Source organism: Collibacillus ludicampi (assembly GCF_023705585.1).
Classification (GTDB): domain Bacteria; phylum Bacillota; class Bacilli; order Tumebacillales; family BOQE01; genus Collibacillus; species Collibacillus ludicampi.
Genome location: NZ_BOQE01000001.1, coordinates 2,042,672 through 2,100,342 on the forward strand (window position 1 = coordinate 2,042,672; position 57,671 = coordinate 2,100,342).

The following is a 57,671-nucleotide window of genomic DNA, read 5'->3' on the forward strand; positions in this document are numbered from 1 at the left end:
GGAGAATACAAAGCAAGCGGATGAAAACCAAGTGCGTCTCTACGGACAATGGGATGATCAGACACATATTATGGTATCGGTTCTCAGCATGAAAAAGTCGCAGATGGACGTACAAACGATAACGATCATCAAAGTGGATCGGCAGGGGAATTCTTGGCAGCCATTGAATTCCATCCAGAAACGCCTTCGTTATACAGCTCTTTTCTACGGCATTCCTATGGAAATCAGCACGACATTGCAAGGAACAGTTGCTGCCTATTGGAATGAAAAGCAGCAAGAACAAATCATCGGCCGCGTGTTCAGAACCGTGGGAGCGAAAGAAGTGGAAGGTTTGCAATCTCCAAAAGTAACCAGCATTTCTGCGTATACCCCTAAGATTGCAGAGCATATCGTAAGCCGTCAACGGCCGATCAATCTTCAAGTTGCGGCACATTATGATCAGTACCGTCAGAAAACGCATGTCGTGATCGGGAGTCCAGTGATCACGGTGGAATACTGAGGACGATTGGTAAGAAATCAATCTTCTCAACCCTTCAAGAATTTGTTACGATAAACGTAAATTTTTGTGAATGGTGAGGAAGAGTTGAGATGACTCCAGTACAGGGTGCAGTCACTGTCAATACGCGTCAAGAACTTTCTGAGAAACTGGCGGCTATTGCGCATGCATTCGCTCTTGCAGGTGATGAAGTCAATCGCCGTAAAATGAACGATTTATTGCAAAAATTGCAAAATAATACGTTCGTGCTTGCGTTTTGCGGACATTTTTCCGCGGGAAAATCGAGTATGATCAATGCGTTAATCGGTGAACAGTTATTGCCGACGAGCCCGATTCCTACCAGTGCGAATGTGGTAACGATTCGTTCGGGGGAATCGTTCGCCAGAGCGTATCTGTTAAGCGGAGACATGATTGAATTCGATTCCGCAGAACATCTGGATGAGATCAAAAACTATTGTATCAATGGCGACACGGTGGAAGCGGTTGAAATCAGTCACCCAACGGAGAAATTGCCTTCTGGGGTGCAAGTGATGGATACACCGGGGATCGATTCGACGGATGATGCACATAAAATTGCGACCGAATCGGCGCTTCACTTGGCTGACGTGATTCTTTATGTGATGGATTATAATCACGTCCAGTCCGAAGTGAACTTCGAATTCACGAAGACATTGAAAGAACGAAACAAGCCGGTTTATCTCGTGATCAATCAGATCGATAAACACAATGATTGGGAACTCACGTTTGAAGAATTTAAACAGAGTGTACAGGAAGGATTCTCCACATGGCAAATTGAACCCGACGGGATGTATTTCACGACATTGGCTGAGCCGTTCCATCCCGAAAATCAATTGAGGGAATTGTCACAGCGCATTCAACAACTGTTCGCAGTCAAAGATCAATTGATCCTCCACAGCGTGTTGCACACGGCCGCTTATCTGATCGAGGAACATGGCAAGTGGAAAGCGAAGGAGAATGACGAAGAGCGGCAGATGTATCAAACGGTGCTTGCGGAGGCGGAGAATGTACAAGAAACGCTGGATCGTTTCGCTGTTCTGCAAAGCGAGATGAAAGCGCTGGAACAAAAGCCCGGTCAATTGGAACATGAATTAAAACAAGAGCTTTTTTCCTTGATCGATCATGCGATTTTGACACCGTTTTCAACCACCGAGCGGGCGCGCTTGTATTTGCAAAGCCGCAAACCGGGTTTCAAAGTCGGTTTCTTTTTTGCCGCAAATAAAACGAAGGCAGAAAAGGAAAGCCGCTTGCAAGCGCTTTACGAAGAACTGCGGGAACGGGTGTCTTCCCAGTTGGATTGGCATATGAAAGAGCTTCTTGCAAGAATTCCCGAACGTTTTGGCCCAGTGCCGGAAGAATATTTACAAAAGGTGTATGCGATCGATCTCTCCTTTGGTCCTGATTTGATCGAGCGCTCGGTCAAAGAAGGGGCATTAAGTCACGTGGAGGAATATGTTTACAATTTCACAAAAGAACTCGCGGGTGAGATCAGAAGTATGTACCGCCGTACCGCTTCGGCTTTTATCGAAGAAGCGGTGGCATACTGCCAACAAGCGGTTCAACGGGAAATCGCCTCGCTTCGTGAGGAGAGTCAGGAACTGACCCGTGTGATCGAAGCGAAAACGCGTTTGCAAGAGATTGCCGAGGCTGAACAAAGATATGTGGCCGCTTTACAGAATCAATTGCAGATCGATTGGGAACTCGATCCGGAGCGCATGCTTGTGTGTCAGCCGGAAGGGGGCGTCGAGACGGATTCCGTATTGTTTGCGGAGCCTACTTTTCCGTTGCAAAGAAAAGAATCGGCTGCCATTGTTTCGAAGATCGTCGATGTTCCAAAGACTCCATCCTCCGAAGACGGTGGTAATCTTTTTGCTGAAAAGGAACCGGAACAGCCAGGAGAAAGCACCGGCAATGAGACCTATAAAGAACAGCTGCGCCATACAGCGAACATGTTGCGGAATGCGTCGAAAGTCATCTCCGATGTCATCGGCATGCAATCGGCAGCCAAGGCGATGGTGCAACGGGCGGAAAGGCTTGAAAACAATCTCTTTACCGTGGCTTTATTCGGTGCTTTCAGTGCCGGCAAATCATCGTTCGCGAACGCACTCATGGGAAACCGCGTTTTGCCAGTGTCCCCGAATCCGACGACGGCTGCCATCAATAAGATTCTGCCGCCCACCGAGAAGTATCCGCATGGAACGGTTCGCGTGAAGATCAAGAGTCTGGATGAAATGATGGCAGATGTCTGCCATTCGCTCTCCTATTTTGAACGGCAGGCGCAAGACTTCGACGAAGCCGTCGCGCACATCGAAACGCTTGAAGGCACAGCGATCCATCCCAACGCGAAGCCTCATTATACGTTTTTAAAAGCGGTCGCGAGGGGGATCGAAGAGATGCGTCCCCATTTGGGAGGAGAACAGCTTGTCGATCTCAATGCCTTTCAGGAGTTTGTGGCGCGAGAGGAAAAAGCGTGTTTTGCCGAGTGGATCGAATTGTACTATGATTGTCCATTGACTGCGCAAGGCATAGCCCTGGTAGACACGCCGGGCGCCGATTCGATTAATGCCCGTCATACGGGAGTGGCTTTCGAATATATCAAAAATGCGGATGCGGTCTTGTTTGTGACGTATTACAACCATGCCTTCTCTTTTGCGGACCGCGAGTTTCTGATCCAATTGGGACGCGTGAAAGATACGTTTGAAATGGATAAAATGTTCTTCATCGTCAACGCGGCAGATCTGGCCCACTCGGAGGAAGAATTGTCCGGAGTGGTCGCACATGTGCGGAAAAATCTCGTTTCATGCGGGATTTCGATGCCGCGCATCTATCCGGTTTCCAGTCAAACGGCACTCTTGGCGCGCATGCACGGAAAAGGGCTGTTGTCCGATGGAGAAGAAAAATTGTACAGACAACGGATGGGAATCGGTTCGGACTCGCCCTTGCCGGATACGAAGAGCGGACTTGAGCGATCGGGACTTGCAACATTCGAGAAAGACTTTTTTACTTTCACGATTGAAGAATTGACGGCGATCGCTGTCAAAGCCGCTTATGCAGAAGTGAAGCAATCCCTTGCCGCGCTGGACGAATTAATCGCTATGGCCAATGAAGCGGAATCGGCTCGTACGGCAAAACTCGCGGAGATTGCGCGAGGGCGACAAAGTATCGAACAGGGGATCCGGGAGATCGAGACCGCATCAGAAGAGCGTTCGATCGAGAAGGAAATCAGCGAATTAATGTACTATGTAAAACAGCGTATTTTCCTGCGCTTCCCTGATCTCTTCAAAACATCGTTCAATCCGGCTGTCTTGAAGGACGATGGAAGGGATATCAAGAAGACCCTATCACAGTGTCTCGATGAACTTTTACGCTTTATCGGTTATGATCTGGCACAGGAAATGCGTGCGACCGCCTTGCGGGTAGAAAAAGCGGCAGGAAAAAGTGTGCAGCGCATTCACGACAAGATCACGGACGTGGTGAAAGGTGTATGGCCGGCATGCATGTTGCAAGCCCCTATGCCCTTTACCCGCGAGACCCCTGAGTTTAGTGAACAACTGCCTGGGGATCGGGGAACATTCGCACCTTCACTAAGCTTTTATAAGAACGCTAAAGATTTTTTTGAGAACAATATGAAAGAGAAAATGAAAGAGGATCTGGAGAAGCGGCTTCAAGAACCCGTCACTGCCTATCTGCAGGCTGCGGAAGAGAGGCTTAAAGCTGTTTATCTGGAATCGTTCCGCCAAGCGGCGCAAGAGGATAAGTCGATAGTACATGCGGAAATTGAAGAATATGCGAAAGGGCTTGAGGCAGCGCTTTCGTTGCAGATGGATGTACGTGAGTTGGAAGAGAAGCGTCTGTCCTTGATGGCTTTGATGGCCGATTCTTGATCATGACTGAATCATGCTCCGAAACGCTCTTGTGGATGGTTTCCGCAAGGGCGTTTGGTTATAGTAAGTCAATCTCTTGCGGCGTGAACGCAATGCCTGCCGTATGAGAGTAAGCCGGCAAATTCATGAATCAATCAAAAATCAAATCGCGCCGTTTCATTCTTTGATACATGTCTTCCGGGTTAACAGGTTTGGTGTTGATGCGTTTCCCCACCGCTAAATAGTAGATGGTATCATTGGACGCGTCATAGCGGTAAATCAGACGCATGTCAGGAGTTTCCCCCTCTGGCGGACGGCGAACAGAGAAAAACTTTTTCTTCCGATAATCTTTAAGCGGTGGAAATACACATGGGCTCGAACCATTATTTATAGGGTCTCGTTGAATGAAGTCGATCTCTTTTTTCAAACACTGTGCAAACTCTAGGTACTGTCTTGCGTTCATAACGGCTGCAATTTTCGGTAAGTCAGTCACTCTAAATTCTCGATGAAATATTTCCTTCCTCATTCGGCCGACCGACCCTTTTCATGAATCGTCCCTTGCAAAAACCAATCCACGTAAGATATCACTTCAGGTTTTGCTTCCCATTCGGTGTTTAAAGCATGAACACGATCCCCTAACGTCTTAGCCAATTCCATATCCTCGACAAGATCCTCTAACTCTCTGATCCGTTTTACCATGGCTTCCAGGGTTTCCACTTCTAACATGACTATTTTTAACTCGTCGTTGACAATTAAACCGAGTTTCTCATGTCTTGACAATAATTCTAATAATTCCTTTTGAGATAAGGTTCGCAAACTTCTTGCGGGGAGAGTTTCTTCTTTCGAAAACGTGACCATATGGAGAAACTCCTTTCGTTTACTCATTGATTTCACCTACCTTCATTATAATACAATGAGCAAATATTTGTTCATTTAATTGTGCAAATAATTGTGTATTATTGTATTCAAAGTATACCCAAAGGGTGAGTCATATAGACCTGAAATAACCATTGCATATCCATCCCACTGACTGATTTTCTCGATGTATAATAATGGGGATTTTGAATCAGAGAATCGGACGAATGTAAAAAAGGAGGGAGCCGTATGAGAGACGCCCGCTCTAATCATGTTCTCCAAGAAAACCTAAAGGGTGCGATCGTTCTCTTCGATGGGAAGTGTCTTTTTTGCAACTTTTGGGTTTCTTTCATTGTGCGTCATGACCCATTGGCGTATTTTCGTTTCGCTTCTCTTCAATCGGACATCGCCCGTTCCCTGTTGCTTTCTTATGCGATGAATGTGGAAGCCATGGACTCGGTCGTTCTCTTAGAGAAGCGGAAATGCTATACCCACTCGACAGCGGTGCTTCGCATCTTTAGAAAGTTAAAGGGGCCATGGAAACTTTTCTATGTTTTTATGCTCGTCCCAAAGCTCGTGCGGGATGCGGTGTACCGATGGTTGGCGAAAAACCGGTACAGGATTTTTGGGAAAAGAGAGCATTGCCCAATACCGACGAAAGAAATCCGGGAGAGATTACTCGATTCATGAAGGAAACAGAAGAGGTTCTTATTTCACGTACTCCTGTCGATGCGTTTGTTCAAGATTCACCGATCGTTTGACTTGTACGCGGGGCGTGTACGTGATAGGATAGCATATGTTGCGTGAGATCGACGTCTCGGGATATAGCGCAGCCTGGTAGCGCGCACCCTTGGGGTGGGTGAGGTCGTGGGTTCAAATCCCGCTATCCCGACCAGAGGTATAAGGCCAAAAGAAATCGCTCCTTTCGGAATGGGTTCTCGACAACTCTTATCATACCTGGGGGCGATTTCTTTTTGTTTACAAATGTAACATTTGAAAAGAGGGGGTCCCTTGAACTCACACGTTTGGGACACCCTCTTTTCTTTTATTCAAGAATCACTAAAAATCAAAGGGGATTTATTTTTGTATTTTTCTAAAAGCGGACTTCGCACACTAACTTTCCAGATTGATTCTGAATATTCTTTGAAGGAAACGGTAAGCTTTTTCAAACAAAATGGTATTCATGCTGAAATGAAAACGGATGCTCAACCGGGAATCCCTGAGTTGGTGGAATTATCTGATATTGACGGGAACTTGCTTCATTTCTATATCGAAGGGAAAACGGTCTCACATGGCTCATCGCAAATAGGGCGGTCTCATGCTGAACATACTAAGATGTAAGCCGCGAAAGGAGGGAGTTGAATGTACAGTCGCATCGTGTGCAAATGGTTATGTGCCCTCGCTTTCATCGTAACCGCAAAGCCCTCCGCTTATGCCTACCCATTGACTGTACAGATGGAACCTGCCTACGCGAAATGGGGCCGCTTGGCGATGAACGAAACATATAAGAGGTTCCCGCGCGCCAGGATCGTTGACTATAAGCATGTGGGTCGGCAGCAACGCTCACCTACGGTCACGGAAGAAACGTTTAAACTTTGGCTCCGACAGGATCATCGCGAATGGGGCGTGTATGTGAGGATCACATTTGAAACACCCACGGAAAAAGTCATCTCCGTACGGTTTCAAGAGGTAAAACGTTAAGTTGGATAAGAAAACGCTATCTTTCATGATATGATCCCCTCGAAGTGGACAGTGAAAAAATGTCCATTGTTATAATGGGTCGATCCCTCTTGGGGAGATCATATAGGGAAGGTAGCGTTTTTTGGATTGCTTAAAAAGTAGTCCCCCTGTTGAATGGCTGAACCATCACTGTTTTCACAGCTAAAACAGTATCCCATGGAACGGGAAAGATTTAGTAAACTGGTAGTGGATGATTTGTCTTTTGAAAGGAGCAACCTTATGAAGATTCTGGTCTTGAACGGGAGTACGCGTCGTCACGGTAACACAGAACTTCTCGCCGAAAAAGTAACGGAAGGGTTATCGTGCACCAAGATCTTTTTGAGCGAGAAAAAGATAGACCCCATCCGGGATATGCGTCACACAGCAGAGGGCTTTCCTGATGTGGAGGATGACTACGAAGAAGTGTTGCAGGCATTGCTGGCCCATGACACGGTGGTATTTGCCACTCCGTTGTACTGGTACGGCATGTCGGGCAACATGAAAACATGTATCGATCGGTGGTCACAAAGCCTGCGGGACAAACGGTTTTCCTTTAAAGAGATCATGTCGCAAAAACAGGCGTACGTCGTTATTGTCGGCGGAGATCAGCCGAAAGTGGAAGCTTTGCCGCTGGTACAGCAATTTTCGCTCATTTTCAAATACATAGGGATGACGTTTGCCGGCTATGTGATCGGCAAGGGGAATAAACCGGGGGAAGTGTTGCAGGATGAGGCTGCGTTGGATCAGGCCGCTGCAATAAACCGGATGTTGAAAGAAGGGGCAAAAAAGTAGTGAATGTTGGATGTTGTCTCAGCAGCAGGGGGTGTTCGTCTGCAGTACAAAAGAAGCCACCATGAATCAAGTGATTGAGCTTGATGACAAACCCCTGGCTCTTTTCGTGAGAAAAGGGCCAGGGGTTGTATATTTCATGAGAATAAACAGATAAAGGAAATTTAATATGCTGAAAAAACCATAACACAAAGCCTTTTCCTCTCTTTGAGAGGAGCAAAGCCATTTTTTGATTTTTTGAGCCACGGCAGTCAGGAGGCATTGCTCTCTGACTTTAGCAATTCCCCTGTAACGTACGTAACGAAGGCCATAAAGTTCTTTGGCGTCAGCGAAGCTGCGTTCAATGGTCTGACTCCGTCGTTTATACAGTTTTTTGCCTCTTTCACTTAAACGGTTTTGACGCTCCTACTCTTTCGCGCCTTCCCAAACGTGACGAGTGATCGTTTTGGTGAAGGTTTTGGAATGAGTGTATTTGGATAGAAAAGGACAGTTCTTACACACTTTCGGGTCGGATTTGTATTCGCGGAATCCGAAGCGGTTGGTTGTTTTGTAGGAGAGCTCATGTTTGGGAGGGCACAGATATGTGTACTTTTCTAGTATGTACTTAAATTGCCATTTGAAGAACAGACTTTTCTTTGGCCGAAAACTCCGGTGAGCAATCACGGAAAAAATATCTTGTTTTTTAAGTAATTGTAAAATGGGCATAGTGAGATAACCGGCATCCAAAGCAACTTCCTCCACCTGAAATCCGAACCGAGAGATCTGCCGATCCAACCGTTCAAGATATGGGAAGGAATCATGAATGTTTCCAGGCGTTACATACACATCCGTAATGAATTTGTACTTTCCGTCAACGGTTCGATGGTCTAAATAGAAGAACCCTTCGGTTTTTCCATCCCGAATCATATAACCGCTGTCCGGATCCGTGGTGCTCACTCGGATTTCTCTTTTTTTAAGCCGGCTTCGTTTTTTAACGGTTTTTTGCCGTGTTGAATTCGATCTTCGTCAATGGATTTTTCCAACTGTTCTACGTAATCTTTGGGGGAACGGTGATTTTCTGCTTCTTGAACTAGCTTTTGCTGGCATTAGCCTTTAAAAACGTGGAATCGGTGAACAATTGCTTTCCCTCAATAAACCCGTGGTTCATTGCCTGAAGTACGATCTCGTCACAGATTTCTTGGTAAATGGTGGACTGTTGAAATCGAAGGCGGCGATTTTGACTGAACGTAGAATAATGAGGGACAGGATTGGTCAAGAAAAGACCAACAAACCAACGATATGCGATATTGACTCGAATTTTTTCGATCAGTCGCCTTTCCGAGCGAATACCGTACAGGTAACCAATGAGAAGCATCTTGAACAACATGACCGGGTCAATAAAGGGGCGTCCATTATCTTTGCAATACAATGGCCGGCATTTCTCTGCAATGAACGAGAAGTCGTTGGTTTCATTGATTTTTCTAAGCAAGTGATCTTGGGGAACAAGGTCCTCTATATTGACCGTCTCCGCTTGAAACTCTCTGGATGCATTCGTCCCGAACATAGGAGAACCTTCCTTCGGAATTTTTTTTATTCCGATTAACCAAAAAAGGCTGTTGACCCTTCTTTGGTCAACAGCCTCGCCCACTGGATAAACCATTGGGATTCACCTTTTCTTTGCCGGAATTTCAGCTAGGAATGAACATAATTAATCAAATGCCTAGTGAACCAAAAAAGTAATTGCTATCAGTTCGTGTGTAAAATAAAGGAAAATCATCTGAAAATGGATTGACTGATTGAATAAAATCGGAGGAGCAGACATGTGAGCAATTTGTTGGTAAAGTGGCTTTAGTTACAGGTAGCGGTTCTAGAATAGGAAATTGGTTCTACATCTTCTTTGAAACAAAAACCCCTAGCTATGAAAAATACTCGAAGATGATTTGTTGTTTGTAAATATATCGTTTTATACGATATAATCCTTATAAACGATATAGGAGGGACATTATGAATGCCCAGGAACTTTCTCGAATATTTACTTCAATTTATTACCACTGTCATCCCCAGTTTACCATTCCATTATCGCACTCATCTGTCCGTGCACTTCAATATATTGCAATGAATAAGGGGGTTACTGTCCGCGAGGTGGCTGAACATTTAGGTTGTGCACATAACACAGCTTCCGAGATTCTCCGTCGCCTAGCCGATAAAAAAATGCTTTCCCGGAAACGAAGAAGAGAGGATGAACGAGTTGTCGAACTAAAGGTTACCCCATTGGGCTGGAAAGCTCTTGAAGAACACACGGGGTTGGATATTGAAAAATTAGATAATTTACTCCGTAACATGCCGAAAGAAGATAAAGAACAAATCTTTAAGGGATTTTCGTTGCTACTAAGGCATCTTAAGGAGGGACAATAATCTAATGCTTTTTACGTTAGCCAAAGCACTAGTTTCTGCCTTAGTTATTTTGTTCGTCACCTGGTTAGCGAATAGATCACCCACGTTCTGGGGATGGATTGCAGCTCTACCACTGGTCAGTTTGCTATCCGCCTTTTGGTTGTCAGTAGGACAACAAAATTCCAGGGAAATTGCTGATTTTTTGACGGGAGTTTTGTGGGGATTAATCCCAACTGCACTTCTATTACTTGTTATTGTTCTTTGCCTGAGGTACCATGTTTCTTTCCTGTTGTCTCTTTTTATAGGTATCGGCATATGGGGTGTGATCACTTGTTTAGTCCAAGCCTCGCAGAATTAACGGTTACTTTACATGGAATTTAGTTTGTAGTGTGTCCAATCTTTAAAGCTTTTGCTGAGAGAACAGGAAAAGCGAGCGAGGATGAATAGAAATTTAGTGGAAGAGACGTTGAATATGTGTTTCCAAAAAAACAGAAAGGGGACTGACCATGATCAAGTTTGTATGAAGCTCATTTGCCCGTAACGGATCTTGACCGTTCCGTCGCCTTTTATGAGAAATTGGGGTTAACCTTGTGGTTTCGTGAAGATCCTGTCGTCATTTTTTGGATCGTCCCGCGCGTAAGATGTTTGGGGCTCTGAAAAACGGAAATTTTCCCTGACCATCATCCAGGAAGCTTTCCGGGGCATGGAAGACATGTCGCCTTTAAAGTAGATTTTCAGGACATCAACCAGGCGATTGAATGGTTGGTCCAACCGGGAATCTCTCCCGTCACTCACAAAGGATTTTCTCCAAACGAGCCGGTGGTGCGGCCTCATCTGGGAAACGCCTCCGTTTATTTTAACGACACAGACGGAAACAATCTGGAACTGATTTGCAATCTTCCCACAAGCCCTAATGGGCCGATCTGGCTCATGTCGATGAGCGAATGGCAAAACCAAACACGAGTGTAATAAAAAAGTCCTTTTTTGTAAGCGTATACCTGTTTTCATGACTTTTTTCTGTCTCGGAAACACGATCATTTTTGTACAGCGGGCTAATGCTAGAACAGTTAAAGGGGGAGTTAGAAGAGTGATAAAGGGGTTATATGAAGCACATTTACCAGTTAGTAATCTTTCTAATTCAATTGAATTCTATAAGAGGTTAGGATTAGAAATTGCTTATCAAAGTGAAAAAATAGCTTTTTTTTGGATTGAAAAAGGACGCAGTTGGTTGGGGCTCTGGGAAACTGACGAAGTAAAAACTCCTTACCATCCTTCATTAAGACATATTGCATTCCAAGTTGATTTGGAAGACATTCAAAAAGCAAAGGAATGGCTAGAACAAAAAGGAATACCGGTACGAACAGCTTTTAATTTTCCACCCGACAAACAACCGCTTGTATTACCAAACAATCCACATGCTCATGCAGCGATTTATTTTCATGACCCTGATGGAAACTCACTTGAGCTGATTGCACCTTTACGATTAGACTTCGAAGAAGAATTTGAAATGATGACATTAGAAGAATGGTTCAATTAAAAATGAAGTGGGAATCAAACTCAATGTCGCATTTTTAGAAGTAGAAAGTGCCTGCCAGGAACAGCAGGAACTTTCCTCCGTTCTTGCTATTCCATCATTCCGTTTTCTCGCTGGTCAAACGCTCCATTGAACTCTTGGTTCAATCCCATAAATCTCTAGTTACAACATGGCTGAAGTCGTGCGAAATAGGTAGCTTAGTTACCCTAACAATCCTCGTGAATAGCACCAATATGGAACGCTGAGGTTGTTGATAAAGAGAAAGAGACTGTTGACCTTCTTTGTCAACAGCCTCATACACCATGAATCAAGTGGCTTCTTTTTCTTCAGGCGTATTCATCATGTGATGAGCGGTCATTTTGAGTCTCTCAAACATGGCGTCACGATAAGTACCTTCGAGCCCGATTTCGTCCATTGCAGCGCTCATGCAAGAGAGCCATGCTTGGACTCGCGTGGGCGTGACGGGGAATTGCATATGGCGTGCACGCAACATCGGATGTCCGTATACGTTACTATAGAGAGGAGGTCCGCCAAAAAATTGGGTGAGAAATAAATATTGTTTCTCTTTCACTTCCGTAAAATCTTCCGGGAAAATCGGTTTCAGATCCGGATGAACAGCTACTTTCGAGTAGAACGCTTCCACCAAACGGCGAATCGTTTCTGCCCCTCCGATGAGTTCGTACAGGGTGGATTCATAATACTCCATCGTCTTGTTCCGTCCTTTCGAGTCTAACAAGGATACAAATAGGATGTACCGGATAAAGAGTTTTCATCGTTTGCTTTCATTGTAAAGGAAAGGGCAAAGAAAAAGGAAGAGATTTGCCCTCAACGTTCCTCTTCCATGTGGAAATGAATGGAGCACTGCAAATATACTTATGATATACTACATGTAACATCAATGATGGAGGTGAATCCCCCAAGCTCATTTGAGCGGAGAGGGGGAGTCGTTGGCTGATTCATCCACGTGGCTGTTGTCCTTATTTTTATTATTGGTGAACGGATTTTTTGTTATGTCAGAGTTCGGACTGGTTTCATTACGGTTTACTCGCATTGAGCAATTGGCAGCGGAAGGGAAAACACTGGCGGAAAAAGTGAAACATATGCTGGAAACACGCGATGCGTATCTGGCTGCTTGTCAGGTAGGAATCACCTTAACAAGCCTCGGATTGGGGCGCATTGGCGAACCGACTCTGGCACATATCCTTGAACCGCTCTTCGAAAAAGGATTCAATCTCTTGCAAGGCATGGGTCTTCACGTATCACCTGGCACGATCGATGTCATAAATAGTACACTTTCGTTCATTTTGGTTACATTTTTTGTCCTTGTTCTCGGAGAACAATTGCCGAAATTGATCGCGATCAAAAATGCGGAAAGATTTGCGATGTGGACCGCCCATCCGCTTGATCTCTTTTACCGGGTTTCCTTTCCGCTCACATGGTTTGTCAACAAATCTGTTGATTTCTTGATGAGAAGATTACATATGGAAGGTCCGGCACTTGACGCTCCGCATTCTGAAGAAGAGATCAAATTTATTGTGAATACTTCCCATCAACATGGGGTTTTAGATGAAACAGAACGGGAATTGCTCGACAATGTACTGGAGTTTTCCGATAAAGTGGCGAGAGAAGTCATGATTCCTCGTACCGATATGGTATGTCTGTATGTGGAAGACAGTCTGGAAGAGAATCTTGAGGTGGCAAGAAGAGAAGGGCATACACGCTACCCGCTCTGTATGGAAGACAAAGACCATATCGTGGGAATGATCCATATCAAAGACCTGTTTATGGCGGAAAGCAAGAAAGTATCCAATCTGCTCGACTTAAAGAGGGAAATCCCGACGGTGGCCGAAGCGGCTTCCATCAGCAGTGTTTTGAAACTGATGCAGAAACGTCGGGCACAAATGGCGGTGGTCGTCGATGAGTACGGTGGGACGGCAGGAGTTGTGACGATGGAGAACCTGCTGGAAGAACTGGTTGGAAACATTCAGGACGAGCATGACCTCGAACGCCCGGAAATCGAAGTGCTCGATGAGTGGCGGACATCAGTGGATGGCTCGATGTTGATCGACGAAATCAACGATTTCTTCGATTTGGATATCGATACCGATGAGGTCGACACGATCGCCGGATATGTCATGATGAAGCTGCCGGTACCGAAAGTCGGTGATATCATCGCTATTGGCCCATATGAAGTCGCGATTCAAGAAATGGACGGGTTCCGTATCAAACGACTTCTGTTTACGTTACTGGAGCCCCAGAAAGAAGTATAACAACACCCCGCGGGCATACCTGCGGGGTGTTGCGTATACTCGGTACGGGTCTTGGTGATCGTCCGATTAAAGGTATTGCGATCTCTTGATTGGCGATCCATGATACAATCACCGAAATGATCAATGAGAGAAGAACTTTTTACTTTTCGCGAATGTTCAATAGATGTTTCGTGACCATTTTTCTGATCTTATAGCGACCGTATGTCAAGAGGCCAATAGCCGATAGCCCCACTACCCAGTCAAGCATAATCAACGCACCTCGATTCAAATTCTTGTTAACCTGCTCCCCAACCGGATCATTTAGAAATCGTTCATGTCTTTCCTAGGAAAAATATATTTTCTCTCGCGACCTTTTTTTAGCTCAGGCAAACTTTTTTAATGTCATTATATAAAAACGTGGTATTTATGTGAATGAATTTTCAAAAAATACTTTGCTACGAATCTATTGAAATTTGCATGCATTCCGTTTAATACCAAGAGCAGCTCCACCAGCCTGCAGGTTCTTACTAGAAGAACGATGGCTATGTGGCAGCCGTTTTTTTAAAAATAGACACAGACATCAGAGATTGACTACTAGTAAACCATGAGCTTCTCTTGACCCGTTTGCTAGTTCGATATATACTTGATTTACATGTGAAATAGGATCCCTGAGGGGGAGTAGCACCTGAAGCATGCTTCAGGCAAGGAAGTCGTCAATTCGGTTGTATATACAACCCGGTTTCCTTGGACTCATAGATGAGTATGCAAGACCTTCATGCCACGAATGTGGTATGTGGGTCTTTTTATTTTCCAACGTATCACCAGGGGAGGAGAACTTTGATATGCTCACGGATTGGATTATACCGCTCTTGAACGTCATACTCATCAACGTCGTGTTGTCCGGGGACAATGCGGTGATCATTGCGCTTGCATCGCGCAACTTGCCGCCACATTTGCAGAAAAGGACGATTTTGTGGGGAAGCGTAGGTGCGGTCGTTTTACGAATGCTGCTCTGCTTCGTTGCCATCTGGCTGCTGAAGATACCGTTTCTCCAATTGGCGGGAGGACTTCTTCTTGTTTGGATCGCGGTGAAGCTCATGGTGTCCGAAGAGGAAACAGAACAGATCGAAGGATCATCGAGCTTGATCGGTGCCGTAAAGACGATTCTGGTTTCTGACTTTATTATGAGCCTTGATAATGTGGTAGCCGTTACCGCTGCAGCCAAAGAGAATATCTGGCTGATCGGCATGGGTATCGGTTTAAGCGTCCCTCTCATTATTTGGGGAAGTAAAATATTCTCCGGGGTGATGAAACGCTTTCCGGTGATCCTTTATGTGGGGGCCGCCGTGATTGCATGGGCGGCGGGTGAGATGATCAAGGAAGAACGTATGCTTCATGGCATCATCGAACAATGGGGAGCATTTTCTTATGCGATTCCCGTGACATTGACGCTAGTTGTTTTGCTATACGGATGGATACACAATCGGCGTGAACAAGTACATAAACGTGTGCGCGTTGACCGGCATAATGTCGTTTCCTAGATTTATAGGTGCTAATTTCTAGGACGTCTGTTTCCTCGTCTTGAGATCTCGCGTATGATAGTGAACAGAGAGACGGCTCGTGAGAACGGCGGGGGGATGAGGATGGATGAACATTTGGATCGTTTGATCGATGCCATTGTTGAAAAAACGGGTAAAGACCGGGAAGACGTGGAACGGATGGTAGGGAGGATCACGCAAATCATGGGTGCCACGGGTCGCCTTGTGGGGGCATCCCGTTTCGCGGGCCGCATGATTGCTCGAGGATGGCGGGGCGGTAAGCCGTTAGTGAAACGTTTTCGCCACTTTCTCGCGAAACGTACATTAGACCCGCAATGGATGATGACTCCCCCTGAAGCCAAGAATAACGGGAAGGGGGACAGATGGAAGATTGGCGGTATGAGACAGGTTTCTCGCAAGCGAGGGGCAACTTCCCGTGAACACACCGCTTCATCCCGACATCAAACGGATCCGAATGGGAAAACGGCACTCCTGCTCCGATCGGACGGACGAACGCATACGAACCGATTCGGTAAACGGGCAGCCGAGCCGAAGCGATCCGGTAACCCTTGGCTCACCCCCGCATTAAGAAAAAGCTTTCATAGCAGACGTTTGTTGGAGTGATCACATGGCACGCATTCGCGGGACACAGAAAGCATTGGAACTACTTGCCCAAATGACCACATGGATCGTTGATGAACCGGAACGATATCGTGGTCAATGGAGAACATCCTTCTTCCAAAATGATCATCCACTTCATATCGAGCTGGGGACGGGGAGAGGCGGATTTTTGCTCGCTCTTGCACAGCGAGAGAAAGAGACCAATTTTATCGGTATCGAAAGATTCGCCCCCGTTCTGGCCAAGGCCGCCAAGCATGCGGAAGAAACGGGAGCACCGAATGTGGCTTTCTTACATGAGGATGTCACTCGTCTCCCCGCATTTTTTTCCGTTGGGGAAGTTGACCGCATCTATATCAATTTCGTAGATCCTTGGCCGAAGAAAAGACATGCCAAGCGGAGGCTGACACATACGAATTACCTTCGCTTATACAAGCAAATCTTGCGAGAAGGAGGATCCATCGTTTTAAAAACGGATAATGAACAACTCTTCGAGTTTTCTCTCAATGAGTTTGCGGAGAACCGTTTTCAACTTCGGGGAATTACCTTTGATTTGCATCATAGCGAATTTGCCGCCGGGAATGTTATCACAGAATACGAACGGCGTTTCATCGAGCAGGGAAAACAGATTTATCGTTGCGAGGCGATATGGGAAGGGTAGAAGTTGGGTCACTCACCTTCCCCTTTTTGCTGTTTGTACCTCTTCGAAAAGAGCAAAGAGAAACTTACGGATTTGGATGCGGCAACGGGTGTTTTTCTCTCCTTCTTCGATCTCTTGCATTCGCTGTCTCACCTCTTGAAAGTCAAACAAGCGCGGGGCGTAATGTTCAAAAATAGGGTTGGTGTAATCGGTCAATCCGAGTGAAGCGAGGTGACCGAGCGCTTGTAACACGGTGCGGCGAATGCGCTGTTCCATGGCGCGAACTTCTCTTTGTAGGCGCGCTTCGTCAAGTTCGCCGTGTGTACGTAACAAGACTTCTACATACAAGTCTTTCAAGGGGATGGTTGAACTTGTAACCCTCTTGTTCGCGGACAGGGTGTCTAAAACCTGCATAATTTGTAGAAGATCCCGCGCGCCGGATTCACCGGCGATACCAAGTTGCGAAAGGATCGGAGCCGCCGTCTGTTCGATCGACTTCTCCCGTTCGTATGAGTGGGTGCCGTGATCATCGATTAGTGTCAACGTGCGCTTGATGGTCGCTAACGAATGTTCAAGCGTCACATGTTCGGCGACCCTGCGAATGACGGAAAGGACCTCTAATCGATTGATCGGCTTATGGATAAACGTGTCGATCCCATTCTGATACGCATCTGCCACCATGTCTTTATTTTCCACTTGAGAAATCATGATGAAACGTCCGCGAAACCCCTGTTCTTTTAACTCACGGATCGTCTCGATCCCATCCCTCCCCGGCATCAGCAGATCGATGAGTATCACGTCCGCTCCTTCAAGATCTTCAAAGTGTACGTGCGCACCGTCTGCCGCTTGTCCAATGACTGTTCCTACATCGCTTTCCTGCAAGATTCGTTCTAACATGCGGCGTGCAGCAGGATCGTCTTCAATGATATAAAATCGCAGCTTCATGTTCACTCTCCTTTCCTAACAGATTCGCAGTGGGGATGCGTACACGAAACATCGTCCGGCCGTCTGTTCGTTCCATAAGCAAATGTCCGGCAAATGTCGAAACGATATGACTGACATGGCTGAGACCGATCCCTGTTGATGGATTTCCTTGTGTATCATACTTGGTCGTAAATCCGGGTTGGAAAATGAGATTTCGGTCTTCTTCCTGAATACCCGGTCCGTCGTCGCAAACAAGAAATTCGACATGCTCATTGATCAACGCCGTTTCGATAGCGATATGTCCTTCTCGTTCAATCGCTTCCACGGAATTGGCAACCAGATTATTTAGAATCGAAAGCAAACCGTAGACGCGGTTTGTCGCCAAGTCGAGATCGACATGGGAAGAAAAGCGGATCTTTTTCCCCAGCATCTCGGCATACTGGCTGTTGGCCCGGACTACCAGCGAAACGATCTCGGAAAGAGGAGTGCGCGGTGTGAGCTCTTCTTGGCGGATGATCTTTGACAAGCCTGCCAAGATGCGTTGGCAATCTTTTTTGACTTCATGCACCTCTTGTGCCACCGTGAGGGCCAAATTTGCCGACTCTTTGTCCAGATGCCCCCGTTTCACCTGCTGTATCAGTCGACGGTACAATTCGTAACTGTCCCGGGTGATCTCTTCAATGTGAACCATCGATTTTCGCAACCAGATGCCTTCTTCATACAGGTTGGTATTGATCAAGAGCAACCGCTCCATGCGGTTCTGCTGTTCCATGCCCACGGCACGCAGTTGTCTCACCATCAACATATTGTACATACCGATCACGAAAAAAGACCGAAGCAACGCGAATAAAGCCAGGATGAGGAAAGACCTCCATCCTAAAGAGTAGGACTCACCCAAGACGCAACGAAACAGCAATTCCCCATAGTTGCCTGCCAGCTCGCCGAATGCCCCTATGAGCCCTCCTTGAATCGGGGAATCCAGACGAGCGCGAATGTTCGTTACTGTCAAAACGAACGCAAAAATAAAGTAGAATGCGGCCGCGGGCAGATGGAGAAAGAATTGTTGATTCCATGAAGACCCCAGTACGAACATGTCCAACGTTGTGCGAAAGAGAACGATGAACCATCCAACCACAAGCCCGATAATAAGGGGAGGAACAGAAGGAAACCAAATGATTCCGAAAAAAAAGGCAGCCGTACCCAAGGAGAAGCGAAACGAATCACCGCCTAGCGGGTTCATCTTCAGTTCTCCCAGGAACGTGGTAGCCAATGCAACGAGGAGAACGATCGAGATGCGATTGTGCATGCTACCCCTCCGAATGTCAATCCGTTCAAACGGTTCCAATCATATGGAAAAGCCTCTCCTTCTATGGTACATGAAGGAGAGGGTACAAAAAAGTCTGATTTTGCAGATTTAGGTGGACAGACGCTTTTCCAGGCGAAGCGCGAACACCGACAGGGAGTAATTCAATAGAAAATAAAGCATCGCGACGAAAAGCAATGTGGGAATGACAAATTTCACATTATGACCATAGACGATCTGTCCGTTATGCATGAGCTCCGGAAGCGCGATGATGACGGCGAGCGACGTGTCCTTGATTAAAGAAATGAATTGGCTGACCAAAGGTGGAATCATTCGTTTCAGCGCTTGCGGCAGAATGATATACCAGAGGGTCTGTACATAAGTGAGACCGGAGGCTCTCGCCGCTTCGATTTGTCCTTTGTTGATGGAATGTAAACCGCTGCGCACGATTTCCGAAATCAACGCCGATTCGAAGATCGTCAAGGCAACGATAGCGGCGGGCACAACTTCCATCTTGATCTTAACTTCGGGCAAAGCGAAATACACGAAGAAGATAATCAAGATCAAAGGTAGATTGCGTATGACTTCGACAAGAATCAGAAGCAGTTGGGAGAGTCCGGGTATCTTTGTGTACCGCAGGATGCCGACAATCGTTCCGATGATGAATGATCCGAGTATGGCAAGAACGGCGACTTCGATGGTGACGAGGAATCCTTTGAGTAAGAAGATGATGTTGTCCAGCGAGTAGGTGCCGGCAAAATCCATATGGGTGCCTCCTTTCAGCTACCTTGAAAATGTGTAGTTTGGTGGGCGTATGCTTTGCGTTCGCGCTCCGTGGAGGTCGTCTCGCACGGAACAATGTTCAGATGTCGCGAGACGACCTCCAAAGTCGCTGTCTCACGCAAAGCATTACGCCCACCCAATGTCACTTTTCATCTTCTGATGGCGCCGTCGCTTGCGGCATGGAGGGCTACTTTGACAATGAGTGCTTGGGTGGGTGTATCGCTTTGCGCTTGGGTTCGATGATGGTCTTGCGGTCATATGCTTTGCGCTCATGCTCCGTGAAGGTCGTCTCGCATGGAATAATGATTAAATGCTGCGAGACGACCTTCAAAGTCGCTATTTCGCGCAAAGCATATGACCTCTGGACGAATTGAAGGAAGCGGAACGACCTTCTACTCTCCTCTGCGCCGCAAAGCGATACAACCCACCCAAAAGCTACTCCGTTTCTAGTGGCAGCATTAAAGTTCTCTTTTAGCACAAGAAACTTTCATCTTCTGATAGTGCCGAGAAAGCGTTATGGTTATCCGGTTTTTGCCAATCGGTGTTCAAGGAGGTTGACGAAGATACTCAATGGTATCGTGATCAACAAATAGAACATCGCGACGAAAATGTAAACATCGAACACAACGAATGTGTTGGAGGAAACGATATCCCCTTGATACATCAGGTCTCCTCCGGAGATCACGGCGAGAACCGCAGAATTTTTCACAAGGTTGAGAAACTGGTTGCCCAAGGCCGGAATCACGATTTTGACCGCCTGCGGCAAGATGATGTATCGCATGGTTTGCATGTAGGTCAAACCGGATGCTCGTCCCGCTTCCATCTGTCCTTGAGGAACCGATTGGATACCGGCGCGAATCACCTCGGCGATGAATGCGCCCGTGTATACGGTGAGACCGAGCGTTCCGCTGACAAAAGGAGTCAGTTGGATTCCCAAAGCAGGCAAACCAAAATAAAAGAAAAACACTTGAATGAGAATCGGGGTATTACGTATAAATTCAACATAGATTCGCGATAAAACGTTTAAAGGTTTGAAAGGAGCCAATCGCATCACCGCAAGAATGGCTCCTAAAATGAAGCTTCCTACAAGAGCCATAAGACTCACTTCGAGTGTTATGGCAAAACCGCTCAGAAATTCCTGTTTATAGTTGGATAAGATCGAGAAATCAAGCATGGGATTCACTCCTATCATGAGTGCCTATCTTGAAAAATGTGTAGTTTGGCGGGCGTATGCTTTGCGTTCACGCTCCGTGGAGGTCGTCTCAGTGGGTATATGCTTTGCGCTCATGCTCCGTGAAGGTCGTCTCGCATGGAATAATGATTAAATGTTGCGAGACGACCTTCAAAGTCGCTATTACGCGCAAAGCATATACCCCTTCAAGTCCATAAGGTAGCGAGACGACCTCCAAAGTCGCTGTCTCACGCAAAGCATTACGCCCACCCAAGACACCTTTCATCCTCTGATGGTGTGGCCTGCGGCATGGGGTCTATCTGAAAAAAAGGGACGGGCGAATTTCGCTCATCCCTTTGCGAAGTCTATTATTTTTGCGGTTTTTCTCCAAACCATTTTTCATAGATCTTGTCATATTCGCCGCTGTCTTGTAGATTTTTGATCACTTTATTCACTTCATCGAGCATTTCCTTGTCACCTTTGCGAACCGCGATTCCGTACGGTTCGTCGGTGAACAGCCCACCTACAAGTTTGAAATTCGGATCCTGTTTCTGCATACCGAGCAGAATCGCGTTGTCCGTGCTCAAAGCGTCTCCTTTACCGGCTTTCAAAGCGGTAAACGCTTCCGCATAGTTCTCGTATTCCGTAACTTTCGCTTTCGGCGCTTTCTTCTTAATATTCGTCGCCGATGTCGAACCTTTCACGACAATGACTGTCTTGCCATCGAGATCCTGAATCCCCGTAATGGGAGAATCTTTCTTCACAAGCAGGGATTGACCCGCTTTGAAATAAACATTGGAGAAATCCACTTCTTTTTTGCGTTCTTCCGTGATCGTCATCGTTGCGACAATGATATCGATGTCACCGTTTTTCAACATCGGGATCCGTGTCTTCGATGTAACTTCTTTCAAGTCGATTTTGTTTTCATCACCCAGGATATCTTTCGCAATCGCTTTGGCAATATCGACATCGAATCCTTTCACTTGATTGTCTGCCGGATCTTTGAGTCCAAATAAGTTCGTATCGTATTTCACACCTGCAATCAATTTGCCGCGGTCTTTGATCGCTTTTAATGTACCGCCCGTTGTTTCCGCCTTGTTGTCACCGGATGAGCTGGTTTCTTTTGAAGCGGTGCTGCACCCAAGCGCTCCGACAGTCAAAAGAATCGATGCGATTCCGACCCCCACAATCTTTTTCCATTTGTTCATCTGAAAGGCCCCCTTGCACTTGAAATTGATCATACATGTTGTCTTCTAAGCGTGGATCACGCATGTGTATCAGTGATTCAGAACCCGGCTTAAGAATAACCGGGCTCTGTCATCACGCGGTTGTGTGAAAAACTGTTGAGGTGGGGCGTCTTCTTTGATCTGCCCTTGGTCGATGAAGATGACGCGGTCGGCCACCTCACGCGCAAATCCCATTTCGTGTGTGACGACAACCATTGTCATGCCTTCTCTCGCGAGCGTTTTCATGACATCCAAGACTTCACCGATCATTTCCGGGTCAAGCGCGGAAGTCGGTTCGTCAAAGAGCATGATCTTGGGCTTCATTGCAAGCCCGCGTGCGATCGCCACACGTTGTTGCTGTCCTCCCGACAGGCTGGAAGGATAGGCATTCGCTTTTTCGGGGATGCCTACTTTTTTTAAGTAGTACATCGCCGTCTCGCGCGCTTCTTCTTCTGAGATTCCGCGTACCTTCATAGGTGCAAGTGTAATATTTTGAAGGACGGTCATATGTGGGTATAGATTAAAATGTTGGAAAACCATCCCGATTTCCTGTCGCAACCGGTTGATATCCGTTTTCTTGTCGTTGACTTTCATCCCGTCGACGATCAACTCACCGGAACTAACCGTCTCCAAACGGTTGATGCATCGCAGGAGCGTGCTCTTTCCGGAACCGGACGGGCCGATGATGACCACGACTTCTCCCTCTTTGATATGCAGGTTGATATCTTTTAACACATGAAATGTTCCGTAAAATTTATTGACCTGATGAAATTGAATCAAGAGGAAAACCTCCAGTTGCAGGATGAGTATGAAAGTTCTCTTTATTCTAATCACATTATGATGTGAACCTACGTCAATATACGCAATTCTACAAAACTCTACAACACTGAGAGATCAAGAAATGAAAAATGTAGGCTGGCTTACGTATCCATCTTGTTTTTTTTCGTACACTAGGTACAAAATAGGACGTGAGGTGCTCGATGATGAAATTTGTCGATCAATTGTATGAGCTGTATAAAAACCGATTGTCCGGCGATGAAGAAGATGCGATGATCATCGTATCATCCATACTCACTGAACTTGACCGCGAGCACTTGATGGAGATCATCCGCGAGATGTCCTACACAGAGATGTACGAGATGCTGGGTACGTATTTAGTGAACAAATTACATGCGAAATTGATCAAAGAAGGAGCAGCCGTACCCGAAGAGATGGGCCCTATGGAAGAAGGACCCATTCACTGACGGACAATCAGTGTTGTGGAGGGGCTTATGGCAACGATTGAGGATTTCATGAAATTGGATATTCGCATAGGGACGGTGATCGAAGCGGAACCGTTCCCGGAAGCCAGGAAACCTGCGATTAAACTTACGATCGACTTTGGGCCGGAAGTAGGTGTCAAGCGGTCAAGCGCACAGATCACTCGCCGTTACACGCCTGAAGAGTTAATAGGAAGACAAGTGGTGGCTGTCGTTAACTTTCCCCCGCGGCGCATCGCCGGATTCAAGTCGGAAGTTTTGGTGCTAGGAGGTGTACCGGAGGAAGGGGATGTCATTCTTCTGCGTCCGGATGAAACGACCGCAAATGGAACAAAAATCAGTTGATCGAATGATTTTCGCAAGCCCTAATGGGGCTTTTTTTCATGACTTCCGTCGATCTCGCCCCATCCTCGTTATGGGAGCGTGTTTTATGAAGAATTTTTTAATATTTCGTGATGTGGTTACCAGATTTCTGCAGGAAATCGACTTTTCCGGGTCGAATATGGACTTGGAAAGAAGAGGTGGAAATTTTGTATGGATCCGACGATTTTTGATAATTTGAAGGTGGTCTTGGAAGGAAGCATCTATGATATTGATCGTGATGGGATCATAGTCGTCGTGGATCGAGCGGATCTGGTTGATCTGGCCCGCATGCAACGCTACTTTCGCATGGGTTATGTGCTCACGGAAGCGCGTGACACGATAACATGTGAAGTAGAGATCAACAGTCAGGTGCGTGATTTTGCCGCTGAACTGCAGGCGATGCGCCTGGTAGACGAAAAACCGGGTGTTCGCGTGTCTCTCTGTTTCCGCGTGGAGAATTGGAAACACGACGATACAAAAATGGACGTCATCCACGAAAAGATGAAACAATTGTGGGAAGATACGATCATCGATCATTCCCTCGAAAAGTCGATGGACCTCGAGTCGGGAACGGAAGAAAACCGATACATATGCACTCTGATGTTTCGCAATAAGATCGACGAAAGTAATGTCGAAGAGATCCCAAGATTGTTGGAACATACCGTAAAGACCATGGAGTGGCTTCTCACTCTTCTGCATACATAATCATGGAAACGGATGGATCGAAATTGTTTCCTTGTTGAGACTAACAGGGGGATTTTGTGTCAATGACGTCGACCTATGCATACATAGACCTAGGGACAATTTTCTCTAGGGAGTGACCATGCATGCGGACATTGACGTTGGATCATGGCGAGGAAATCGTGATTCGCCGCTGGGAATTGGAGGACATTCCGGGGTTATATCGGGTGATGAACGGTGTTTTTCAAGAAGGAAAAATGATGTTGGATCATAATCTCCCTTTTTCCATAGAGGACATGTATGAAGAATGGCACATGCAAAACCCTGCCAACCAAGCGACATGGGTGGCTTTATCCAAGGAGAAAGGGGTCATCGGCTGGCTGCGCTGTGACCGCCGGACCTTACCGATCATGCAACACGCGGCAACCTTATGGATGGGGCTTGAAGAATCGTACCGAGGCCAACGCATCGGCCGCGAACTGATCCGTGAATCGTTTGAATGGGCAAAAAGCCAGGGGATCGAACGCCTAGAACTGGGAGTACGCGGTTCCAATTTGCAGGCACAAGCGCTGTACAAGAAGATGGGGTTCCGAGAGGAAGGCCGCAAAGTCCGTGCGATTAAGACGGAAAATGGCTACGAAGACGATATTTGGATGTGTACGTTCGTCGGAGAGCAAGATGGGGAAGAAAACCTACAAGCGAATGTGGCAGCGGGAAGAAAAAAGAAACTACGCGCCAATTGGGCGAAGAAACAAATGAAGAGGAATCGTACACGTTAAACATCAATAAGACCACAGCCTTTTAAGAGGGTTGTGGTCTTTTTTCATTATGATTCGGAATAGATGTAATTTTATATTTCTATCATGAAATTCCTAAAGTGCACAACAGTCCATTTTTGATTAGAAAATAGGATCCATTGGGAAAGCGATGGATTTTGTTGAGGTCATGGTGGCCGATGAACTAGCGAACCCGCTGCCGCCTCAAGTCCTGAGGGAGGTAGACGCCCCTTCTTACTCCATTCTTTTGTTACATTATGTCGAAGTGGCGCAACTTACACTGATTCTGTGACCTGCTTGAAGAGCCTCCTGAATGGTTCGTACGCAAGCTTCTGGAAGGGTGATTTTATTTGTGTAAGTGTTCGTATCGAAAATCCAATCATAGACCTTTCGTATATGAATGCACTCCAATTCTAACACAGGGGCTGTCGGTGCAGGAGCTGGAGTCAGAGTGGGAATAGGTGTTGGTATCGCTGTAGGTGCTAGGGTTGGGGCGAATGTAGGCGCTACAGTTGGAACCGGAAACAGAGATGGACATTGAGGCGGGAAGAGGAACGGCGGGCAGGTAGGACTCATGGTTGGGACCACACAAGAAATCAGTCTGCGAGGTGAACAGAATCTCGCTGGCACTTGCAACTTCACGTCTGCTTCCACCTGGATTTCTTTGCAAAGGGTGATGTTCAAGAGAATCGATTGATCAAACGGAACGAGTTTGGCGTTACAAAGGACATCAAGAATCCGGCATACGATGTTCTCGTTTCCAAGGGGGTCAGGTAAACAAAGAGCAACATCCTCGTTAAAGGTAACTACCACTGGTTCGACACAGAGAGGGATTCCAAGGGTGTCATCCCGAATGGTCAACACGACACAGGCGACAAACTGGAAGGGGACAAGAGCCACATCCACGATTGTTCCATTGACGATACAGGTGGTTCTCTTAGGATTGGAAGCATCAAATTCGCAGAGTACACTCGGGCAGGAGAATGTAGGTATACGAATCTTTGTCACAAAGGCGTCGAATCCACCAGCATTGACGATCTGGAATGCAGAGGGAGTACTGGGGAAATTGAGGGAGTTGGTGTCTCCTGTTATATAAGCGTTACCAGACGCATCAATGGCAATCCCGAAACCCTCGTCGTCACCACTCCCCCCAAGATACGTAGAATAGAGCATGGTGCCCATAGGGTTCAATTTGATAACAAAGGCATCGTCAAGATCGGCATGTGCTGTCTGAAATGCGTGAAGGGTAGTAGGAAAGTCAGGAGAGTTCGTGTCCCCTGTTACATAAACATTCCTTAAGGAATCAATGGAGATACTCCAACCTGTATCGAAATGACTTCCCCCGAGATAGGTGGAATAGACGAGTGCGCTGCCCGTAGAATTCAGCTTTGTTACAAAGGCATCGTCAAAGCCGGCATGAACGGTTTGGAATGCTTGCGGGGTGGTGGGGAAATTTAGAGAGTCTGTATCTCCTGTAATATACGCGTTTCCGGAAGAATCCACAGCAATATCGGTCCCACGGTCATAACCGCTCCCTCCCAGATAGGTGGAATAGACAAGTGCGGTGCCCGAAGAATTGAGCTTCGTCACAAAGGCGTCCGTATGGCCCCCTCTATATGTCGTAAACAAGGCTCCCGGTGTGGTGGGGAAATTTAAAGAATCGGTACTTCCCGTTACATAAGCATTGCCAAAAGCGTCTACGGTAATGCCAAAACTTTCATCCTCTCCACTTCCCCCCAGAAATGTAGAGTAGACAAGCGTGCTACCTGAGGGATTGAGCTTCGTTACAAAGACATCGTATTCACCTGCAAGAGTAGTCTGAAAAGCTCCAGGGGTATGGGGGAAATTCAGAGACTGGGTACTACCGGTTACATACGCATTTCTCAAGGGGTCAACAGCGATGTCAAAACCGTCATCATCTAAACTGCCCCCGAGATACGTCGAATAAATGAGTGCGGTCCCCGAGGAATTCAGCTTGGTTACGAAGACGTCACTTCCACCGGCTAGAGTGGTCTGAAAAGCTCCCGGTGTGGTAGGAAAATCGCTGGACTCGGTACTGCCAGTTACATAAGCGTTACCAGAGGCGTCTACGGCGATGTCCAAACCGGCATCGAAACGACTTCCTCCGAGGTATGTGGAATAGATAAGTGCTGTACCCGTCGAATTCAGTTTCGTTACAAAGGCATCAGAAATACCTCCCCGATACGTAAAAGAAAAGACTCCTGGGGTGACAGGAAAATCAAGAGAACTGGTGCTCCCCGTTATATAGGCGTTTCCGTCGGAATCAACAGCAATGCCGCTACCCTCATCACTCCCACTACCTCCAAGATAGGTGGAATAAACGAGATCAGGATCAATGATGAGAGGATATTGGGGATCATAGTCGTTACCGACTTGGAAACTGTAAACTTTTTCATCTGTCATATACTGTTTCACAACAAAAGAACTGGTTACCTCTACCTGTTGGCCGTCTCTTATCTGATAGCTCGTAGGTCGTTCATCAATGAGTACACCGTAGGGGGTTTGGATCTGAAGGTTTCCCATTTCATCTAAAGACAGATCATCTGCTCCTCGATAGAAGAGTTGAATCACGTCAGGATGTGTACCTGGCTGGACAACAAATGTATATTTGAGCTGCCCGTTCCAACCCTGAAAGACCAGATCCACCCCTTTCCAGAGTCCCTGGTAGACAACCTCGTGATAAGTTGAAAGATTCGTGTGCCATTTGGATGGTTCGTTCCCGATCAAATAGTTGACTTTTCCCGTTCCCTCATGTTTCCCCTCCGGTATCACTACGGGATTGGCATTTAGAAAGTGTAAGGCCAGGGCAATTCCATGAAACGATGACTCCTCCTCAGAAACGGTTTTGTTACAGGGGAATCTCTTGGGATGACCGTGACACCTTCGGGGAGTTCCCGGAAAAAAGGTGAACACCACTTCCTCGGATGTAAAATAGACTCCATAGCGTGAACCGCGGGCAAAATAATGAACCCTTGTATTTGTTTGTCCTACGTTCGGAACAAATAAAAGGGGAAGATTTCTAAAATTTTCCCAAATTTCCTGTTTGCTCTTTTCTGAAATAGGCATGATTTACCCATCCCTTTTTATATTTGCCATTCAGCGATGTGAAATTACCCTCGCTTTTTATTGTACACAGACGGCATAAAATTGGAGTGGGCTTATGGAAGGGGTAAGAGAAAGCTGTATTCGCAAAAGCTGAAACTTTGGCATGAATCGAGCGAGAAAGAGTCCTTATAACAAGTATGAATATCTAATACTCCCACCATTTGATGTTGGTCGTTGTGGTGAGTTGACCGGCAACAGATAGGGAAGCGTTCACACTAACTGCCAACGAATTTCCGGGTGGCACAATAATGCTTCCGGTATAATCCATTGAAAACTGTCCGGGACCTAACGGTAGGCTAATAAAAACAAGAAGTGTATGTATACGAAGAATAGTCCTTAACCCCAAGAGGTTAGGGCTATTCCTTAGTGTTCCGTGTCAAAGGTGAGTTAACGTATACATGCGATGGAATTGTGGAAAACGTTGAGCGAATTCAAATGGAGATCGGTAATCTTCTTATAAGCGTTGGGTGAAAAATCTATCCGTCAATTTTACTTAGTAAATGGGAGTCAAGGAGTAACGATTTTATTTCCTTCTTAGAAAGTGGAGGGATGTCTCTGGAACTATAAAGACCACTTGAAACTCGAATGGCTCCGGGATATTTTGGATTCGTATTCCACCAGGGAGGTAATACGAACATGTCCCCCCACTCCCATGCAATTTTTGACTCCTCTTCACTAATCAGTTCTTCGTACATTTTTTCACCTGGCCGAATCCCGATAGTTTGTATCTTTATATCCGATTTCCTGTTATTTTTTACTCTTTCTTGAAACTCTTCGATCAGCACATCAACCAGATCCCCAAGCCTGATCACTGGCATTTTTAAAACGAACACATCACCACCTTGTGATAAAACCAACGCCTTCAATACGAGGGAAACGGCTTGATCAATGGACATCATAAATCGTGTCATATTTATATCCGTTACTTTTATCGGCTGTCGATTTCGTAAGTCTTCAATAAAGCGATTCACGACAGAACCGCGGGACCCCAATACATTACCAAAACGAACCGCACAAAAAGTCGTAGAGGAAGTTCCTTTGGCATGAGCCATGGCCGTAATGAGGCGTTCGGCCAATAATTTAGTAGCCCCAAGCGTATTTTCCGGTGAAATCGCCTTGTCACTGCTGGTCAAAAGCATTTTTTTGACATTGTTTTGCAGACAGGCTTGAATGACATTCTGAGTTCCGATCACGTTTGTTTTAATCGCTTCAAAAGGGTTATATTCACATGCGGGTAAATGTTTGAGGGCAGCCGTATGCAAAACGATGTCTACTCCTTGCATGGCTCTTTGCACACGTTCGAGATCACGCACATCACCAAGCAAAAATCTGTACTGCGGAATATGCCCAATTTCTTCTTTTAATACGTACTGTTTATATTCATCTCGACTGAAAAGTCGAATAGTACTTGGCTCATAGTTCAGAATTCTTCGAGCCATTGCCTGACCCATGGTTCCGGTGGCGCCAGTTATCAAAACCGTTCTCCCTTGAAAAATGGCACGTAACTGTTCTTCAAAATGATTTAACATCCGTTCCTCCCTCTTTTTCCATCTGTTCTCGGATGCGGCGGTCCGCCAAATCAAAATGTTGGATCAAGCGGAGACAAGTCTCTTTTAAATATTCGTACATTTTCTGCTGGATTTCAGTCACCTTTAAAAGCCGCTCTACCGTATCCACTTCACCGATATCGTTGATCAGTTTGTGAAAAGCGAAAATAATCGATTGTGTGAATGTTACAATCTCTTCATTTGAGCCATACTTACGAAATGCATGGCTATTGTGGTTATAGAGAGATTCAACAAAAGCTGGAAGGGATCCCGCATACTTCACTTGTAAAGCACATGCTTTTTGTACCAGTTTACAGTTTCGGATGTCTGTGTCTGCTTCTATAGTCAGTTGATGCAAACGATTGCGGATCCATTGAATTCGACTCAGTAAGTCTTCGTATTTTTTCCTTCGGTCATGGGGACTGTCTTTTGGCACCAGATCCTTAACTTTGTCATAGAGATTCATAGGTAAATGTTCCTGGCAATACAAGTGGATCGCCTGTTGGAGGGGCATCAATTCTGTTCCTTCAATATAGGCTCCGCCTTCCGTAGCATCAATAAAACGTCGATCAGGATATTGGGCAATCTGTTGCTCGAACCAAGTTTTAAATTCATACCATATTTTAATTGTAGGAATCAGATTTCCGTCGACCCCTTTAACCCAAAAAGTAGGTTGAGACTGTATGATTTGTACATGTTGTGCCATATATTCTTCTGAATAAGAAGAAAGTTTACTATGTGTTGAATAATCAGGTCCAAATGAAAGATCTTGGCCTACAAATATAATTGGATTGGCTCCTACCCAAAGGGCGAATTCAAAAGCCAAATGGGCCGATGAACTGCCTCCACTTAAACCACAACCGTCACTGACAGCTTCATTAATCCATTTGCTCGTAGATTCGTAAGAGCGAAAAACGGGAATCCAAGGACCGGGAAATTCAACCGGTATGCGTGGATCCATTAAATGAAGTCCCACCAGAACCAAATCAGAAGGAAGTTGCGCCTGTTTAAAATGCACTTCATATGAACTGGGCGTACGTTCTACCACACAAACAGCATCCGGTTGAATGTTTCTTTTCAAACACGGTTTTAAAGCGGATTCTGCTGTCAGGATCAAGGCTTTGCCCTTGGCCTGTGCTAACAACTCCAAGTTCTTATCGAGTGAAGGGCCATTGGAAACAATAATTGCCGGTTTTCCTTTGAACGTATCGCGGAGGGAAGAGAGGCGCGGACTGCGCAGTACACTTTCCACGTTGTCTAACATGTTATACATGCCCACTAACGTGTCATGAACGGAGTTACCTATCCCCGTTATATTTAATTCCAGGGTACTCCATAACCACTCATGAATCTTGAGATAGGCTTCTTTTTCATTGCGGTGTGCTAACCAGGTAAAGAAACATGCCGGTTTCGAAACCCGTAATAAAAAGTCGGAAGTTAAAATATCACTCAGTAATGTTTTCATTTGGGACGGATCCCCGATGACGAAATGAAACGTAGGATTTTGTAGCAAATCCCGTATATCAATCCGGCTCAACATGGTATAAAACAGGTCGATATTTCGTTCAAACACAATCGTTTCTGTATAGGGCTGCTTCCTTTTTGCGTATTCGATTAATGGATACCCGAAACCGCAACCGTAGATAAAACTGACCATCACGTCCTTATAGTCGAGTGTATCTGCCCAATGACTGGCTTCTTGCCATGGATCGATCAAACTGTTCGTGTGAATCGTTTGTGTCCCGATTTGAACGCGGGCAACAGGCCATCCTTGCTCGCCTTGAACAACTTGTAAAGATCTCGGGTTGTTTTCGTTCTCAGGTAATAAAATCCGTAGTTTATCCGGCAAACAAGAGATATTTTGTTCTAATATCGTGTTTTTCAAAATTTTTCAACTCCTGTTTTCTGTGATTCCATCGATTTGACGAGTAGTAAAATGTCATATTCGAGGATATCTGTAGCCCGGATGATATCATGGCCGTTTAGTGTTTCCATGAGTTTTTCCATCGATTGAATGAGTCGATTGAAAGATTCTTCAGGCAGACGTTCCCCCGTTCGTTCCTGTTCTTCAAGATGATCGATCCATAAGAGGCAGGCTTGCTGGAAGCAATTGATCCCTTTTTGATCATCTCCTTGACGCCAAGATTGACATCCTTCTTTAATGAGGGAAATATAAGAACATTCATCATTCATAAGAATCGTAATCCCCCTTTAACCACCGATTCATTACAATTTGAGATCCATCTGAAAAAAACCACTCGGTATTCACGATTGTTGTTCGACTTAACCAATCGATGGCTTCATGGAAATAGATCACAGGATTTTTCATTTGATCATAGTCAGCCCGTCGAAACAGGGGTTCTGGTGTTGAACCTAACCAGGAATACCATCGTTCAAGAAGTTGACTCAGTTTCTGTATTTTTTCTTCTGTATCTTCAAACTCTCCCAAATCCGTTTCCCCCTTTGTTTTCTCAATTGTCATCGCCTGAATTAAAACTTGGGAGCCTTCATGAATGAACCAATCCGATTGTGCTATTGCGGATTGCTGTAACTCATAAAGTTTATGGTGGTAATTTGAAACTGAGTGATGCATGCGAGTTTCATTTTCATGTTGAAACAAAAAATTCGGTTTGGAACACAGCCAGACATACCATTGTTCCACTAAATGTCTAAGGGAAGAGTTAAGTTCACTTCGGTTTTTCAGAAGTAAAGGCTGATCCATAACGGTCATCACTCCCTTTTGAAGCTATTTCATGTATATTCGAATGAACTGGAAATGTATGGATGATTGCCCTAGGATACAGCCTCAAATCATGAAGAATTCCCCTTCTTCCCTTGTATGGAAGAGGGGTTTCGAAAAATTATAGAAGTTTCATCAAAATACGCATTTGCTTCGTAAAGATTTCTTGCTCCAGTTCCGGTCCCTTAATGGTTGAGAGAAGAGCATAGGCGAACTCCCACCTTTGAACCTGTTCGGCAATTAAAGCAAGAAAGAAGACAGTCTGTGGGTCCGAAAATTCATAAAGGGAAGAAAGGTGAAGGTATGATTCCTGGAAAGAAAAGTGATCGGCGAGGACAATCATAAATTGGCGAATACAGTGCAGGTGACCTGGATTCAGTTCGAGTGATTTACGGTAAGCCTCGATGGCATGAACATATTCTTTGCGTGCTGTATATACTTGAGCAATCCCTTGCCAGGCAAGAAACGTGCCTGTTCCTTCGAGATGGGTATATTGCGGAGGTGCATCCCCCAATTGGATGCAATGTTTCCATTTATGCATGGCTTCTTCATATTTTTTGTCATGGAAATCAATGCAAGCGGAAAAATAATTGAGGTCCGTAAAGTCGGGATAATATTCGATAGCCCTCATCAGCTCCATCTGTGCAAGGTCCAACTGACGAGTTTCAAATAAACATAAAGCGATTTTATAGCATACATCCGAATGCAGCGGATGAGAAGGTGACCAGCTATCTTTTAGAATCAACAACAGCTTCAGCGCCTGTTCATATTCGAATAGATTTAAGTAACAGACGGCTTGACAATAGAGAAGGAAAGGCCTTTTTCCTTCTTTTCGGATCGTTTCTTCAATAATTTGCAGATTGCGCTTTTGTTTTTCCTCCAGAACATGTGGATTTTTATAACCTTGATGCTTGATCGTAATATTCGAAACAGGTATTTGAAGTAAATCGACCGTTTCGGACATGGATTCTTCAATGGTTTCATGGATAGGCTCTCGAAACCTGTAGGTTGACCGATTACGGAATAAGGTGAGTTTGTGATCAATGATTGTTTCTTGCTGCCCCTCTACATCTACTACATTTTCATAACGCACATAACAGCCTTCTGCTGAAGAAGATTGAATAAACCCACGAATGTTTCTGATGGTATCTTCTGATAGTTCATCATCACAATCCAGAAACAGAACCCATTCCCCGGTTGCGTGCTGAAGGGCTTTATTGCGCGCGGCGCTAAAGTCGTTCGACCATTCCCAGATGAAAACTTTTGCTCCGTATTGTTTGGCTACCTCTACAGAGGTATCGGTGGAGCCGGTGTCCACAAAAATAATTTCATTCGCGAATAATTGGACTTTTTCTAGTAAAGATGGGAGATATTCCTCTTCGTTCTTACAAATGATGCAAACCGATAGTGTATTTTTCTCCTTATTCAATTCAGTCAACCCCTGATGTAAATCTTGTGGCTCAGAAAATCGGTGATACTGAACCATATTGAAGAAATATGTGTTTTTCTGCCAGTGATGTGCCGTTTCTGACAGTATATGAATTACGTATCTATGATGTTGAGAGGAGGGAAATGAATGGCCACTAAAGTTTTTAATGAAATAGCCTCAGAATTAAAGAGTCAAGTGTTTCAATCGCAACGTTCAAACTTGCAGGCAAGGATCTTTCAATCGCAACGTTCGAACTTGCAGGCAAGGATCTTCCAGTCGCAGCAATCGAACTTGCAGGCAAGGATCTTCCAGTCGCAGCAATCGAACTTGCAGGCAAGGATCTTCCAGTCGCAGCGCTCGAACTTGCAGGCAAGGATCTTCCAATCGCAACGTTCGAACTTGCAAGCAAGGATCTTCCAGTCGCAGCCATCGAACTTGCAGGCAAGGATCTTCCAGTCGCTGCGTTCAAACTTGCAGGCAAGGATCTTCCAGTCGCAGCAATCGAACTTGCAGGCAAGGATCTTCCAGTCGCTGCGTTCAAACTTGCAGGCAAGGATCTTCCAGTCGCAGCGATCGAACTTGATGGCAAGGATATTCCAGTCGCTGCGTTCAAACTTGCAGGCAAGGATCTTCCAGTCGCTGCGTTCAAACTTGCAGGCAAGGATCTTCCAGTCGCAGCAATCGAACTTGCAGGCAAGGATCTTCCAGTCGCTGCGCTCGAACTTGCAGGCAAGGATCTTCCAATCGCAGCGATCGAACTTGTTAGCAAGGGTATTCCAATCGGTCGCTAGCAATATGGTTACGAAACTTGGGGCCCGGTCAACGACAGACCTTATTCAAACGGTTACAACATCAAGCAGTACGACTTTCACCTTCGGTGCTACTCAAAGTACAATCCAGTTGACACAATTCACGATGACTGTCCGGAATACAGGAGCAGCGCCCGCTGTAGCCAAAATCCAGCTAAGCCCTGATGCAACGAATTGGATGGATGATCCGGATTCAACACAGCCAACAATCAGTGCAGGAGGGATGGTCATCTTTACACCCGGCAGATTTACGAAGTATGCACGGATCGCAGTAAGAAGAAATTCCGCAGCGAACACAACAGTGGACATCTTTGCACAAGGGGCTGTCTAGAAATAGTAAAAGCCCTGGAAAACAACACTTTCCGGGGCTTTTTTTAAATGAAAGATCACACTCTGTCCTGAATAGGAATAAGAAAGCATGGGATCAAATCTCGATTTGTGGAGGAATTCTCGTATGAAAGCTTTGGTCACAGGCGGATCTGGTTTCATCGGCAGATGGCTCGTCAAACAATTATTAGACGATGGTCACAAAGTTTGGGTTCTCGATGATCTTTCCAATGGCCGATTAGAAAATATTTATAACTTACAAGTTCATTCGGGATTTCAAGAATTCATGGCAGGAAATATTCAGGACGTCAATCGATTACAATCCCTCTTTAGAAACAAATTCGATATCTGTTTTCATCTCGCTGCCAAAATCAATGTACAAGAAAGTATCGATGACCCAAAGAGAACATTTGAAAATGATATCGTCGGGACGTTCAATCTTTTAGAAGAGTGTAGAGAGAATGGTGTAAAATTCGTTTTGATGAGTACCTGCATGGTCTATCACCATTCCATTCATCCGGAAGGAATTCGCGAATCTGATCAGACAAAACCCGCATCTCCTTACGCAGGCGCGAAGATTGCGGCAGAAAATTTGGTCCTTTCTTATTACTATGCATACGGCTTGCCTGCTGTGGTGTTACGCCCATTTAATACTTATGGTCCATACCAGAAAACAGGCGGTGAAGGCGGTGTTATTCCCATCTTTATTCGAAACAAGTTGTCCGGAGAAGTGTTAAAAATCTATGGGGACGGTACACAAACCCGTGATTTCCTTTATGTAGAGGATTGCGCTCGATTTGTCGCGCTTGCAGGATATTCCGATCAAGTGAACGGAGAGATCCTCCATGCGGGCCTTGGAAAAGATATTTCAATTAACGCTTTGGCCAAGATGATTGTCCAGGATGAGACCAGGATCATACATGTCCCACATATCCACCCGCAAAGCGAAATCGCCAAGTTACTCTGCAATTACTCCAAAGCAAAAGAAAAATTGGGTTGGGAACCGCTTGTCAGTTTGGAAGAAGGCTTAAAACGCACGGAAGATTGGATTCGAAACAATCACCACGAGTAATAAAACATCTTTTAGAGTCAAAGGATGCATGATTCTACCGTTTTTAGGAGGATGAACACGTACGGATGAAAAAAATAGAGGAGATTCCGGCTATTGAAGGGGGAAAGCCTGTTCGTGACCGCTATTTACCATATGGAAGACAATGGTTGGATGAATCTGACCGTAAGGCCGTTTTGGAGATTTTAGATGGAGATTACATTACGACTGGACCAGCCATAACTCAATTTGAAGAGAAAGTAGCGACGTATGTAGGAGCAAAGTATGCGGTGGCCTTTGCCAACGGGACGGCGGCTTTACATGCGGCTTGTTTTTCTGCCGGTATAGGGAAAGGGGATGAAGTGATCACCACACCAATGACCTTTGTCGCCACAGCGAATGCAATCCTGTATACAAGAGGTACACCCGTTTTTGCGGACATCGATCCAAACACCTATAATATCAATCCAGATGCTATTGAGTCACGGATTACAGAACGGACAAAGGCCATTCTCCCTGTGGATTTCGCAGGACAACCGGTCAACCATGAGGAAATCAAACGTATTGCCAAAATGCACCAGCTGGTCGTGATCGAAGATGCCGCCCATGCACTCGGTGCCACGTATAACGGAGTGAAGATTGGTTCACTGAGTGATATGAGCGTGTTCAGTTTCCATCCTGTCAAGCCGATCACGACGGGTGAAGGGGGGATCATTACAACGAATAACGAAACGTATTATGAAAAGCTCATCCAATTCCGTACACATGGAATTACGCGAAATCCGCAAAGATGCAGTTACTTCGAAGGCCCCTGGTATTACGAAATGCAGTTTCTAGGTTTTAATTATCGTATGACTGATTTCCAGGCAGCTCTGGGCATAAGTCAAATGAACAAACTCGATCGGTTTAATGAGCGGAGAAGAAAAATCGCCAGTCGGTATGATGCAGCTTTTCAAAACATAAAATCCATCGTGATTCCACAACAACTGTCAAACATCGAATCAAGCTGGCACCTTTATGTCATTCGTTTGGTTCCGGAACGATTATGTGTGGACCGCAAAAAAATTTACGAGGCTTTGCAAGCGGAAAACATTGGGGTCAACGTGCATTACAGACCTGTTTATACACATCTATATTATCAACAATTAGGGTATCAAAAAGGGATTTGTCCAATCGCTGAAAAATGTTATGAACAAATGATCACATTGCCTCTGTTTCCCGCTATGACTGAACAAGATATTCAGGATGTCATTCATTCGGTTCGAAAAGTTTTGAATTATTATGCGAAATAAGTGTTTGAAAAACTGGTAGTCCATCAGGGGGGATGTTGCACCATGAAAGTGACAGCGATTGTTCAAGCGCATATGGGTTCCCGTCGTCTCCCCGGAAAAGTGATGCTGAAATTAGAAAATCAAACGGTTCTCGCTCACGTGATCGCTCGCTTAAAATGGTCTCGGAAATTAGATGAAATCGTTGTCGCCACAAGTACATTAGCTCAAGATCAATGTATAGCGGAAGAGGCTGTGCGTAATCAAGTGCACGCTTTCCGCGGAAGCGAAGAACATGTGTTAGAAAGATTTTACCAGGCAGCATGTAACTACCAATCCGACGTAATTGTTCGGATCACAGCTGATTGTCCTTTTATTGACCCTGGCATGATCGATAGGATGTTGGAGGTTTTCCTCAGTGAAGGATCTACCTCCGATTACATGAGCAATACATTGGAACGTACCTTTCCCCGCGGTTTGGATGTGGAAATCTTTACAATGCATGCATTAGATAAAGCATATCGACAGGCGGAGCGCGATGATGAAAAGGAGCATGTAACCCTTTATCTATATCGGCATCCCGAACAATTTCGACTGTGTTCGTTTACCAACCCCATCGATTATTCAAAATACCGCTGGACATTAGATACGCGAGAAGACTGGTTGTTTGTACAAGAGGTTTATCGTCGTATCTATATAAATAATCCTTTGTTTACGTGGACAGACATCATTCAATTATTAGAGAGAGAACCTTCATTGAGCAAAATCAATGAGGGTGTTCAGCAAAAAGGGGTAGGAACATAAATTTTGTAACGAGGAATTTCATCATGAATAACAAAAGTCAAGGGGAGAAAGTATCTGTCTATTTTCGCGCGGACGCGTCATTCAAAATCGGTACGGGACATGTGCAACGATGTATCGCTCTGGCTCAAGCCCTTCACGAGTACGGCGTGAAATGCCAGTTTATCACCCGCCAGGATCCCAGTGAATTATCATCTCAGTTAATAAAATCATTATTTACCTGTAATATTCTCCAACCCCATCTTACAAAAGAAGAGGAAATATTTTCTGTGTGCCAAATCATCCAAAACCCTTCATCTACCATCCTCGTTTTAGACTCCTACGACATTGACACCTATGACCTGCGGCAACTAAAAAAAATCGGTGTTCCTTTGGTCCTCATTGACGATTTTGCTCAGTTACCCTTTTATGATTGTGATCTGATTATCAATCAAAATCTGTTTGCGGAAACTTTGAATTATGCGACGAATGAAAATACAAAAGTTTTACGGGGACCGCGTTTTGCTTTGTTGCGTCGTGAATTTTATGAACAGCGTCAAACACTGAAACGTACGCATCCATTTCGCGCGAAACGGATCCTTGTGACCATGGGGGGATCGGATCCGGCACAGGGAACATTGAAGGTCTTAAAGGCGATCCATGATCTAGATGAACATATAAAAAATCGATTGGAGATTACAGTTGTGTTAGGCAAAGCGTTTACAGATCATGTGAAGATAGAGGCTGAAGCGAGACAGTTGAGAAATGTCGCGTTGATTCATCACAGTCAGCAAATGTCTGTATTGATGGCCAATACGGATCTTTCCATTAGCGCTGGGGGAAGTACGGTTTATGAATTGGCCGCACTTGGGGTTCCCAGCCTGATCGTGTCGATTGCTGGCAATCAAATAGCCGTGGGGGAAGCATTACAACACAAGAAAGCTTCTGTTTACCTTGGGCGTATTGAACAGGTTTCTATTGAAGAAATACGACAGAAGATTCAGTGGTTGCTTTTAGACCGATTCGTGCGAAAACAATTGAGCCGGCAATCCTTTAAACTGGTAGATGCCCGGGGAGCGGACCGGGTAGCCCGTATAATTCTTGAGGAGTTGATCTGAAGGTGAATGGGATTGACAGGAGAGAAAAACGGATTCGTATAGGAAAATGGCTGATCGGAGAAGAGGAACCTTGTTTCATCATCGCAGAAGCAGGGGCAAATCATAATCGGGATCTGGGAATGGCGAAGGCATTGATTGACGTGGCAGCTGAAGCTGGATGCAACGCTGTCAAATTTCAAACCTACTCAGCAAATACCCTCTATTCCCGCAAAACCCCTCATTTTACTTATCTGGGTAATCAAAATGTATATGAACTCATTCGACAATGTGAACTGCCGAGAGCGTGGCAGCGAGAACTTTATGAGTATGCACAAACACGTTCCATTCTTTTCCTATCTTCTCCTTTTGATATACGAGCAATCGATGAACTGTATGAAATAGGTATAGAGGCCTTTAAAATTGCCTCCTTTGAACTGGTGGATACGACTCTCATCCAACATGCGGCAAGCAAAGGAAAACCGTTGATTCTCTCGACGGGGATGGCCAACCTCGGGGAAATCGAAGAAGCCATTCAGATAGCCGTGAATACGGGGAATGATCAAATTATCTTGCTTCATTGTAACTCCTTGTATCCCACACTTCCAGAGAACGTGAATCTACGAGCGATGATCACGATGAAGCATGCTTTTCCCTATCCCGTTGGTTTTTCCGACCACACCATAGGTACCACCATTCCCATAGCGGCTGTTGCCATGGGTGCTCATGTTATTGAAAAACACTTTACGCTCAGCCGAAACTTATCTGGACCCGATCACGGACCCTTTGCCCTTGAACCTGAAGAATTAAAAATGATGGTTCATCAAATTCGTAATGTAGAAAAATCTTTCGGCGATGGAATCAAAAGGCGATCCATAGCGGAAGAGGAGATGGTACAAAAAGGAAGACGGAGTGTGATCGCCGCGAGAGACATTCCTCAAGGTACGAAGATTACGCGGGATATGATTATGATTAAACGACCCGGTACCGGGATTTCTCCTAAATATGTGGACCTGATTGTCGGCAGAGAAGCAAAGCAACATATTCAAGAGGATGATCCGATTACGTGGGACATGATTTAGTGAGGTGTCTTCATGTTCGTCTGTCGTGAAGCAGAGTGGAAGGATTGTAACATGATTTTGGATTGGAGGAACGATCCGGTTACACGCATCAACTCATTGGATAGTCGTGAAATTTCTCAAGAAGAACATGAAGCCTGGTTTCGCCGTAGTTTATCGCTGCCGGATCGTATACTTTTTATCATTGAAAAAGATCATGTTGCGATAGGCGTTTTACGTTTCGATCAAATTGACGAAAAACGAATGGAGGTAAGTATTCATCTGGCACCAGAAGCGAGAAACCGCGGATATGGACAAAACATCCTAAAAATGAGCTGTGAACTTGCAAGAACATGTCGCCCGCAGATACAAACACTGGTGGCAAAGATAAAAAAAGAAAACCTTCTATCCATAAAAAGCTTCACGAAGGCCGGTTTTCGGATAGAAAATGAAGGAGGAAATCTCGTGTATATGTTTCTTGACATGTAAAAACGTGAGAATTTACTTAGTTATCCCTAAAAAATACAGGAATAAATGAGGGTGTCCCTGAGTTCAAGATGTTCATTACAAGACCCCTGAACCCATATGTTCAAGGCTTCAGCGTGTAGACAAAGTACCGAAGGTACAAGGTCTACACGTTGAGCGGTCTGGAAAAAAGCGGCCTTTTATTTTGGCAAACCCTTCAAACGTTCCGGAAGTGTTTTATATATCGTTTTTTATTTACGAGATGTGTCGAACAATCGGTTCCTTGCTCCCTCGAATTTGAATGACAAAGCCGGATGCCAATACACAGAGTATACCTGCAACGATAAATATGAATGTGTAGGTTCCGAGAAACGAGTGCATAACACCACCTCCGAAAGCCGCAGTTGCAGCTCCCAGTTGGTGAGAAGCCCAAACCCAACCAAATACGATCCCGCTATGTTTTCCGAATGAGCGGTCACACAAACGTACGGTTGGTGGTACTGTTGCCACCCAATCCAAACCGTAAAACACAACGAAAAGAGTCAAACCCAAAAACGTGGAATCCAAAGCATAAGGCAGGAACACTAGAGAAAGTCCTCGCAATCCATAGTACCAAAATAAGAGCCATCGACTGTCCCAGCGATCCGAAAGCCAACCGGATACTGTGGTTCCAATGATGTCAAAAACCCCCATAACAGCCAACATACTCGCTGCCGTTACTTCTGGGATGCCATGCTCCACACATGCAGGGATTAAGTGGGTACCAATTAAACCATTGGTAGATAAACCACATATAAAGAAACTTCCTGAAAGAAGCCAAAAATGTTTCGAACGAATCCCTACTTGGAGACCTTTTATCGCTGAAATGAATGGGTTTTCGATCGAATTCTTCATGGGCTCAATCGGTTCTGTCGCTCCATATGGCAGCATTCCCACATCGCAAGGTCTTTCACGCATGAAAAAAACAATGAACAAAATGACAATGAGGGACGCGATTGAGGTCACCCACACAGTCATTTGCCAATTGATATCGGTCGCTAATTTAGCGAGCAACGGTAAAAAAACAAGTTGACCCGTTGCCCCACTTGCCGTAAGGATTCCAATGACTAACCCTTTCCGTTTTTTAAACCACCGATTTGTGACAACGGCTCCCAGAACGGAAGAGGTGAATCCTGTTCCAATTCCGACCACCAATCCCCACAACAGAATGAATTGCCATGGAGATTGCATCCATGCGGAGAGTCCAGTGCCCATCATTAACATCAACAAAGCGACAATCATGATTCGTTTGGATTCCAAACCTCTCCATTAGGGCTGCTGCAAATGGTCCACATAGTCCGTATAAAGCCAAATTGATGGCAATCGGGAATGTGGTAATCGTTCGGTCCCATCCAAAATGCATTTCCAAGGGCATGATAAGCACTCCGGGTGTCGAACGAATGCCCGCCGAAACCAAAAGTGTCAAAAACGTGATTCCCGCAATAATCCATCCATAATGAATCGTTCTCTTGGCAGACGTTTTCGTCCATTCGTGGTCAACCATTGCAATGACTCCCTCCTTGACAATATATTACATAAAGACGTGATATTTGTAAAAATGAAACATTTGAACAATTGATTCAATTTTATTGAAGTGTAAGGTCATTTAGTGAGTTTTGAGGGTACTGAGCATAGAAAAATAAAATCACGATGGTCTCATGTTCCATAGCTAAACAATGGTTCTCAAAGAAAAAACCCAGCCAGTAGAGGCCGGGGCTCGAACCTATTTCACAACCTACCACTCAACTGTTTTGTCTGTAATAATTCCGTCTGTTTTTGTATACGCAGTGAGTGACCCTTCTTTTGCCTGGATACATATGTAGTAAAGATCCTCAGAAGAATTATTCCGGATAGCGCGTACTCCATCTGGGGCAACACGGATTGAAGTTCCTTCACGAACATCGATAATTTTACCGTCAACCTGTAACTGTCCGGATCCTTTGACAATAATAAAGAGTTCTTCATTTTGTTTGTGTTTATGTCGGAAATGAGAACCTTCTCCTGGTGGCAATCTATTAAGAGACACTTCCATTCCAGTCAATTGCAGAGTGTCTTTTAGAAACACCTTCTGCATATTTGCCCAATCTACCTGTATACTCGTAAAGTTTTGTCCTTTCGACATTTGTCCATTCATGATAATCATACCTCACTTATTTTGATTTTTTCTAAAATATATAATCGCATCATAATTTCAACCACCCCTACATGGTTCAAAGAAATGCATCAGTTTTGCTTTGGAAGAATTGCTACCGTACATCTTGATGCACAAATCAATTTTTCATTTTCATCTGTTATCTTGATTTCCCAGATCATTGTCGATTTTCCTTAATGAATAGGAATTCCTATGGCTGTAACCATGCCATCCTTTTTCCCACGAATATGGTTAGCATTGATTTTAAGTCCTACCACATATTCTTTTTCCATATCTATGAGATTCCACGTTCCCACACTTGCAACGGTTTCCGCTAACACCACAGATGCTCCACCGTGTAGCATACCAAATGGTTGCCGAGTAGCATCATGAACCGGCATTGTCGCTACCACTTCATCTTAGGATACCTTAATAACATCAATTCCAAGAACTTCTAAAATGGTATTCTTTGTGCTCATTCTTTTCGTCCATTCGTGATCAACCATTGCAAATACTCCCTCCTTGACAATATAATACGTAAAGGCGTTTTATTTGTAAAAACGAAATATATGAACAATTGATTCAAATTTATTGAAGTGTAGGGATGTGCATGGATATTCGAGCGTTAAAAACCTTCCAAACTGTTGTTAGACTGGGGAGTTTTCAACGGGCTGCCGAGGACCTCCAATATGCGCAGTCAACAGTTACGATGCAAATACAAAAGCTCGAATCTGAACTAGGGGTCCAACTGTTTGAAAGAGGTAAAAAGATACGTCTGACTGAAGCTGGACGTATCCTGAATCGGCAAGTGACATATATTCTGAACGATATTGAGCAATTGCGTCAAACCATGGCGGATATACAGTCTGGGGAAACAGGAAACATTCGCATCGGATGTATGGAACCTACGGCAAGTCTCCGTCTTCCCGACATACTTGCTCAATATTGTAAGGCACGCCCCAAAGTACAGGTGACACTAGAAATCGGCAATACAGTCACGATCACAGAACGAGTATATTCCGGGGATCTTGATATCGGGATCTGTACAGCACCCGACACAGACTTCGGACTCAATTTTGAACCGTTATTTGTCGAAGAACTTGCTTTGCTCGTACCTATTACACATCCATTGGCAAAAAAAGAGGAAATGATTGCGGAAGATTTAAGAGGAGAGCGGCTGGTGCTCACCGGGAGAAATTGTGCTTATCGAAGAAAACTCGAACATCTGTTATTGGAGAAAGGAAACAGCGTATATCCGATCATACAGACAAGTAGCATAGAATCAATAAAACGATTGGTGCAAGTAGGTTGCGGGATTGGAATCATCCCTCGCGTGTCCGTTAGTTCTCCTCCCTCGGGAACTGTTTTGAAATCGGTGCAAGATTTGGAACTGGATGTAACCATCGGAATTTTGCACCGATTCGATGAATATGTAAGTCCTGCAATGGAGAGCATGATTCACGCTTTGCGTGTTTCACTAAAAGTTTCACAATAGATGCGGCGAATATTAAGTTACACCTACCTTACCTTGAAAATGTGTAGTTTGGTGGGCGGATGCTTTTGTTCACGCTCCGTGGAGGTCGTCTCAAGTGGGTATATGCTTTGCGCTCATGCTCCGTGAAGGGTCGTCTCGCATGGAATTATAATCATATGTTGCGAGACGACCTTCAAAGTCGCTGTCTCACGCAAAGCATTACGCCCACCTAAAGACACTTTTCATCCACTGATGGCGCCGCTTGCGGTATGGAGGGCTATCTTGAAAACTAGTGCTTGGGTGGGTGTATCGCTTTGCGCTTGGGTTCGATGAAGGTCGTCCCGCTGGGATTCTTTACAGAGGTTGCGGAACGACCTTCAACTCACCTCTTCGCTGCAAAGCGATACAACCCACCCAAAAGATACTCCATTGCATTAGGAAGCTTAAATCTCTCTTCCCTCACAAGAAACTTTTCATCCACTGATGGTGCCACTTGCGCATGAAGGAAGATATGATGATGCATCCTCTTCCTGAAAACGTCACATCTTCCCCGAAGCTTCGAGAGAATGTTGTAGTTGATATTCTTTGTATGCATAGGTGAAAAGCTTGCGCTCCACCCTCCCTTTTTCACCGATCAGTTGGTACCAGCATTCTCCAACATAAAGAGGGTTCGCAATCATCTTCTCCAAAAGATAGGATATATTTTCAGCACATTCTTTCTCGTTGTCATGCTTGGTTTTGCAGGATAATGCCAGAACAAAATACGATTTGTCTTCTTCTAGCTCGAGAATTTGAAGGTAATAAGAGCCTTTTGCTTTTTTATTGAATTCTCTCACTACCTTTTCAAGGCTTTTATCAACTTTGATCTGATAGTTTTCTGCTTCTTTCCAACACGTAATACGGGAATCATTGAGCGAAAGCGTTATGATAAAATGCTTGGCGTAGTCATGGGGATGAAATTCTTCTCCGTGATCGTTTTTATCTTCTAAAGGGATTACGACAAATTCTTTATAGTTATCAAAAAAGTTTATGCTCATATAAATCCCTTTCTGTGATGTTGTTGGAAGTAATGATCTCTCTCTTTTCATCTTGGATTCTATTCCATTCACCCGACTACCCCTTAATTTTCTATATTCTCTGAAGAGGCGAATACTCCTTCCTTCATACGTGAGAATATCATGATTCTCGTAGCCTTGCATGAATCCACAAAAAAAGGTTGTCCCGCCCGGGGGATTTCCCCAGGTTGCGTGACGACCCGTCATTTCTCGGCTTTATTTTAATCTGTGGTGTAGAGGACACATGCTTTGCGTTCGTGCTCCCTGAAGGTAATATTCGCAAGAGGTTTAAGAGTTTGCTTTACGATTGTTTCGTGCGCGTAATAGCCAGATACCGGCAATCATAACGGCGATGGCCGCAAGCAGAGGGATGAGATATCGATGCAATCGATGTTGTACGTAATGCCATTCATGGCCGACGAAACGGCCGATGAAAAGAAAGAGCATTGCCCAGACAAGGGATCCGATCAGCGAATAGAGAATAAATGATTTCAAAGCGGTACGATTGATTCCTGCCAGATAGGGAACGAGGACGCGAACGCCGGCAAGAAAACGTGAGAAGATAAGAATGGGTATCGTATACTTCTTGAATTTCTCTTCTGCCTGGTCTAATTTTTCATGTGTGATGCGGACATATTTACCGTAGCGTAAAATGAAGGGTCTGCCAAAATACAGGCCGATGAAATAGGCAACCAAAGAACCGGCAAATGTTCCGGTGAGGGCACTAAGGTAAAGCGGCAGAAATGCAAAAGTACCTTTCGCCCAGGCAAATCCAGATACGGTCAGAATCGTTTCCGCCGGAAATGGAATTCCAAGGTACTCAAGAAAGAGCGCCCCGAAAATCCCGATATATCCGTATGTTTCAAGAAGGTGATGGACATTCATGTTCATTTCCTCTTTTCTATTATGAAATTGTGTAGTTTGGAGGGCGTATGCTTTGCATTCGCGCTCCGTGGAGGTCGTTTCAACGGGTATATGCATTGCGCTCATGCTCCGTGGAGGTCGTCATTGCGGGCATATGCTTGGCGTTCATGCTCCGTGGAGGTCGTTTCAGCGGGTATATGCATTGCGCTTATGCTCCGTGAAGGTCGTCTCGCATGGAATCATAATCAAATGTTGCGAGACGACCTTCAAAGTCGCTATTACGCGCAATGCATATACCCTTATTGCGTCCGAAAGGAAGCGAGACGACCTCCAAAGTCGCTGTTTCACGCCAAGCATGACGCCCACCCAAAGAGACTTTTCATCCTCATATGGCGTCAATTGTGGCCTGGGAAACTACCTGCTTTTCTTTTCCTGATAACGCTGGTAAAACCAGATGGCAAAAGCGAGCCACCATCCGCTGGCCAGGTATCCTCCCAGTATGTCACTCGGATAATGTACCCCTAAGTAAACGCGGCTTATGCCAATGGCGAGAATCATGAGGGTACTGAGAAGAAGCCATAGACTGCGTCCGAGGCGCGTGCGGATATGACGCCACAGCAAGAAAGAGAGTACTCCGTACATTGCAAATGCAGCCATCGAATGCCCGCTGGGAAAACTGTATCCGCCCGCGGTGATCAGGCGATGCAGATCGGGGCGCGTTCGTGCAAAAATATGTTTCAGTATCTGATTCATGATCCCCGCTCCCGCCAATACAATCCCAAAAAAGATCAACTCCATCCGATGATGCAGGATTTTATACAACAATATCATCACCAAAATGGAAAGGACAATCACTGCGGGTGTAGATCCAATATAGGTAAAAAACTTCATGATGACGGTCAGCCAAGGGGATTCAAATCCTTGAATGTAGGATGTTACGGTATTGTCGAATTGCGCGATTTTATGTTCACTGATGAACAGAGCCACGAGTCCAAAACCGATAGCCGACAAAAGACCCAATACAAACGCAAGTGTAAGTCCGTACCTCACATTCATCGTCGTTTGCTCCTCACCTGATTATCCAATCGGTTCTGTTTCTTTCGCATCGATTGAAGCCTTTCTTCTGTTCGAAAAAATACGGTATACTGATTGTATTCTACACGTAAAAAGTGCTTTTTTCTTTAGGATTTGTCGATTTCAATAAAATTTTATGAATGAGGTTTCGAGCGCCTTCTGTTTTGAACGGTGATTTTTCGCGTGGAAAGCTCTCGTAAGGAAAGGAAGTCATTTGTGCAACCATACAATTTTCTCGTGATTGACGGCAGCTCGCTGCTCGTGCGCGCGTTTTTCGCGTCTTCCTATGGAGGACGGGTCAAGCAAACGGCGAAAGGGATCTATACAAATGCGGTATTCGGTTTTATGCGCATGTTGCTCACCGCTTGTGAACGAGTGAGACCCAGCCATCTGTTTGTGGCATGGGATGTCTCCCGCGATACGTTTCGTCGCGAATTGTATCCTGAATATAAAGCGACACGCGGCGAATTGCCGGTGGAACTGCATCCTCAATTCGACCTGGCGCGCGAGATTCTCGCTTCATTATCCGTTGCTCAGCACCAGGATACCCGTTATGAGGCGGATGATCTGATCGGTTCCATGGCTGCTTGTGCGGCAAAGGAAGGCCACCGGGTCCTGATTCTGACCGGTGATCGTGATGCTTTGCAACTGGTCGGTGAAAACGTGACCGTGGCCATCATGAAAAAAGGTATGACAGAATTGGAGTATTACACACCGGAATACCTGCTTGAAACGTGGGGATGTACCCCGAGTCAAATCACAGATTTAAAAGGACTTATGGGGGATGCAAGCGATAATATTCCAGGGGTACCTGGCATTGGGGAAAAAACGGCGAAAAAATTGCTTTTGCAATACGGTACAATCGAAGGATTGTTCGAACAGATCGATACGATGAAAGGGAAGATTCGCGAAAAGATAGAAACATACCGGGAGACTGCGGTGCTTTCCAAGAGGCTGGCTACCATTCTTACGGACGTTCCGCTTCCATTGCGTATCGACGATTGTAGATGCCGCTTTGATATCGAAGCCGCCCGCCCGCGGATGATGGAGCTTGAACTGACAAGAATCATTCAGCAATTGGAACGTTCTTGGGCGTCCGCCTAAATGATTTTGGCACCAACTTTCAAAAGGGGGAGCGTTATGAATGTGGCACTTGAAACCGTTCGTGCCAGCGTTCTTCTCTTTTCCGTTTCGTTAGGAACGAAGTGGCGGAATGAAGAATCGTTTCGCCGTGCTTGCGGCTTGTCAGATCCATTGTACAATCATGTGACCGCAACGTTGGAAGCGTACAGGGGATGGCCTCTTTTCAGGAAGTTTGAAAAGTATCGGGAAGAACACCGACGCATGGCCCTCCTCTTACGGGATGAGATCGAAACCGTGTGTACACAGATGAAGCCAGAAGAATCGTTGGTGTTTGTTGCTTCTTTTGTCCCGGCAAGGCGGCGAGGGTATTCTCGTGAACGCGTAGGGGAAATGATCGGAATGACAACAGTACAAATCGAAGCACTGGAGAAAGGTGCCGCAAACATCTTTTTACAAAGCATTACGAACGAAACGCCACTTTTGTATCACCTCGTTTCAACACAGCCTCAAGATCTAGAACTACTTCGGGCAAGACATGATCCCTCATTCGATCTGCGCACTTACATGTCTGCGGAAACGGAATTGGCGATTCGACAGGTCTTACATCAGGGGCGGAGAGAACGAATCGCGGACCTTCTCTCTCTTTTTCCGGAAAAGGAACAGCGTCTCGCCGCCAGCGTGCGGGAACGGATGCGTTTCGAAATCCTGGGGAGCGGGAGGGCAGAAGATGGACGCGTTACATGAGGAATTAAAGCGGTGGTTTGGCTATGATGAATTTCGCCCGGGTCAAGAAGAAATCATACGCACGTTGTTATCGGGACAAGATGTCCTCGGGATCATGACGACCGGTGCGGGAAAATCGTTGTGTTATCAACTACCTGCTCTCATGTTACCCGGTTTGACTCTCGTCATCTCGCCACTGATCGCTCTGATGCAAGATCAGGTACAGAACCTTGAACGTCGAGGGATTCATTGTGCCACCTTTTTAAATTCTTCGCTGACGAAACGCGAGATCGTTGAGCGTATGGAAGGCATTCGCAACGGACGGTACAAAATCGTGTATATTGCTCCCGAACGGATCCGCTCGCGTGAATTTATGACACTATTAAGCCGCACGCAAGTATCGTTGTTAGTGGTGGATGAAGCCCATTGCATCTCAGAGTGGGGGCATGATTTTCGCACCGATTATTTGCTGATCGGTTCCTTGCGTGAACGGATCGGACAAGTACCGATAATGGCATTGACCGCAACGGCGACAAAAGAGGTGCAAGAGGACATCACCGTGCAATTAGGGATTGAAGATGGCGCGCGTATCATCATGGGTTATGACCGCCCCAATCTCGCGTTTATCTTTCGCCGGGAAACGACGGTGGAGAACAAGTACAAGGAAGCGGTCGCTTTTTTGCGTGGACAGCGGGGATGCGGGATCATCTACACGTCATCTCGTGGGGAATGTGAAGAGTTCGCGCGTTTGTTACGTCAGCAGCTCGGAGAAGAAATCGCTTTTTACCATGCAGGGATGCAGGCGGAGGAGAGACGCCAAATCCAGGATGCGTTCATACGCGGAAAGTTTCGCATAGTTGTGGCCACGAACGCGTTCGGAATGGGCATTGACAAGCCGGATATCCGTTTCGTCCTTCATTTGCACGTCCCTTCATCCGTCGAGGCTTATTACCAGGAAGCGGGCCGTGCGGGAAGAGACGGGAAACCCAGTATATGTATGACGATTTTTACCCAAAGGGATCGCGGCATTCATCATTTTTTCCTGAAAAAAGAGTTTCCCAGTGAAGCCGAGGTGGATCGTCTCGCCCAAAGATTGATAGACTTGCACACCGAAGGTGAGGCGGTACGCATCCGTTGGCGCGAGTTTGCAGGGATTCAAGGTTTCACTGAAGAGAAAGTCTCTCTTCTTCTACATATATGGGAGCAACAAGGGGTTCTTTTGATAGAAGAGATGGATTCCCAGGACGCGGTGGTTCGCTTCGAAAAAAACGCGTTTGCGAAAAAACGGAACGAAGTTTTAATGACGATCAGCCGATTGAAGTTGAGGCGTTACGGAAAATTACATTCAATGGTCGAACTGCTGGCTGCCGAAGGATGTCGGCGGCAAGCGATTTTGCGTTATTTCGGTCAAGAGGGATTTGCAAGGCCGCATCCCTGTTGTGACCGGTGCGACCCGGGTTTGTTGACGGGCTGTTATACTCCAGGGCCGGTGGATCGTTATCCATGGCGTGATGTGTTGCGGGAAATTTTGCCGGCTGATCCGCCGGTTGTGATGCCGCGCCTAGCAAAAACGGAAGGGGAAGAGGCGTACGCAATCGGGGAAGCGCGTGATGAAGCTGGATTGCCTCGTCTTTACGAACTTCTTAAGAGCCCCAGCGTCAATACGAGGAGGATGGCGGTGTCAGCCATCGGCAAGATTCGACGGGCGGAGTCGGTTCCTTATCTGCTTACCTTGCTGAAAGACGTGAATCCGCAAGTGAGACAGTATACATTGAAGGCTTTGCGAAAAATCGGTGACCGCCAGGCTAAGTCTTATGTAGAAGAGATGCTCAAACGTGAAGATAAAGAGTATAACATCCGCGAAGCACAAGCGATTTTGAAAGAGTGGAGCGGATGATGTTTCACGTGGAAACAAATATGGTTGGTGTAATGAGTTTTGGGCTTTTTATTCTTCTAGATTGATAATAAACTTCGGTAAGAAGGCTAAAAAAATTATTGTAGTCCATATTAAGCCCACATGGTAATCTTATCATCATTTGATGATACCGCTTGCGGCATGGGTGACTACCTCGAAAACTAGTGATTGGGTGGATGTATCGCTTTGCGCTTGGGTTCGATGAAGGTCGTTCCGCCCGGATTCTTAACAGAAGTTGCGGAACGACCTTCAACTCACCTCTGCGCTGCAAAGCGAAATCATCCACCCAAAAGCCACTCCGTTGCATGAGGCAGCTTTAAATCTCTTCCCGCACAAAATGTATGTGTACTGGTTACCTCAAGAGTGAATGTATACAGGATTCATGGATGTTTAAGGATATTTGACGGAAAAACTAACAGCATACCAGGTTGGAAGGACGATCGGATTGAAACAGACAGGAAAAGCAGTACAAACAAAGAAAAAAGGGAAAGCTTCATCAAAGAAAGATGGGAAACAGCCTTCACGGATCAAGCTGAAAGTCGGGGAAGTGGTCACGCTTGACGTGAATCGCTTGGGGATCAATGGCGAGGGAATCGGGTATGTGGAAAGACAAGTGGTGTTTGTTGACGGGGCATTGCCGGGAGAAAAAGCGGTCGTTCGCATCGTGCGCATCGAACCGACGTATGCTGTTGGCAGCTTGTTACGAATCGTCAAAAAATCGGCCACGCGTGTCAAGCCACCTTGTCCCGTTTATGAACAATGCGGCGGATGCAGTTTGCAACATATGGACTATCAGGCACAATTGGAATGGAAACGGGAAATCGTACGCGAATCGTTCGCCCGTTACACCGGACTGACAGACCTTGAGATCCGACCCACGATCGGTATGGAGAATCCATGGGCTTACCGGAACAAGGCGCAACTTCCAGTCGCCCTTGTAGGGGGAAAAGTGGTTGCCGGACTCTACGCTCCCGGTTCTCATCGGCTTATCGATACCAGCGAATGCATGATCCAACACCCAACCACCAACGAGATGGTGCAAGTGGTCCGGGATCTGGTGCGGGAACTGGGCATACCGCTTTATAATGAAAAGAAACACATGGGCGTCTTGCGCACGATCGTGCCCCGGATTGGGTTCGAAACGGGAGAGGTTCAGCTGACCCTCGTTACGCTCACTGAAGATTTACCGCAAAAGGATCCTCTCGTCGAGCATATTCGCAAGCGCCTTCCCTACGTGACATCCATCATGCAGAACATCAACCCGGCACGCACTTCTCTGATCTTCGGAGACAAGACCAAACTCTTATGGGGCAAAGAGAAGATTGAAGAGCGGCTCGGGAATGTGCGATTCTCGCTCTCACCGCGAGCTTTCTTTCAATTGAATCCGGAACAAACGGTCAAACTCTACGATGAGGTGAAACGAGCAGCCGGTTTAACAGGAAAAGAAGTGGTCGTAGATGCCTATTGCGGTGTAGGTACCATCGGCCTGTGGTTGGCCCCCTATGCCAAAGAAGTGCACGGCATTGACATCATCCCCGAAGCCATTCAGGACGCGAACGAAAACGCCAAACGTTCCGGTATCGCAAACGCTCATTTCACCGTCGGTGCGGCAGAAAAGATCCTCGTGCAATGGGTCAAACAAGGCTTCCGTCCCGATGTCGTCGTCGTCGACCCGCCCCGCACAGGATGTGATCATGCGCTCTTAAAAGCATTGTTGCAGTCCAAGCCAAAGAAGATCGTGTACGTATCGTGTAATCCTTCCACTTTAGCAAAAGATTGTAACATCCTTTTGCAAGGGTACAAAATCGAAAGTGTGCAACCGGTAGATATGTTCCCGCAGACGGCGCATGTGGAGTGTGTGGTCTTATTATCCTTGAAATTGTAGAGGCATAATAAAGTCCTGCAAGTACGAATAAACTCCTGCAATTGGAGTAATAAAGTCTTGAAAAAAGCGGGTATCAAGGTCAGAAAAAAAAGGGGAAACCCAATCCTATCAAGCCTTGAACCTGCTTTTTTATCAGGACATTATTTTAACGAGAATAAAGTTTTGAGAGAAAAAAGTGAAACAAAAATGGAGAAAATGAGGGAGTTGTGCAGGAGTTTATTTTAAATGGGAATAAATGTGAGCGTGGGGATGCGGGTTACGGGGGATAAAAAAGCAAGAGTTTATTTTGTCTTAACAGAAATAAAAAGGTTTTTTTAGGCCGCAATTCGCATTTGACCACATTTTGACCACATTCAATTGATTTTCGAATTTCGAAGGGGGAAAAAACACTACCAGCGGGTATGAATCGAGTTGTTAGTGGCAAAGTAGAACCGGTAAGAAGGTCTTATAATAAATCCAAGAACAACATACCAAAAGTATACGTTGTTGGCGCTGGTGTTCGTGGACGTAAGCATTTAACCCTTGAAGCAATCAGTTATCTTCGCAAAGCGTCTTTAGTTCTCTTTTTTCCTTTCGAATCGATTTCATCTGAGTGGCTGGTCGACGGATTAGGGGTGTCAATGGTAGAAAGCCTAGCACCTCTCTATCAGGATGGAGCTGTTGATGCGGAAAATTATAAGCGTATTATCAACCGAATCATATCTGCAGCACAGGAGTTTGGTTCCGTTGCCGTGCTCGTTCCTGGTCACCCGCGGGTAGGAGTTAGCTGGGTGCGCGAACTTGAAAGGAGAGAACTTGAGGGACAGATTCAAATACTGGTGGTCGATGGTATATCTAGTTTTGACACAATGATTACTGATCTTGGGCTGGACCCACTGGAGAATGGTGCAGTAGTTGTGGATGCGAATCGCTTACTCCTTTATCGCCTGCAGCTCGATCCAAGATTAGATTACTACATCTACCATATTTGCTCAGTAGGCACTTCTAGAACGAACTATTCTAACCCAGCCTTAGATAACAAGTTACATTACCTAAAGCAGTGGCTATTACAAAGCTTTCCTTCCAACCACGAAGTCATGCTAATACAATCTAGCACAATTCAAGGGAAAAGTTCTGTTTTAGCCACTTGTCCACTACAGGAACTTGAGAATATATCATCTTTAATTACATTCGCAACAAGTCTATTTTTGCCCGGATTACGGATATCTTCTAAACCTATAGATAAGGAATTTCTTGCCTTATTGGCTGAGAAGTAGTCAACTGACGCTCATCCTATGTGGGTTGCTTCGTTTTTTGTCCATCCTAGGTTAGGAAGGTGATATGGGAGGTGTATGACCATGCCAATTTGATTCACCTCTCAGGATGCCCAGTTGTAGTAAATTATTGAGTTCCCTACTTGGGCTTTTGACGAGGTGAACTGATATTATGGAATATTTTTCGTTACTTCGCCGGCGGGACTTTTGTTTGTTGACCACGGCAGATGCGATTTCTGTTTTGGGTGATCAAATCGGATTAGTAGCACTACTGTGGTTTGTTATGGTGACAACAAACCAGTCAACTAACATGGGGTTGTTAGCGTTGGGTTTTGGATTGCCGGGCGTCCTTTTGGGTGCTGTTGTTGGGAATGTGCTTGACAGGTGGCCTCGAAAGATGGTGCTTGTCGGAGCAAATGTAATCCTTGGGATTATCTTTACAGCGATTCCGTATCTACACAGTATCCAGCGCTTGTCAATGGTTACACTGATGGCTTTGATAGTTGCAGCCGGGTGTATAATACCTTTTATCACGGTAGGTTGGATGGTAATGCTACCGAATGTTGTTTCAACCGATGATCTCGGAATAGCTAACTCGATCAATGAAACTCTATGGCAAGCTGCTTCTTTGATTGGGCCGCTTGCGGGAGGAGTATTGGTTACAAAATTAGGAGCTCCCGTAGCCATTCTATTAGACGGGTTCTCTTTCTTGGGAGCCGCACTGTGCTTATTACTAATAAAGGATCCTCAACCGAAGCGAATTCCAAGAGAGACCCTATCAAATAAATCATCATTCTGGCTGGATGCATGGAGTGGCTTTAAATATCTGTACTCCACGAAAGCTGTATGGTGGATTACACTAGGTGCTTTGTTCTTAAACATGGCTTACGGTCAACTTGAAGTTGCACTACCACTGTTTGTACATCATGAACTGATGAGCAGCGCTGTGGTTCTCGGAAGCCTATGGATGGTGTATTTTATTAGTTCCATCTGCGGAGCTGCTGCAAGCGGATTTGTACGATTCCCATTAAGACAAGGAACCCTCATGGCGTTTATGGTCATCGGATGGGGAGTAAGCCTACTGCCTTTGATCTGGTTTCACTCGGTATGGGTCGGTTATATAACTATGGCACTTGCTGGATTTCTGTTTGCCGGATACATACCAATGGCAAGAACAGCCGTTCAACGTTTGATCCCTGCTGAATATCAGGGACGTGTGTTTGGTCTGCGGACTTCCATTATAGGGTTAGGTGTACCCATCGGCTCTTACCTCAGCGGAATCATAGCCCAATGGGTTCTCCCATCTTCATTGATAGGTTTTACGGGCGCTGCGATTATGATTCTTGGTGTACTGCTCATGTTAATACGGGAGTTTCGTTCAATATAGGGTTACCGCAATATTGTAGAACCGCGCTTTTAGGCAAGGATCGCCCTATTATGTTAAGTTTGACGACTGTTCAAACGGTTTGGAACGTATTGGAAATTAGAATACAAAGTCCCATAAGAAGGTGTAACTCCTTATGGGACTTTGTACTAGAACGTTAAAAAAAACTTCTATTTTCGTTTCTGAGTGTTTTTTTCAAAGGGGAGGGGTAACACATAGGGGGGAATATGTACGTTATAATGCTGTTCAGTCTTTATAAATCGACTCTACCGCCTGAATCTTGTCCTCTTCATTCGGGCGGCTGTATCGCAAGATCATATCCGCCGAACTATGCCCGCTTAACGACTGAATCACCGCAATGTCCTGATTATCCCGTACCAAACCGGTGATAAAGGTATGCCGTAACTGGTGGGCATGAAATCCGTACTGCTCGATGATCCGCTGCACGCTTCTTACACTGATTCGCTCCATGCGATTGCTGAGAAACAGGGCGGGGTGGCTGTCTGAACGTTCTTCTAAATACTTGGTGAGCGCCCGACGCACTTCGGCGTTCAAAGGAATGATCCGCTCCTTATTTCCTTTCCCGACAACCCGCATTTCGCCTATCCGTTCGCTGATCTCCACATCCTCCCGGTTGAGCGCTACCAATTCGGAGACACGAAGCCCGGTCATCAAAAGGGTGGTGACAATCGCAATGTCTCGCTTGTTGCCGGTACGGTCCACCTCGCGCAGCAGGCGATTGCGTTCCAGGCGGTCAAGGGCCTTGGGCGCCAATTGTTTGTAATCGACCGGTTTGACGACGGAGATATCCTCAATCGCTTCTTTTTTGCCAGCCCACTTGCAATACTTCTTGATCGCGTTCCAGATCTTGTTGATCGTGGCCGCACTTTTTCGTTTGCTTGTGAGATAATCCAAATATTGCTGGACATCACTCCTAGCGAATGACGTGAGATCGGCCCTCGTTCCTTGCAGCCACTCTTCAAATTGCTTCAGGGCGTGTGCGTAGGTACGGATCGTCGTCTCGGATTTTCCGCGTAAGGCTTCCTCGATAAACTTCTGAATCAAAGTTCCCCATATCTCCTTTCATATGTACATACCCGGGTCATTCTCTCCGATAAAAACCCCTTAAATAATTCTACGCCATAATTTTTGCCCGTTATTTTGGTGTTTACCAAATCCTGTTAACGTAGTGTCGGGGGGTTTCGGTTTTGGTCTATTTTCATCATAACATAGAATTGTCATTCTATGTTATAATTCTACGACAATGAGAACCCGAAAGTTATTTTTGAATTATTATAATTTTTACGTGTATATCTTTATTGTTTTGGTATATGATGGTATTATTTATATAGGTACTTTTTGGTTAAAATTGCTTAGTATAAGTTGAGACAGAAAAAAAGTCGAGTTTCTTCCTTATTATACATAGTAAAAATTGAAAGGTAGGAGGATTGATGAATGTCTGGGCAAATGATCAGTGTTTTGTTGTCTCTTGGAGTTGTCGTTGTGCTTGGAAAAAGCATCGATTGGATGATGAGAAGAATCTTGTCTTCAATTTCATAAATGAACTGTTGAGGGTGAAAACATGGATGAGAAACGCCCGAGGGTTCAATAAACAGCTCGTCGATTAAGTAGACCTTCACGAGATCCGTAAACCGTTGAGCAATGGACATGATTCGAGCCGAAACATCTATATAAAGTTGCATATGAGGACGAACAACAATGGCATGAGGACAACGCCCTAGCGCTTCAGCAAGAACCATGGCCGTTTGAACGCCATAGGCTTTAGCTTCTTTAGAATCCGCTAGAATATGCCCGATCGATGCTAAGGGTTCCCGGCTACGAACCAGCTTTCCCTGCAGACTCGGGTCACGGGCTTGTTATACGCTAGCATAGAATGAATTCATATTGCAAAGAAGGACTTT

The 57,671-nt window shown here is 45.5% G+C and carries 52 protein-coding genes, 1 tRNA gene and 5 pseudogenes (1 of these 58 cut by a window edge); 34 read left to right on the forward strand and 24 right to left on the reverse strand.

What is annotated here, in order from left to right:
* Both DNHGIG_RS10315 and DNHGIG_RS10320 read left to right on the forward strand, forming a co-directional pair.
* Positions 1-499 carry the 3' portion of a YwmB family TATA-box binding protein gene (locus tag DNHGIG_RS10315; RefSeq protein WP_282199541.1) on the forward strand. 260 nt of this gene lie to the left of the window's left edge, so only the last 499 of its 759 coding nucleotides appear in the window; its start codon lies beyond the left edge, outside the window; the stop codon is at positions 497-499.
* Between the two features lie 89 nt (positions 500-588).
* Positions 589-4,398, forward strand: coding sequence for a dynamin family protein (locus DNHGIG_RS10320; RefSeq protein ID WP_282199542.1), 3,810 nt, complete (start codon positions 589-591; stop codon positions 4,396-4,398).
* Positions 4,399-4,528: 130 nt separating this feature from the next.
* Here DNHGIG_RS10320 and DNHGIG_RS10325 read toward each other — a convergent pair whose 3' ends face one another.
* Entirely contained in the window at positions 4,529-4,666 is a 138-nt protein-coding gene (locus DNHGIG_RS10325) for a hypothetical protein (RefSeq protein ID WP_282199543.1), read from the reverse strand.
* Between the two features lie 233 nt (positions 4,667-4,899).
* On the reverse strand, positions 4,900-5,262 hold the full coding sequence (locus DNHGIG_RS10330; protein ID WP_282199544.1) for a hypothetical protein: 363 nt from the start codon (positions 5,260-5,262) through the stop codon (positions 4,900-4,902).
* 219 nt (positions 5,263-5,481) lie between these two features.
* Between DNHGIG_RS10330 and DNHGIG_RS10335 the strand changes: the two genes are divergently transcribed.
* The 5 genes from DNHGIG_RS10335 to DNHGIG_RS10355 all read left to right on the forward strand — a co-directional run bounded on the left by DNHGIG_RS10335 (position 5,482) and on the right by DNHGIG_RS10355 (position 7,743).
* Complete coding sequence (locus DNHGIG_RS10335; protein ID WP_282199545.1) at positions 5,482-5,922, forward strand: thiol-disulfide oxidoreductase DCC family protein; 441 nt, start codon at positions 5,482-5,484, stop codon at positions 5,920-5,922.
* A 128-nt stretch (positions 5,923-6,050) separates the two neighbouring features.
* Positions 6,051-6,127 (forward strand) — tRNA-Pro (locus DNHGIG_RS10340).
* Positions 6,128-6,243: 116 nt separating this feature from the next.
* A complete protein-coding gene (locus DNHGIG_RS10345; RefSeq protein WP_282199546.1) occupies positions 6,244-6,573 on the forward strand; it encodes a hypothetical protein in 330 nt (109 codons plus the stop codon).
* A 21-nt stretch (positions 6,574-6,594) separates the two neighbouring features.
* Entirely contained in the window at positions 6,595-6,933 is a 339-nt protein-coding gene (locus DNHGIG_RS10350) for a YqzG/YhdC family protein (RefSeq protein WP_282199547.1), read from the forward strand.
* A 258-nt stretch (positions 6,934-7,191) separates the two neighbouring features.
* The gene (locus DNHGIG_RS10355; protein ID WP_282199548.1) at positions 7,192-7,743 is read left to right on the forward strand and encodes a flavodoxin family protein; all 552 of its coding nucleotides are present in this window, start codon (positions 7,192-7,194) and stop codon (positions 7,741-7,743) included.
* A gap of 222 nt (positions 7,744-7,965) precedes the next feature.
* On the opposite strand, the pseudogene DNHGIG_RS10360 reads toward DNHGIG_RS10355, so the two are convergent.
* Positions 7,966-9,283 (reverse strand): annotated as a pseudogene (locus DNHGIG_RS10360) (IS1182 family transposase); the annotation flags it as partial.
* A gap of 440 nt (positions 9,284-9,723) precedes the next feature.
* On the opposite strand from DNHGIG_RS10360, the gene DNHGIG_RS10365 reads away from it, so the two are divergent.
* The 4 genes from DNHGIG_RS10365 to DNHGIG_RS10375 all read left to right on the forward strand — a co-directional run bounded on the left by DNHGIG_RS10365 (position 9,724) and on the right by DNHGIG_RS10375 (position 11,650).
* A complete protein-coding gene (locus tag DNHGIG_RS10365) occupies positions 9,724-10,134 on the forward strand; it encodes a MarR family winged helix-turn-helix transcriptional regulator (RefSeq protein WP_282199549.1) in 411 nt (136 codons plus the stop codon).
* A 4-nt stretch (positions 10,135-10,138) separates the two neighbouring features.
* Positions 10,139-10,471 (forward strand): DUF3147 family protein, encoded by a 333-nt coding sequence (locus tag DNHGIG_RS10370; protein ID WP_282199550.1) that lies wholly within the window; start codon positions 10,139-10,141, stop codon positions 10,469-10,471.
* 173 nt (positions 10,472-10,644) lie between these two features.
* Positions 10,645-10,770 (forward strand): hypothetical protein, encoded by a 126-nt coding sequence (locus DNHGIG_RS21190; protein ID WP_439647733.1) that lies wholly within the window; start codon positions 10,645-10,647, stop codon positions 10,768-10,770.
* Positions 10,771-11,200: 430 nt separating this feature from the next.
* Complete coding sequence (locus DNHGIG_RS10375; protein WP_282199551.1) at positions 11,201-11,650, forward strand: VOC family protein; 450 nt, start codon at positions 11,201-11,203, stop codon at positions 11,648-11,650.
* A gap of 304 nt (positions 11,651-11,954) precedes the next feature.
* Here the strand turns inward: DNHGIG_RS10375 and DNHGIG_RS10380 are convergent, their stop codons facing one another.
* Positions 11,955-12,353: a globin domain-containing protein gene (locus DNHGIG_RS10380; protein ID WP_282199552.1), complete on the reverse strand. Its 399-nt coding sequence runs from the start codon at positions 12,351-12,353 to the stop codon at positions 11,955-11,957.
* 241 nt (positions 12,354-12,594) lie between these two features.
* On the opposite strand from DNHGIG_RS10380, the gene DNHGIG_RS10385 reads away from it, so the two are divergent.
* From DNHGIG_RS10385 to trmB, 4 genes are all read left to right on the forward strand, one after another.
* Positions 12,595-13,917, forward strand: a complete 1,323-nt coding sequence (locus tag DNHGIG_RS10385) for a hemolysin family protein (protein WP_282199553.1) — start codon at positions 12,595-12,597, stop codon at positions 13,915-13,917.
* A gap of 821 nt (positions 13,918-14,738) precedes the next feature.
* Entirely contained in the window at positions 14,739-15,437 is a 699-nt protein-coding gene (locus DNHGIG_RS10390; protein WP_282199554.1) for a TerC family protein, read from the forward strand.
* A gap of 102 nt (positions 15,438-15,539) precedes the next feature.
* A complete protein-coding gene (locus DNHGIG_RS10395; protein WP_282199555.1) occupies positions 15,540-16,058 on the forward strand; it encodes a hypothetical protein in 519 nt (172 codons plus the stop codon).
* Positions 16,059-16,062: 4 nt separating this feature from the next.
* Positions 16,063-16,713, forward strand: coding sequence for a tRNA (guanosine(46)-N7)-methyltransferase TrmB (gene trmB, locus DNHGIG_RS10400; protein WP_282199556.1), 651 nt, complete (start codon positions 16,063-16,065; stop codon positions 16,711-16,713).
* 12 nt (positions 16,714-16,725) lie between these two features.
* On the opposite strand, the gene DNHGIG_RS10405 is transcribed toward trmB, so the two are convergent.
* The 6 genes from DNHGIG_RS10405 to DNHGIG_RS10430 all read right to left on the reverse strand — a co-directional run bounded on the left by DNHGIG_RS10405 (position 16,726) and on the right by DNHGIG_RS10430 (position 22,879).
* Entirely contained in the window at positions 16,726-17,637 is a 912-nt protein-coding gene (locus DNHGIG_RS10405; protein ID WP_282199557.1) for a response regulator, read from the reverse strand.
* Complete coding sequence (locus DNHGIG_RS10410) at positions 17,612-18,922, reverse strand: sensor histidine kinase (RefSeq protein WP_282199558.1); 1,311 nt, start codon at positions 18,920-18,922, stop codon at positions 17,612-17,614. The genes DNHGIG_RS10405 and DNHGIG_RS10410 overlap by 26 nt, the downstream gene beginning before the upstream one ends.
* Before the next feature lie 108 nt (positions 18,923-19,030).
* Complete coding sequence (locus tag DNHGIG_RS10415) at positions 19,031-19,684, reverse strand: amino acid ABC transporter permease (protein WP_282199559.1); 654 nt, start codon at positions 19,682-19,684, stop codon at positions 19,031-19,033.
* A gap of 538 nt (positions 19,685-20,222) precedes the next feature.
* Complete coding sequence (locus DNHGIG_RS10420) at positions 20,223-20,876, reverse strand: amino acid ABC transporter permease (protein WP_282199560.1); 654 nt, start codon at positions 20,874-20,876, stop codon at positions 20,223-20,225.
* Between the two features lie 365 nt (positions 20,877-21,241).
* Entirely contained in the window at positions 21,242-22,081 is an 840-nt protein-coding gene (locus DNHGIG_RS10425) for a glutamate ABC transporter substrate-binding protein (RefSeq protein WP_282199561.1), read from the reverse strand.
* Positions 22,082-22,150: 69 nt separating this feature from the next.
* Complete coding sequence (locus DNHGIG_RS10430) at positions 22,151-22,879, reverse strand: amino acid ABC transporter ATP-binding protein (protein WP_282199562.1); 729 nt, start codon at positions 22,877-22,879, stop codon at positions 22,151-22,153.
* A gap of 200 nt (positions 22,880-23,079) precedes the next feature.
* On the opposite strand from DNHGIG_RS10430, the gene DNHGIG_RS10435 reads away from it, so the two are divergent.
* From DNHGIG_RS10435 to DNHGIG_RS10450, 4 genes are all read left to right on the forward strand, one after another.
* A complete protein-coding gene (locus DNHGIG_RS10435) occupies positions 23,080-23,343 on the forward strand; it encodes a DUF6154 family protein (protein ID WP_369414704.1) in 264 nt (87 codons plus the stop codon).
* Positions 23,344-23,370: 27 nt separating this feature from the next.
* Positions 23,371-23,703, forward strand: coding sequence for a chaperone CsaA (gene csaA / locus DNHGIG_RS10440; RefSeq protein WP_282199563.1), 333 nt, complete (start codon positions 23,371-23,373; stop codon positions 23,701-23,703).
* Positions 23,704-23,892: 189 nt separating this feature from the next.
* The gene (locus tag DNHGIG_RS10445; RefSeq protein WP_282199564.1) at positions 23,893-24,426 is read left to right on the forward strand and encodes a hypothetical protein; all 534 of its coding nucleotides are present in this window, start codon (positions 23,893-23,895) and stop codon (positions 24,424-24,426) included.
* Between the two features lie 122 nt (positions 24,427-24,548).
* On the forward strand, positions 24,549-25,181 hold the full coding sequence (locus DNHGIG_RS10450; RefSeq protein ID WP_282199565.1) for a GNAT family N-acetyltransferase: 633 nt from the start codon (positions 24,549-24,551) through the stop codon (positions 25,179-25,181).
* A 252-nt stretch (positions 25,182-25,433) separates the two neighbouring features.
* On the opposite strand, the gene DNHGIG_RS10455 is transcribed toward DNHGIG_RS10450, so the two are convergent.
* The 6 genes from DNHGIG_RS10455 to DNHGIG_RS10480 all read right to left on the reverse strand — a co-directional run bounded on the left by DNHGIG_RS10455 (position 25,434) and on the right by DNHGIG_RS10480 (position 34,020).
* Positions 25,434-28,265 (reverse strand): BMQ_0737 family morphogenetic spore coat protein, encoded by a 2,832-nt coding sequence (locus tag DNHGIG_RS10455; protein WP_282199566.1) that lies wholly within the window; start codon positions 28,263-28,265, stop codon positions 25,434-25,436.
* Positions 28,266-28,780: 515 nt separating this feature from the next.
* On the reverse strand, positions 28,781-29,833 hold the full coding sequence (locus tag DNHGIG_RS10460) for an SDR family NAD(P)-dependent oxidoreductase (protein ID WP_282199567.1): 1,053 nt from the start codon (positions 29,831-29,833) through the stop codon (positions 28,781-28,783).
* Entirely contained in the window at positions 29,817-31,736 is a 1,920-nt protein-coding gene (locus DNHGIG_RS10465) for a motility associated factor glycosyltransferase family protein (protein ID WP_282199568.1), read from the reverse strand. The genes DNHGIG_RS10460 and DNHGIG_RS10465 overlap by 17 nt, the downstream gene beginning before the upstream one ends.
* A complete protein-coding gene (locus DNHGIG_RS10470; protein WP_282199569.1) occupies positions 31,733-32,044 on the reverse strand; it encodes a hypothetical protein in 312 nt (103 codons plus the stop codon). Before DNHGIG_RS10470 ends, DNHGIG_RS10465 begins: the two co-directional genes overlap by 4 nt.
* Entirely contained in the window at positions 32,037-32,582 is a 546-nt protein-coding gene (locus DNHGIG_RS10475) for a hypothetical protein (protein WP_282199570.1), read from the reverse strand. Before DNHGIG_RS10475 ends, DNHGIG_RS10470 begins: the two co-directional genes overlap by 8 nt.
* 130 nt (positions 32,583-32,712) lie before the next feature.
* On the reverse strand, positions 32,713-34,020 hold the full coding sequence (locus DNHGIG_RS10480; protein WP_282199571.1) for a glycosyltransferase: 1,308 nt from the start codon (positions 34,018-34,020) through the stop codon (positions 32,713-32,715).
* Positions 34,021-34,167: 147 nt separating this feature from the next.
* On the opposite strand from DNHGIG_RS10480, the pseudogene DNHGIG_RS21000 reads away from it, so the two are divergent.
* The 8 genes and pseudogenes from DNHGIG_RS21000 to DNHGIG_RS10520 form a co-directional block, all read left to right on the forward strand.
* A pseudogene (locus DNHGIG_RS21000) lies at positions 34,168-34,632 on the forward strand (magnesium and cobalt transport protein CorA); the annotation flags it as partial.
* A gap of 183 nt (positions 34,633-34,815) precedes the next feature.
* On the forward strand, positions 34,816-35,160 hold the full coding sequence (locus DNHGIG_RS10490) for a DUF6385 domain-containing protein (protein ID WP_282199573.1): 345 nt from the start codon (positions 34,816-34,818) through the stop codon (positions 35,158-35,160).
* Positions 35,161-35,283: 123 nt separating this feature from the next.
* Positions 35,284-36,228, forward strand: a complete 945-nt coding sequence (locus DNHGIG_RS10495) for a dTDP-glucose 4,6-dehydratase (RefSeq protein ID WP_282199574.1) — start codon at positions 35,284-35,286, stop codon at positions 36,226-36,228.
* A gap of 65 nt (positions 36,229-36,293) precedes the next feature.
* Entirely contained in the window at positions 36,294-37,496 is a 1,203-nt protein-coding gene (gene pseC / locus DNHGIG_RS10500; RefSeq protein ID WP_282199575.1) for a UDP-4-amino-4,6-dideoxy-N-acetyl-beta-L-altrosamine transaminase, read from the forward strand.
* 42 nt (positions 37,497-37,538) lie between these two features.
* Complete coding sequence (locus DNHGIG_RS10505; RefSeq protein WP_282199576.1) at positions 37,539-38,276, forward strand: cytidylyltransferase domain-containing protein; 738 nt, start codon at positions 37,539-37,541, stop codon at positions 38,274-38,276.
* Positions 38,277-38,299: 23 nt separating this feature from the next.
* Positions 38,300-39,370: a UDP-2,4-diacetamido-2,4,6-trideoxy-beta-L-altropyranose hydrolase gene (pseG, locus tag DNHGIG_RS10510; RefSeq protein ID WP_282199577.1), complete on the forward strand. Its 1,071-nt coding sequence runs from the start codon at positions 38,300-38,302 to the stop codon at positions 39,368-39,370.
* A gap of 2 nt (positions 39,371-39,372) precedes the next feature.
* Entirely contained in the window at positions 39,373-40,428 is a 1,056-nt protein-coding gene (locus tag DNHGIG_RS10515) for an N-acetylneuraminate synthase family protein (protein WP_282199578.1), read from the forward strand.
* 12 nt (positions 40,429-40,440) lie between these two features.
* Entirely contained in the window at positions 40,441-40,893 is a 453-nt protein-coding gene (locus DNHGIG_RS10520) for a GNAT family N-acetyltransferase (RefSeq protein WP_282199579.1), read from the forward strand.
* A 231-nt stretch (positions 40,894-41,124) separates the two neighbouring features.
* Here the strand turns inward: DNHGIG_RS10520 and DNHGIG_RS10525 are convergent.
* From DNHGIG_RS10525 to DNHGIG_RS10535, 3 genes and pseudogenes are all read right to left on the reverse strand, one after another.
* Positions 41,125-42,412 (reverse strand): annotated as a pseudogene (locus tag DNHGIG_RS10525) (MFS transporter).
* 231 nt (positions 42,413-42,643) lie between these two features.
* Positions 42,644-43,051 (reverse strand): cupin domain-containing protein, encoded by a 408-nt coding sequence (locus DNHGIG_RS10530; RefSeq protein WP_439647734.1) that lies wholly within the window; start codon positions 43,049-43,051, stop codon positions 42,644-42,646.
* A gap of 80 nt (positions 43,052-43,131) precedes the next feature.
* Positions 43,132-43,452, reverse strand: a pseudogene (locus DNHGIG_RS10535) (hotdog fold thioesterase).
* 197 nt (positions 43,453-43,649) lie between these two features.
* Between DNHGIG_RS10535 and DNHGIG_RS10540 the strand changes: the two are divergent.
* Entirely contained in the window at positions 43,650-44,534 is an 885-nt protein-coding gene (locus DNHGIG_RS10540) for a LysR family transcriptional regulator (RefSeq protein WP_282199581.1), read from the forward strand.
* Between the two features lie 518 nt (positions 44,535-45,052).
* Here DNHGIG_RS10540 and DNHGIG_RS10545 read toward each other — a convergent pair.
* The 3 genes from DNHGIG_RS10545 to DNHGIG_RS10555 all read right to left on the reverse strand — a co-directional run bounded on the left by DNHGIG_RS10545 (position 45,053) and on the right by DNHGIG_RS10555 (position 47,488).
* Complete coding sequence (locus DNHGIG_RS10545; protein WP_282199582.1) at positions 45,053-45,622, reverse strand: hypothetical protein; 570 nt, start codon at positions 45,620-45,622, stop codon at positions 45,053-45,055.
* Positions 45,623-45,856: 234 nt separating this feature from the next.
* Positions 45,857-46,453: a DedA family protein gene (locus DNHGIG_RS10550; protein WP_282199583.1), complete on the reverse strand. Its 597-nt coding sequence runs from the start codon at positions 46,451-46,453 to the stop codon at positions 45,857-45,859.
* A gap of 393 nt (positions 46,454-46,846) precedes the next feature.
* On the reverse strand, positions 46,847-47,488 hold the full coding sequence (locus tag DNHGIG_RS10555) for a phosphatase PAP2 family protein (protein ID WP_282199584.1): 642 nt from the start codon (positions 47,486-47,488) through the stop codon (positions 46,847-46,849).
* A gap of 234 nt (positions 47,489-47,722) precedes the next feature.
* Here DNHGIG_RS10555 and DNHGIG_RS10560 point away from each other — a divergent pair, with 234 nt between their 5' ends.
* From DNHGIG_RS10560 to DNHGIG_RS10585, 6 genes are all read left to right on the forward strand, one after another.
* On the forward strand, positions 47,723-48,610 hold the full coding sequence (locus tag DNHGIG_RS10560) for a 5'-3' exonuclease (RefSeq protein ID WP_282199585.1): 888 nt from the start codon (positions 47,723-47,725) through the stop codon (positions 48,608-48,610).
* A 36-nt stretch (positions 48,611-48,646) separates the two neighbouring features.
* Positions 48,647-49,333 carry a hypothetical protein gene (locus DNHGIG_RS10565; protein ID WP_282199586.1) on the forward strand — a complete coding sequence of 229 codons (687 nt, stop codon included), beginning with the start codon at positions 48,647-48,649 and terminating at the stop codon, positions 49,331-49,333.
* On the forward strand, positions 49,317-51,209 hold the full coding sequence (locus DNHGIG_RS10570) for a RecQ family ATP-dependent DNA helicase (protein WP_282199587.1): 1,893 nt from the start codon (positions 49,317-49,319) through the stop codon (positions 51,207-51,209). The genes DNHGIG_RS10565 and DNHGIG_RS10570 overlap by 17 nt, the downstream gene beginning before the upstream one ends.
* Positions 51,210-51,753: 544 nt before the next feature.
* Entirely contained in the window at positions 51,754-53,112 is a 1,359-nt protein-coding gene (gene rlmD / locus DNHGIG_RS10575; RefSeq protein WP_282201404.1) for a 23S rRNA (uracil(1939)-C(5))-methyltransferase RlmD, read from the forward strand.
* A 401-nt stretch (positions 53,113-53,513) separates the two neighbouring features.
* A complete protein-coding gene (locus DNHGIG_RS10580) occupies positions 53,514-54,368 on the forward strand; it encodes an SAM-dependent methyltransferase (RefSeq protein WP_282199588.1) in 855 nt (284 codons plus the stop codon).
* Between the two features lie 169 nt (positions 54,369-54,537).
* Entirely contained in the window at positions 54,538-55,752 is a 1,215-nt protein-coding gene (locus DNHGIG_RS10585; RefSeq protein WP_282199589.1) for an MFS transporter, read from the forward strand.
* Between the two features lie 243 nt (positions 55,753-55,995).
* Here DNHGIG_RS10585 and DNHGIG_RS10590 read toward each other — a convergent pair whose 3' ends face one another.
* Together DNHGIG_RS10590 and DNHGIG_RS21005 are read right to left on the reverse strand one after the other, a co-directional pair.
* On the reverse strand, positions 55,996-56,814 hold the full coding sequence (locus tag DNHGIG_RS10590; protein WP_282199590.1) for a tyrosine-type recombinase/integrase: 819 nt from the start codon (positions 56,812-56,814) through the stop codon (positions 55,996-55,998).
* A 530-nt stretch (positions 56,815-57,344) separates the two neighbouring features.
* Positions 57,345-57,608 (reverse strand): annotated as a pseudogene (locus DNHGIG_RS21005) (Y-family DNA polymerase); the annotation flags it as partial.
* Positions 57,609-57,671 lie beyond the last annotated feature (63 nt).

Coding starts and splice junctions, on each gene's coding strand:
- DNHGIG_RS10320 (WP_282199542.1), top strand. CDS start 589: ATGACTCCAGTACAGGGTGCAGTCACTGTCAATACGCGTCAAGAACTT.
- DNHGIG_RS10325 (WP_282199543.1), bottom strand. CDS start 4,666: ATGCGTCTGATTTACCGCTATGACGCGTCCAATGATACCATCTACTAT.
- DNHGIG_RS10330 (WP_282199544.1), bottom strand. CDS start 5,262: ATGAGTAAACGAAAGGAGTTTCTCCATATGGTCACGTTTTCGAAAGAA.
- DNHGIG_RS10335 (WP_282199545.1), top strand. CDS start 5,482: ATGAGAGACGCCCGCTCTAATCATGTTCTCCAAGAAAACCTAAAGGGT.
- DNHGIG_RS10350 (WP_282199547.1), top strand. CDS start 6,595: ATGTACAGTCGCATCGTGTGCAAATGGTTATGTGCCCTCGCTTTCATC.
- DNHGIG_RS10355 (WP_282199548.1), top strand. CDS start 7,192: ATGAAGATTCTGGTCTTGAACGGGAGTACGCGTCGTCACGGTAACACA.
- DNHGIG_RS10365 (WP_282199549.1), top strand. CDS start 9,724: ATGAATGCCCAGGAACTTTCTCGAATATTTACTTCAATTTATTACCAC.
- DNHGIG_RS10370 (WP_282199550.1), top strand. CDS start 10,139: ATGCTTTTTACGTTAGCCAAAGCACTAGTTTCTGCCTTAGTTATTTTG.
- DNHGIG_RS10380 (WP_282199552.1), bottom strand. CDS start 12,353: ATGGAGTATTATGAATCCACCCTGTACGAACTCATCGGAGGGGCAGAA.
- DNHGIG_RS10390 (WP_282199554.1), top strand. CDS start 14,739: ATGCTCACGGATTGGATTATACCGCTCTTGAACGTCATACTCATCAAC.
- DNHGIG_RS10395 (WP_282199555.1), top strand. CDS start 15,540: ATGGATGAACATTTGGATCGTTTGATCGATGCCATTGTTGAAAAAACG.
- trmB (WP_282199556.1), top strand. CDS start 16,063: ATGGCACGCATTCGCGGGACACAGAAAGCATTGGAACTACTTGCCCAA.
- DNHGIG_RS10405 (WP_282199557.1), bottom strand. CDS start 17,637: ATGAAGCTGCGATTTTATATCATTGAAGACGATCCTGCTGCACGCCGC.
- DNHGIG_RS10410 (WP_282199558.1), bottom strand. CDS start 18,922: ATGCACAATCGCATCTCGATCGTTCTCCTCGTTGCATTGGCTACCACG.
- DNHGIG_RS10415 (WP_282199559.1), bottom strand. CDS start 19,684: ATGGATTTTGCCGGCACCTACTCGCTGGACAACATCATCTTCTTACTC.
- DNHGIG_RS10420 (WP_282199560.1), bottom strand. CDS start 20,876: ATGCTTGATTTCTCGATCTTATCCAACTATAAACAGGAATTTCTGAGC.
- DNHGIG_RS10425 (WP_282199561.1), bottom strand. CDS start 22,081: ATGAACAAATGGAAAAAGATTGTGGGGGTCGGAATCGCATCGATTCTT.
- DNHGIG_RS10435 (WP_369414704.1), top strand. CDS start 23,080: ATGATGAAATTTGTCGATCAATTGTATGAGCTGTATAAAAACCGATTG.
- csaA (WP_282199563.1), top strand. CDS start 23,371: ATGGCAACGATTGAGGATTTCATGAAATTGGATATTCGCATAGGGACG.
- DNHGIG_RS10445 (WP_282199564.1), top strand. CDS start 23,893: ATGGATCCGACGATTTTTGATAATTTGAAGGTGGTCTTGGAAGGAAGC.
- DNHGIG_RS10450 (WP_282199565.1), top strand. CDS start 24,549: ATGCGGACATTGACGTTGGATCATGGCGAGGAAATCGTGATTCGCCGC.
- DNHGIG_RS10455 (WP_282199566.1), bottom strand. CDS start 28,265: ATGCCTATTTCAGAAAAGAGCAAACAGGAAATTTGGGAAAATTTTAGA.
- DNHGIG_RS10460 (WP_282199567.1), bottom strand. CDS start 29,833: ATGTTAAATCATTTTGAAGAACAGTTACGTGCCATTTTTCAAGGGAGA.
- DNHGIG_RS10470 (WP_282199569.1), bottom strand. CDS start 32,044: ATGAATGATGAATGTTCTTATATTTCCCTCATTAAAGAAGGATGTCAA.
- DNHGIG_RS10475 (WP_282199570.1), bottom strand. CDS start 32,582: ATGACCGTTATGGATCAGCCTTTACTTCTGAAAAACCGAAGTGAACTT.
- DNHGIG_RS10490 (WP_282199573.1), top strand. CDS start 34,816: ATGGTTACGAAACTTGGGGCCCGGTCAACGACAGACCTTATTCAAACG.
- DNHGIG_RS10495 (WP_282199574.1), top strand. CDS start 35,284: ATGAAAGCTTTGGTCACAGGCGGATCTGGTTTCATCGGCAGATGGCTC.
- pseC (WP_282199575.1), top strand. CDS start 36,294: ATGAAAAAAATAGAGGAGATTCCGGCTATTGAAGGGGGAAAGCCTGTT.
- DNHGIG_RS10505 (WP_282199576.1), top strand. CDS start 37,539: ATGAAAGTGACAGCGATTGTTCAAGCGCATATGGGTTCCCGTCGTCTC.
- pseG (WP_282199577.1), top strand. CDS start 38,300: ATGAATAACAAAAGTCAAGGGGAGAAAGTATCTGTCTATTTTCGCGCG.
- DNHGIG_RS10520 (WP_282199579.1), top strand. CDS start 40,441: ATGTTCGTCTGTCGTGAAGCAGAGTGGAAGGATTGTAACATGATTTTG.
- DNHGIG_RS10530 (WP_439647734.1), bottom strand. CDS start 43,051: ATGATTATCATGAATGGACAAATGTCGAAAGGACAAAACTTTACGAGT.
- DNHGIG_RS10540 (WP_282199581.1), top strand. CDS start 43,650: ATGGATATTCGAGCGTTAAAAACCTTCCAAACTGTTGTTAGACTGGGG.
- DNHGIG_RS10550 (WP_282199583.1), bottom strand. CDS start 46,453: ATGAATGTCCATCACCTTCTTGAAACATACGGATATATCGGGATTTTC.
- DNHGIG_RS10555 (WP_282199584.1), bottom strand. CDS start 47,488: ATGAATGTGAGGTACGGACTTACACTTGCGTTTGTATTGGGTCTTTTG.
- DNHGIG_RS10565 (WP_282199586.1), top strand. CDS start 48,647: ATGAATGTGGCACTTGAAACCGTTCGTGCCAGCGTTCTTCTCTTTTCC.
- DNHGIG_RS10570 (WP_282199587.1), top strand. CDS start 49,317: ATGGACGCGTTACATGAGGAATTAAAGCGGTGGTTTGGCTATGATGAA.
- DNHGIG_RS10580 (WP_282199588.1), top strand. CDS start 53,514: ATGAATCGAGTTGTTAGTGGCAAAGTAGAACCGGTAAGAAGGTCTTAT.
- DNHGIG_RS10585 (WP_282199589.1), top strand. CDS start 54,538: ATGGAATATTTTTCGTTACTTCGCCGGCGGGACTTTTGTTTGTTGACC.